A 57,512-nucleotide genomic window follows, 5' to 3' on the forward strand; every position below is an offset into this window, starting at 1 on the left:
AGCGACTCGCCAGGCACGACGACGATGCTACGCGCGCGACCGACCGATGTCGAAAGCGCGCGGCGCGGTCAGCGCGCCGTCCCGCCGTCGCTGGCTCCCGTGTGCGCGAGAGCTTCCTGGGAGACGAAGATGGTATTCACCAATGTTCCACCTCGCGTGACGTAGCGCTTGCGATGAAGGAACGCGGCGATCTCGTCGATCGTTCGAGTCGTCCCTACCTCGAGCGTCTCCACGCAGAGCACCGGCGGACGAAACCGCTCGAAGTCGAGCGACTTCAAGATCTCGAGGTCGAGCCCTTCCGTGTCAATCGAGACGAGGTCGGGCGGCGCGTTCGGGAAGTGCGTCGCGATGACGTCGTTGATGTCGACGAGCTCCATCTCTGAGGTACGCAGCGGCTTGATCCCGAGCTTGGCGAGCCGGTCGACCTGTTCCTTGGAGAACGTGTTCTCCTGCCCGTCGTCGCCGAAGTCGTAGTACGTCGCCTTCGTTGCCTTGCCGATGCCGATTCCCTTGTCGATCACGACGTCGCGCGGCCGAGCTGCCTTGAGCTTCGCCACGTACGCTGGGTTGGGCTCGACGACGACACCTCGCGACCCGAGCGCGTAGAAGAGGTACGTGTTGCTGCCGCGGATCGGATCGTGGGCGCCGACGTCAAGATAGGTCGCGTTGGCGATCTCGAGCGCCGCGAAGATGCTCTTGATGATGAGATCCTCTCCTTGCTGCGCGAAGGAGACCTCGGGAAAGCTGTTGAGGGGCGGCAACGCCGCTGCCGCTGCCGGCGCGGCATCCGCCGACGGCAACGGAGGGGGCGCGGCGTGCGCGGACCCGGAAGGACTCGTCGGATCCGGAGTCATCGACATCCGGCCTGCGAAGAACGCGATGCCTCCCGCGAGCACGACAGCGCCGGCGTTCAAAACGAACGAACGATGGACGGGTCCCCCCGCTCCGTCGTGACCTTCGATCTTCACTCTGACGACACTATGACATGGCTACGCGCACCGGCCGAGCCCCGGCCGCCTCGGCGTCCGTCTGGCTCATAGCCGTCGTCCTGAAGGCGAGGAGACTTCAGCGATTCTTCAGGCCCGTCCAGCGCAAGAAGCGATCGAGCACCGAGGGTGGTGGCTGCTCGCGCTCGGGCGGAGGCTGATGCGGGATCCAGCCCGGCGCGCTCGGGTACGGCATCGACTCGGGGGAGTACGACGGGGGCGGTGGGTGCGACGGATGCTGCGAGACGCGCGACACGTCACGGGAGCTGGACGGGGGCGGCGGCGGGATCGGGAGGGCGCCGCCCATGTTGCGGCGGGAGCTCGGCGCGGGCGGAGGCGGCGGGACGGGCGGGAGATCGCCGACGCCCCGCTGCGTCGGCACGCGGACGCGCGCGCGGACCGCGTCCTGCTCGCTGACCGCGAGCGAGACGCCGCAGGCGAGGCACTGCCGCGCGTGCGGCGGACTCCGCGTCTGGCACATCGCGCAGATCTTCCCTTCGGTGCGGTCGATGTTGATGCGGCGGACCTCCTCCGGGACGACCCGTTTCTGCGTCGACAGCTCCTCCGGGTAATTCACGGGCGGACCGAGCACCGGAGCCGACGAGGGCGTGACGTTGATGACGGGCCGCGCCCTCGGAGGAGGCGGGAGCGGCTGCGAGCCTTCGTGCCGGCGGAGGCCGGTCGGCGGAACGGGCAATCCGAGCTCGGCGGCGGTGAGCTTCCGCTGCTGCTTGGCGCGATCGTACTGGACGGTCTCGTCGTCGATCGAGAGGTCGTCGGACGACGACGATGCCTCCGTGACCGGCTCCTGCACGGTCGGATCCTCCGGCGCTGGGACGTCGTCGCGATCGTAGGTCGTGCCGAGCTCCGTCGCGAGCTCGTCGTCGTCGCCGCCGCGGTACTCGAGGTCGAGGAGGTTCGCGGTCGTCGCGCCCATCGCGCTCGAGAGCGCACGCGCGAGCTCCGCCATCGACTCGAACCGGCGATCCGGGTTCTTCATCAGACAGCGCAAGACGACGTGATCGAGCTCGTTCGGGACGTCCGCGTTCATCTCGATGAGCGGCTTCGGCATCGTGTTGAGGTGCGCGTGGATGAGCGCGGGGACGCCGCCGTCGCGGAACGGGGCCTTTCCGCAGAGCATCTTGTAGAGCATCACGCCGAGCGAATAGACGTCCGAGCGTCCGTCGACGGGCTTGCCCATGATCTGCTCGGGCGCCATGTAGTCGACCGTTCCGACGAGCATGCCCGTATGCGTGAGCTGCGTCTGATCGTCGGCGCCGTACGACTTGGCTACGCCGAAATCGAGGACTTTCACGAAATTCGCGTCTCCCGCGCGCGTGAGCAGCATCACGTTCGCGGGCTTGAGGTCGCGATGGATGATGCTCGCGCGATGCGCGACCTCGAGCGCCTCGCAGATCTGGCGGCCGATGTGGACGACGACCGACGGAAGGAGCTTCCCGTCGCGCCGTAGCCGCGCGGAGAGCGACTCGCCGTTGAGGAGCTCCATCACGAAGTACATGCCGCTCTCGTCGCGGCCGAGATCGAACACGTCGATGATGTGCTCGTGCTGGAGGCGCGCGGTGTTCTTGGCTTCGCGGAGGAAGCGGCCGCCGATCTCGTCGTCGAGCTCGACGCCGTCGAGGGCGCGGATGAGCTTCACCGCGATCGGCCGCTGCATCGTCAGATCGGTCCCGCGGTACACGACGCCCATGCCGCCGTGCCCGATGGTCGCTTCGAGGCGATACCGCCCGCTCAGCAGCCGTGGGAGATCTTCGTCTGCCGCCATCCGCTCGCCCTCGCGGATCGTATCATCTATGTTCGAACGCCGTGGACCCGGAAACCCACAAGCGCTTCCTCGCGTATCGCGACAAGCACGGCTATTTCGGCGGCACGATCCCGCTGCTCGGCCGTGATGCCTTCCTCGCCGCCGACAAGGAACAGCTCGAGCTCGAAGCGAAGGGCGAACGCCGGGATGACGACGAAGAGGCTCGCTTCGAAGAGCTGAGCAAGCTCCTCTTCCGCGACTGAAGGAGCGAATGGGTCCCCGCTCGGCGAGGGCATTCTCGCTCATCCGGAACGTCAGCTCGCTCTGGGAACGCCCGGCGGACACCCACGGCGCGATCGATGGGCTCCGCGCGATCGCCGTCTCATGGGTCATCGCATTTCACGTATTCGTCTTCATCGGTCGCCCGCTGCGGCACGGTCCGGCGGAACCGATCTTTCGCCTCGCCAACAGGGGCCTTCTTGGCGTCGACATCTTCTTCGTCCTCAGCGGCTTCCTCATCGGCCGGCTGCTCTTCCGCGAGCTCACCAGCACCGGGACGATCGCGTTCCGCCGGTTCTATGCGCGGCGAGCGCTCCGTATTCTCCCCGCATACTACGTCTCGCTCTTGATCTACTGCGTCCTCGTCACGACGAATCGGGACACCGTCTGGGCGAACCTCCTCTTCGTCAACAACTTCCTTCCCGAGAGCCGGCAGTGCATGCCGTGGACGTGGTCGCTCGCGATCGAAGAGCAGTTTTACATCGTCTTCCCACTCCTCCTCGTCGTCCTCTTCCGCGCGACGCGACGCCGACTCGCGAGCCTCCTCGCTCTCTTCGCGCTCGCTACAGCCGTCCGTGCGGTCATCGTCGATCGGTACGCGATTCATCTACCGAGCGCCGACCACTCGCGAGTGATGTACGACGCTCTCTACGACAAGCCGCACGCCCGCTTCGGCGAGCTCTTGGCCGGTGCGATCGCGGCATACGCTCTCGATTTTACGCCTGCCGCCGAGGCGCTGCGACGCGCTCCGCGGCTATCCATCACCGGGATGTGCGCGGCGCTGACGATCATTGCTGCGTCCGCCACCACCGCGCAACCGATCTTCCACTACGGCTGGCCGAGGGAGTGGAACTTCGCCTACTACACGTTCTCCACGTCTCTCTTCTCGGGCAGCGTCGCCTACGCGCTCTTCGTTTGCCTCGCGGGAGCGCGAGGTGGCCGCCACCTCGATCGTCTGCTTTCGTTGCGGATCTTCCGTCCGATCGCGCAACTCTCGTACTCCGCGTACCTGCTCCACGTGATGGTGATCACGATCGGCCTCGACGTGGCTGCATTCGAGCCGGCGGTGACGGTGGCTACGATGGCGAGCTACCTGGTCGCGCTCCCGATCGTCAGCCTACTCTCGGCCGCACCGCTCTACCTGCTCGTGGAGAAACCGCTCATGAACCTTCGGACACGGCGGTGAGGCTGATCACACCGCGCGGAGCTTCGCGGTCTGGTTCACGAGCTCGAGGTCCTTCGCTGCGAAGGCGACGCCGGACTGGTGACGCTCGGTGCGCTTCGGCATCGGGCGCGTGTGGAGCGTCGCGCCCTCGAGGATCGCCTCGCAGAGGACGTCATACGTGATGCCTGCTGCCTCGGCGATCTTCGGGAGGAGCGAGGTCGGCGTCATGCCCGGGAGCGTGTTCACCTCGAGGACGTACTCGTTCTCGCCCTCGGTCACGAGGAGGTCGACGCGGCACGCGCCGCTGCAGCCGAGCGCCTTCGCCGCGCGCTCGGCGAGGTTCATGACGCCGCGGACGCGCGTGGGCGCGATGCGCGGTGGGAGGATGTAGTCCGTCGCGCCGGGCGTGTACTTCGCCTCGTAGTCGTAGAGGCCGTTCTTCGGCGCCACCTCGATCGCGCCGAGGACGCGGCCGTCGAGGATGCCGACGTGCACCTCGGTCGCCTTCACGAAGCGCTCGATGAGCGCGAAGCGATCGTGCTCGAGGGCGGTGCCGACCGCGGCGCGGAGCTCGTTCATGTCCTTCGCGATCGCGAGCCCGACGGAAGAGCCTTCGCTCCGCGGCTTCACGACGACGGGGAAGCCGAAGCTGCCGTGGAGGTCCTCGAGATCGAGGAGGTCGGCCTCTTGCGCGACGTAGTAGGGCGGCGTCGGGATGTTGTGGAGGCGGAACATCTCCTTCGCCTTCAGCTTGTCCATCGCGAGCGCGGAGCCGAGGACGCTCGAGCCCGTGTACGGGATGCCCATCATCTCGAGCATGCCCTGGATGCAGCCGTCTTCGCCGAGGCGGCCGTGGAGCGCGAGGAACGCGACGTCGATCTTCGCGGCGCGGATCGCCTGGTCGGGAGGGGTGACCTCGTCGAGGACGACGCGGACGACGTCGTGGCCGCGCTCCGCGAGCGCCTTGGCCACGCCTTCACCCGTGCGCAGCGAGACCTCCCGCTCTGCACTGGTTCCGCCCATCAAGACCCCCACACGTCGCTTGCTCATCCGGCTTACCTCGGGGTTCTGCACATCCAACTTCCGCACCGCGCGGATCACCGCGAATTTCCAAGCGAAGGGTCGCCGAACCGTGTCCCGAGAGACACGCTCCGACACGCCGCGCTGGGTACTGCCGGGTGATGCGTGCGCGGCTTACGAGCACGTCCGGCTGTAGGCCGCACGTACCGCGAAAGCTCGTTCCCACGTACCCAGAGCGCGGTCAAGTGGCCAAGTAATTGGCCAGCTTCACTCGCTCGCGCTCAAGAGCTGTCCAAGAATGGGCTTTGAGCCGCGAGCGGCTCGCGTGGCGGCGTCCGAGTCCGGGTCGGTTTCCGCAGCCGTGGTCCGGGGGATCCGACGACCGGATGCGGAGTCCGCAGGCCGGAGGACCGGATGACGGCTCCGGAAGCGGGTCCGGATTCCGGAGCCGGTTCTGGATCCGGATTCGGAGCACGGGCTGACGGTCGACGGATCGCGGAGTCGGATGCGGACGACAGAAGTGTCGAGGCGAGAGCGGGGGCTGTCGCGCCTCCTGGGCGCGCCGAGCGCCTCGGCCCGGCTTCACCTCTGCCGCGCACCTTCCGCGCCGCCGGCCAAGCAGGAGGAGCGAGTCCGGAAAGACGAAGACATCGCGGCGACCGTCGGCGACGTGAAGCCGGCGTCACGGAAGCTGACGCGAAGGGTCGGCGAAGCCGGGCCGAGACGCTCGGCGCTACTTCCCAGGAGTCGCTCATGTCCCTTCGTATTCTCGATGACATCGTTCACACCGTCGGCGTTGTCCACCGCCTCTGCCTCGTCATCGCGCGGCAGGATCCGGACCTCAGCCGCCAGATGAAGCGCGCCATCAACTCCGTCGGTCTCAACGCCGGCGAAGGGCTCTCCGCGCGCGCCGGCAATCGCACCGTTCGCCTCGAGAGCGCCATGGCCAGCGGGCGCGAGGTCATCCTCGGGCTTCGCATCGCGGGCGCCGCCGGATACCTCGATGGCGAGCGCGTCGCACGCGAGGTCGACGCCGTCGACCGCATCGTCGCCATCCTCTACAAGCTCGCGTACAAACCGCGTTGAGCTCGGTGGGCCGCCGGCCTCGTGCCGGCGGCCATCTTCTGGCCACGGAGCGTCGTGAGAAAAAGTTGAGACGGGGGATCGACAACGAGCGAATGGACCTTATCGTGCGGACGCGATGGGGCGCGTCCGCACCAAGGAGCCGATGCGCAGACAGGGCGTCATCCGTTTCGAAATGCCGGAAGACACGCTGCCCGAAGACCACCGGGCTCGGCTGCTCTGGCGGGTGCTCCAGACGCTCGACGTGTCGGCCTTCACGGCGAAGGCGAAGGCGGTGGAGGGACGAGCGGGGCGGGATGTGCTGAGCCCGTCGATGTTGCTGACGCTCTGGCTCTACGCGATCTCGGTCGGCGTCGGTAGCGCGCGAGAGATCGCGCGGCGGACGAAGTCCGATGAAGCGTTCCGCTGGATCGTCGGCGACAAGGAGGTGGGGCATGCGACGCTCTCGGCGTTCCGGGTGGGTCACGGAGCTGCGCTCGAGAAGCTGATGACCGACGTGCTGAGTGTCTTGCTGCACAAGGGCCTGCTGTCCCTCGACCGGGTGGCGCAGGACGGAACGCGCGTCCGCGCCAGCGCGTCTGCTCCCTCGTTCCGTCGCGAGGCGACGCTCTTGGAGTGCCGCGAGCAGGCGGCGCTGCACGTCAAAGCCGTGATCGCCGACCCGGATCCGGAAGCGAGCGAAGCGGAACGGCTGGCGCGCTATGCGGCGGCTCTCGACTATCAACAGCGCGTCGAGGCTGCCATCGCGACGGTGCAGACGCTTCGTGAGGAGGGGAAGGAAAATCCTCGCGCGTCGACGACCGACGCGGATGCGCGCGTGATGAAGATGCCGGACGGAGGCTTTCGCCCTGGCTACAACATCCAGCTCGCGACGGCAGGCTCGGAGCTCGGAGGTCCTCGGACGATCGTGGGGATTCTCGTCACGAACGCCGGCAGCGACATGGGAAGCGTCACGCCGATGCTCAAGGACATCGAGGCGCGCACCGGCAAGCTCCCTGCCCAATTCCTCGCGGACGCCAATCACGCGAAGCACTCCTGCATCGAGGCCGCCACGCAAGCCGGGATCGAGGTCATCATCGCGATCCCGAAGCGAGAACGGTGCTCGACGAAGGGCGTGAGTCCCGAGGTCGCCGCCTGGCGCGGCCGCATGCAGACCGACGACGCCAAGCGCGCGTATCGTGCGCGCGCGGGCCTCTGCGAGCTATCGAACGCGCACCTCAAAGAGCATCACGGGACGGCGAGCGTCCTCGTCCGCGGTCTCGCGAAGGTCACCTGCGTCGCGCTCCTCGGCGCCGTCGCGGCGAACATCCTCGCGCACGCAAGCGGCTGGCTCGCATAGCTCCCGCGAAGCTCCGACCTCCTTCGTCCCGATCGCCACGCGCGGTCGGGATTTCGTTTCTTGTCGCTCTTGTCCGGCGCGTCGCCGGACAAAAGTGACAATCTCGGACACCCCTTCAGTCGATCTCGACGAGGATGGCCGTGATGTTGTCTTTGCCGCCGCGTTCGTTGGCGAGCGCGATGAAGCGCTTCACAGCGGCCTCACCTTGCTGCGCGACGATGGGAGCGATGTCGGAATCGCGCAGGTAGCCGTGGAGGCCGTCGCTGCAGAGGAGGAAACGGATGCCGGGCGAGAGCTTCACGAGGCCGGTGTCGACCTGGACGTAGTCGCGGTTGCCGACGGCGCGCGTGATGACGTTGCGGTGAGGCGACTTTTTCGCCTCCTGCGGGGTGATGAGGCCCTGCTTCAACTGCCAGGCGATAAGGGTGTGATCTTCCGTCAGTTGTTCGACGCCGTCACCCTGCACCTTGTAGATGCGAGAGTCGCCGACCTGCGCCGTCACGGCGTACTCGCCGAGGACGAGCAGCGCGCTCAGCGTCGTGCCCATGCCGGTCTTGCCCCGGTCCATCTCCGCCATCGAGAAGACCATGTACGTCGCGGCCTGAATGGAGCTCTCCATCAGGCGGCACGCGGCGCGGACGTCCTCTTCCACCACCGGATCGGCGAGCTCGTGGAGGTTGCCGATGCCGCGCTTGACCATGCCGTAGACGGTCTCGACCGCCTCCTGGCTCGCGATCTCGCCGGCGGCGTGGCCGCCCATGCCGTCGCCGACAATGTAGAGGCCGAGGCGATCGTCGAAGAAGAACGCGTCCTCGTTCGATTGGCGCTTGCGCCCAACGTCAGTGAGGCCGGTGCCGGTCCGTCGAAGTGGTGCTTGGGCGGGCTGATCAGTCATCGCCATCACGTAGGAGTCGGTGCGATTGGCGATGATAGCCGCAGAAGTGCCGCGCCCACATCAAGAATCTTTCAGATTCGAGGGCGCCCGAACGGCCGAAGCGCCTTGCGTTCGTTTTCGGGTACGGTCGGGCCGTGAAGACAAAGCGCGGGTTGGGTGGGGCGGAGCTCGGGCTGGCGCTCCTCGTGATCTCGGTCGTCGCGATGATGATCGTCCCGCTGCCGACCTGGCTCCTGGACATTCTTCTTGCCACCAACCTCTCGCTCGCGGTGGCGATCCTCCTCGTCGTCCTCTACGTCCCCGACGCCCTCGCGATCGCGACGTTTCCGACGATCCTGCTGCTGACGACGCTGTTTCGGCTCGCGCTGAACGTGTCGTCGGTCCGGCTCATCCTCCTCCAGGCCAACGCCGGCGAGGTCATTCGGGCGTTCGGCAACTTCGTCGTGCGCGGGAACTACGTCGTCGGCGGCGTCATCTTCCTCGTCCTCACCATCATCCAGTTCATCGTCATCGCGAAGGGCTCCGAGCGCGTCGCCGAGGTCGGAGCCCGGTTCGTCCTCGACGCGATGCCCGGCAAGCAGATGGCGATCGACGCCGAGCTCCGGTCCGGCGCGATCGACGGCAACGAGGCGCGGCGGCGACGGCGCATGCTGTCGCGCGAGAGCCAGTTCTACGGCTCGATGGACGGCGCGATGAAGTTCGTGAAGGGCGACGTCATCGCGTCGCTCGTGATCACGGTCGTGAACATCCTCGGCGGGCTCGCGATCGGCGTGGGCCAGAAGGGCATGCCCGCGGTCGAGGCGCTGAAGCGCTACGGCCTCCTCACGATCGGCGACGGCCTCGTCTCCCAGATCCCCGCGCTCGTGCTGTCGACCGCGGCCGGCGTGCTCGTCACCCGCGTCGCGAGCGAGGACCCCGACACGCCGCTCGGCGAAGAGCTCGCGGGACAGCTCTTCGGCATGCCGAAGGCGCTCAAGGTCGCGTCCGGCTTCGTGCTGCTGCTCGCGATCGTCCCCGGCCTGCCCGCGGCTCCGTTCCTCATCCTCGCCGCCGCGCTCTTCTTCATCGCCCGCACGCGCACGCGGCAGCTCGAGATCGCCGAGCGCCGCGCCGCGACCGAGCCGGCGCGGCCGGTCGTCCAGGGCGCCCGCCGCGAAGCCGTGTTCGTCCCGATCGTCGTGCCGTGGAGCATCGAGGTGAGCGAGGATCTCGCCGACGAGCTCGACGACGCGCCGGACCGGCCGGGCCTGCGGTCGGAGGCGCTCGCGCTCCGCGACGTCCTGTTCGCCGAGCTCGGCGTCCCCTTCCCTGCCCCGCGCGTGCGCGTCGCGGCGGGTTTGCCGGCGCGCCACGCCGTCGTCTCGCTGTTCGAGGTGCCGACGAAGATCCTGCCGCTCCCGGCCGAGGGCGTCATCGCCGCGGTCCGCGACGCGACCGCCGATCTCCTCCGCACCCGCGCCGGCGACTTCCTCGGCCTCGCCGAGACGCAGCGCCTCCTCGACGAGCTCGAGCAGTTCGCGCCCGCGACGGTGCGCAACGTCGTGCCGAAGCCCGTCAGCCTCACGCTCCTCACCGACATCCTCCGCCGCCTCGTGGAGGAGCGCGTGTCGATCCGCGATCTCCGCGCGATCTTGGAGGCGCTCGCGTCGCTCGCGGCGACGGAGAAGGATCCGCTCACGCTCACCGAGCTCGTCCGCGCGCAGCTTCGTCGCGCGCTCACGTTCAAGCTCACGCGCGGCGCGCCGCAGCTCGGCGTCGTCCTCGTCGATCCCACGATCGAGGACACCGTCCGCCGCGCGATCCAGCGCACGCCGGCCGGCGCGTTCCTCACGCTGCCGCCCGCCGCCGCGCGCGACGTCATCGCCTCGCTCCGCCGCGCCGCGGGGGAGGCCTCTGCGCAGGCGAACGCGCCGCCGGTCGTCCTCACGCAGCCGGACATCCGCCGCTTCGTGCGGAAGCTCATCGAGAGCGACCTCCCCGACGCGACGGTCGTGAGCTTCGCGGAGCTCCTCCCCGAGGTCACGCTCCGCCCGCTCGCGCGCGCCAACCTCGCCGGCATCGGCTGACGCGCGCCGAAAGTCGCGCGCTCGCGAACGACGACGCGCTACTTCTGCCGGACCATCTTGCGCTGGACGATGCCGAGGCGCTGGACGTGCTGCTTCGCCTCGCGCTCGAGGAGCGGGTGCACCTTCTTCTGCGGCGGCAAGAACATGCCGAGGAGGTGCGGGTTGATGTCGGCGAGCTTCTTCACCGCGCGGGCGATCGCCTTCGTGTCGTTCACCGCGGCGTAAGCGAACGCGCGGGCGCGCCACATCTGCGCGCGCATCTCGGCGTGCTCCGGCGCGTCGGGGTTGAAGAGGTCGAGCGTGTCGACGGCCTTCCTTCCCTGCCCGGTCCGCGCCCAGGCCTCCCCTGCCACCGTGGCGAAGAGGACGCGCGTCTTCGGCTCCTGCTGCTTGCCGAGCTCGAGCTTGTCCGCGAGCGCGCGCGCCTCCGCCGTCTCGCCGAGCGTGAGGTGGAGCATCGCGCGCATCGCGCGGACCTGACCGGCGATCGGGCCGATCTCCTTGTCGACGTTGATCGACTCGAGCGTCTCGAGCGCCTTCTTCGGGTCCTCCTGCATGAGGAGCTGCGCCTTCGCGATCACGGCCTGCGTGTCGCCCTTCTTGAAGTCGGTGGAGATCTTCTCGAGCGCGGCCTTTCGGCCCTCCTCGGTGTCGGCGCCCTTCAGGATCGCGCCGAGGGCCTGCGTCTTCTTCACGTAGCGGTCGAGCCAGATGATGACGCCGATGCCGACGACGGTGGCGACGCCCGCGACGGCCTTCGGGATCGGCCCGGGGATGATGAACGCGATGATCCAGACCAGGAGCGCGACGAGACCGACGCGGACGTAGATCTTCTTGAGGTCGACCGGCGGCTTGTCCTCGGCCGGCTTGCCGATCTCCGCGAGCTCCTTCTGGACCTCCGCCGCGCTCTTCTTTTTCTTCGCCTTCTTCGCGGGCACGTCATTGAGCGACTTCGACGGCGGGCTCTTCTCGGCCTCTTTCTCGGTCTCTTCTGCCACGGCGGCGTCCTACCCCGGCGCCGACGGGATGCCAAGGTCCGCCTCGGGCGCGAGGTCCGGATCGGACGCGTAGACGTGCTTCTTCACGTGGAGGAAGACGTTCTGCACGATCGACATCACCGGGACCGCGAGCAGCGCGCCGACGACGCCGAAGAAGTGCTCGCCGACGAGGAGCGAGAACACGACGAGGAGCGGATGGATCTTCGCCGCGTCGCCCATGATCTTCGGGTTGAGGATGTTCGCCTCGAGCTGGTGGATGCCGACGATCCACGCGAGGACGAACACGGCCGTGCTGACCGACTGCGTGAGCCCGAGGATGACGGCGGGGATCGCGCTGATGATCGATCCGAAGATCGGGACGAGGCTGAAGACGGTCGCGACGAGCGCGAGGACGGGCCAGTACTTGAGGCCGACGATCGCGAAGCCGATCGCGCTGAGGACGCCGTTGACGAGGCAGATGAGGAGCTGCCCGCGCACGACGCCGGAGAGGCCGCGATCGATCCGCACGAGGAGCTCGTCCCACGACGCGCGCGCGCTCGGCCGCACGAGCGACGAGAAGAAGCGGAGGATGCGCTCGCGCGTGAGCATCGTGTACGCGGCGAGCATGAGCGTGAGGCCGAAGACGAAGAAGAAGCGGCTCACGCCCGCGATGATGTTGCGGCCGATGCGGACGAGCTCGAGCGCGTTGTGCTGCGCGTACGAGATGCTCTTCCCCGCGGCCTCGGCGACGACGCGATCGAGGTCGAACGGCTCGGCGCGCGACTCTCCCAGCGGCTCGATCGTGTAGCCGCCGCCCTTCGCGGCGGTGACCTGGATCGGGCCCTGGAGCTCGATCGCGTAGGAGCCGTCGACGCGCTCGTAGGCGACGATCGCGGGCGGGTCCTCCTTGCCGTCGCCGTCGCGATCGCGCGGGTCCTCGGGCGGCGGCGGGCCGAGGCCCATCGCGCGGAGCCGGGCCTGCGCGCCGGGCACCCACTCGTGCTTGATCGTCTTCGAGAGGGTGGGGAGCTCGCGCCGGAGGCCGGCGAGCTCGGCGAGGACGCGCGGGGTCGTCATCCGGAGGAAGCCGCCGAGGACGCCGAGGACCACGACGTAGACGAGGATGATCGCGACCGCGCGCGGCACGCGCTTCGACTCGACCCACGCGACCGCCGGCGTGAGCACGTACGCGATCACGAGCGCGAGCACGAACGGCAGCAGCACGGAGCGCGCGGCGACGAGGATCGCGACCGCGATCGCCGCGCTCACCACGAGGAAGATGGTGTGCCGTCGAATCGCCACGACCTATGCCTTCAGCCCGGGGACGTCGCCGAACGCGGCGTGGAGCTTCTGCCAGGTTTGGTCGAGCGCCTCGGGCATGACGCGGACGTCGGCGAGCACCGGCATGAAGCTCGTGTCGCCCGGCCATCGCGGGACGACGTGGCCGTGACAGTGCTCGGCGTGCCCGGCGCCGGCGTGGAGGCCGAGGTTGAACCCGACGTTCATCGCGGGGCAGCTCACCGCGCGACGGAGGCGCACGGTGGTGTCGCGGAGGAGCGCCATGACGGCGTGGTACTCGTCGTCGGAGAGGTCGGAGAGGTCCGGCACGTGCCGGCGCGGCGCGACGAGCACGTGGCACGGCGCGAAGGGGTACCGATTCAAGAGCGCGATCGCGTGCGTCTGCACGACGAGCACGAGGTTCTCGCGGAGCCGCGCGGCGTCCTCGGCGTGCTCGCAGAAGAAGCACCCGCGGTCCTCGTCGCGAGCCTGCGACGCCTCGATGTAGGGCATCCGCCACGGAGCCCAGAGCGGTGTCGTCGGCATGCGGCGCACCTTAGTCGAGCAGGGACAAAACCACCATCGGCCCGCGGCGTGCGACGATGCGGAGCCGATGAGCTCCATCGCCGACAAGCGCGCCCGGTTCCGTGCCCTCCATGCGGAGGGGTGTTTCGTGATCCCGAACCCCTGGGACGTCGGGAGCGCGCGGGTGCTCCAGCACCTGGGGTTCGCAGCGCTCGCGACGACGAGCAGCGGCTTCGCATGGTCGACGGGGCGCCCCGACTACGGCGTCGCGCGCGACGACGTGCTCGCGCATGTCGGCGCGATCGCCGCCGCGGTGGACGTGCCGGTGAACGCCGACTTCGAGTCGGGCTTCGCGGCGGAGCCCGAGGACGTCGCCGCGAACGTCACCCTCGCCGTCGCCACCGGCATCGCGGGCCTCTCGATCGAGGACACCGACGTGCGCGTCGCGGGCCGTCTCTATCCGAAGGCGCTCGCGGCGGAGCGCGTCGGCGCCGCGCGCGCGGCGATCGACGCGGCCGACGCCGCGGTGGTGCTCGTGGGCCGGACGGAGGGACTGCTCGCGGACCCGACCGCGGTCTCCGCCGCCACGAGCAAGCTCGTCGCGCTCGCGGAGGCGGGCGCGGACTGCCTGTATGCGCCCGGCGTCTGGAGCAAGGACGACATCGCGGCGATGGTCCGCGCCGTCGCGCCGAAGCCGCTCAACGTGCTCGCCCAGAACCCGGCGCTCACGCTCGCCGACTACGCCGCGCTCGGCGTCCGCCGCGTCAGCGTCGGCGGCGCGCTCGCCCGCGTCGCGTGGGGCGCCGTGCGCGCGGCGGCGGAGGAGATGAAGAAGGGCTCCTTCGCAAGCCTCTCCACCGCCATGCCGGGCAAGGATCTGAACGGCATCTTCCGACGCTGAGAGCACCAACGAAAACGGCCGCCTCCTCTCGGAAGCGGCCGTCTTCGTGCGTGACGAGGCTGGTCAGCCCTCGTCGTCGTCGTCGTCGTCGTCGTCCTTCTTGACGGCAACGGCGCCGAGCTTCTGCTTGATGAGCTCGCCGATCGAGGTGGCCTTCGCCGCCTCGTCCGCCTTCTTCGGGGCGACCGACTGGCGCTGCTGCTGCTTCGGGGCCGGCTGGTTCGCCGCCTCGCCGATGCGCATCGAGAGCGTCAAACGACGGTCCTGCGAGTCGACGTTGGCGACCTCGGCCTGGAGCGTGTCGCCGATGTCGTAGATCGACTCTTCGCCGGCCTCGTTCTTCTTGGCGATGAGCTCGTTCGTCGGGATCAGGCCCTCCACGCCGTCACGGATGCGGACGAAGATGCCGTAGTCCGTGAGGGAGACGACCTTCGCGTCGACCAGCTTGCCCGGAGGGAACTCCGAGAAGATCGTCGGCCAGGGATCGTCCCAGAGCTGCTTGATGCCGAGGGAGACCTTCTTCTCGTCATGGTTGATCGAGAGGATGATCGCCTCGACGTCGTCGCCCTTGTGGTAGAGGTCCGCCGGGTTGTTGACCTTGGCCGTCCACGAGAGGTCGCTCTTGTGGACCATGCCGTCGACGCCCTCTTCGATGCCGATGAAGACGCCGTAGTCGGTGATCGAGCGGACCTTGCCGCCGATCTTGTCGCCCGGGCTGTACTTCTCGGTGAAGAGCGTCCAGGGATCGGGCTCGAGCTGCTTCAGGCCGAGGCTGATGCGCTTCGCCTTCGCGTCCACCTCGAGCACCTGGCAGTCGATCTCCTGACCGACCTCGAGGAGCTTCGACGGGTGCTTGACCTTCTTCGTCCACGACATCTCGCTGACGTGGATGAGGCCCTCGACGCCCGGCTCGAGCTCGACGAACGCGCCGTAGTCGGTGATCGACATGACCTTGCCGTGCACCTTCTTGCCCGGCGGGAACGCCTCCTCGGCGTGGCTCCACGGATCTTCCTGGGTCTGCTTGAGACCGAGGGAGACGCGCTCGGTCTCCGGGTTGTACTTGAGGACCTTGACCGTGACCTCGTCGCCGACCTTGAAGAGCTCCTCGGGGTGGTTGACCCGGCCCCAGGACATGTCGGTGATGTGGAGGAGGCCGTCGATTCCGCCGAGATCCACGAACGCACCGTATTCGGTGATGTTCTTGATCACGCCGCGGACGACCTTGCCCTCCTCGAGGGTCTCGAGGGTCTTGGTCTTCTGCTCGTCGCGCTCCTTCTCGAGGAGGACGCGACGCGAGAGCACGATGTTGCCGCGCTTCTTGTTGAACTTGATGACCTTGAATTGGTAGGTCTGGCCGATCAGCTTGTCCAAGTTGCGGATCGGACGAAGGTCGACCTGAGAGCCGGGGAGGAACGCCTTCACGCCGCCCTTGATGGTGACGCTGAGGCCGCCCTTCACGCGCTGGCTGATGGTGCCTTCGATGAGCTCGTCGCGCTCGCACGCGCCCGAGATCTCGTCCCACACCTTCATCTTGTCAGCCTTCTCCTTGGAGAGGGTGACCAAGCCGTCGTCGTTCTCGCGGCTCTCGATGAAGACGTCAACGCGGTCGCCCGCCTTGACGAGGATTTCGCCACCGGCGCCGGTGAACTCGCTGAGGGAGATCATGCCCTCGCTCTTCCCGCCGATGTCGATGATGACGTTGTCACGCTGCACCGCCACGACGGTGCCCTGGACGATCTCGCCCTCTTTGCCGAACTCGCCGCCGGAGACGGACGCTTCGAAGAGCGCGGCGAAGGAGTCCATTCCTCCGCTGGTTTCGGTGATTTGGTTGGCCATGAATGAGTTTTGAAGAAACCTCGTGTCGGCCGCGCAGGACGCACGGCCGCCTTCTCCCCTTTTGGGGGGTAGCGTGAGTAGCTCAGGCCCGGAGCGCTGTCAAAGGCCGAGGTCTTCGCCCCGCACCTTCGGCAGCTCCTCGAGGAGGCGCGGCGGGACCGAGACGCGCACGAAGACCACGTCGCCCTCGTACGCGATCTTCGCGTCTTTCAGCCACGCGCGGTCCGGCGCCTTCGCGAGCTCGGCCGCGATCTTCTTCGCCTGCATCTCGCCGTACGCGGTCGCGGCGGCCTCCGCGTACGCGAGCGCGACCACGACGCCGCCGCTCCCCGGCTGGAGCTCGATCGTCGCGCTCGTCAGCTTCTTCGTGAGCGGCCCGAGGAGCGCGTGCCGCTCGAACAAACGGAGGAACGCGCCGCCGAGGCGGACCGACACGAGCGCGGTGGCGCTCGTCTCCGGGGCGGGGCGGTTCGCCGGCGACGCGAAGCTCGCGCGCGCGCGGTCGCGCCCGCCGCCGAGCACGCCGACCCACGTGCGGTCCGGGAGGACGAAGAGCGAGCCCGCTCCCGCGACGCGCCTGTCGTCGACCTCGTATTCGATCACCTTCTTCCGCTCGTCCGAGACGCTGCGGAAGAGCGGGCGGCCGTCCTCGCCCGCGACCTTCGCGGGGTCGAGCCGCGCCGGCACGCTCCTCAGCACGAGCGCGGCCTCGCTCTGGTTCACGCCGACGATGATGTCCTGCGCTCCCTCGACCGCCTCCACCATCGTCGCGCCGCGCGCGATGCCGCGCGCCTGCGCCGCCGCCACGAGCGCGCGCCAGAACGAGCCGTAGAGGCTGTCCTTCTTGAGCGACTGCGGCCGGATCACGACGTAGATGTCGGGCGTCCGATCGAAGATGTCGGTCCACGACGGCCCCGACTCCTGCCGCGGCGGCGGCTTCGCTTCGCCCCCGCCGCACGCCGTCGCGCCGAGCAGCGCGAGCGCGGCGGCGAGGACGACGCGCCGCGCGAGCCTCATGCCTGGAGCGCGCGCTCGGCGGTGCGCACGTGCTCGAGCATGAACGCGACCGTCTCCTCGATCGTCATCGACGTCGAGTCGACGAGCACCGCGGTCTCCGCCTTCTTCAGCGGCGCGATCGCGCGTCCCTCGTCGCGGGCGTCGCGCGACTTCACGTCGGCGAGGGTCTCCTCGAACGTCACCGTCTGGCCCTTCGCGACGAGCTCGGCGTGGCGGCGGCCGGCGCGGACCTCGGGGCTCGCGGTGAGGAAGAACTTCACCTCCGCGTTCGGGAACACGACCGTGCCGATGTCGCGCCCCTCGAGCACGACGCCGCCGGCCGCGCCCGTCTGGCGCTGCAGCTCGAGGAGCGCCGCGCGCACCTCCTCGTGCGCCGACACCGTGCTCGCGCCCTGCGCGATGTCCGGCGTGCGGATCGCTTCGCTCACGTCCTCGCCGCGGAGGGAGACCCGGACGCCGAGCGTCGCGTCGCGCTCGAACGCGAGCGCGCGATCGCCGATGATGCCGCGCGCGAGGCCCGCGACCTGGGCGCCGTCGTTCCACGGCGTGCCCGCGCGCGTCGCCGCGAGCGCGACCGCGCGGTACATCGCGCCGGTGTCGACGAGGACGTACCCGAGCGCGTCGGCGAGGCGGCGCGCGACCGTGCTCTTCCCCGCCCCGGCGGGGCCGTCGATCGCGACGATGGGTCGGGTCCGCTCGGCCATGACAGGAGGTTCCTATCACGATTCGACGTCGATGCGCGCCCCGAGCGCGCGCAGCGTGCCGACGAAGCGGGGGAAGCTCGTCGCGATGCAGTCCGCGTCCGCGATGCGCGTCGGTCCGCTCGCGTGGAGCGCGAGCACCGCCGCCGTCATCGCGATGCGGTGGTCGCCCTTGCTCTCGAGGCTCGCCGGCGTGAGCGCTCCTTCCCTGCCGCGAATGACCATCCCGTCGGAGAGCTCCTCGCAGTCGACGCCGAACGCGCGCAGCACGTGGACCATCGTCGCGACGCGATCGCTCTCCTTCACGCGCAGCTCCTCCGCGTCGCGGATCGTCGTCTCCCCCGTCGCGCGGACCGCGAGCGCGCACGCGATCGGGATCTCGTCGATCGCGCGCGGCACGATCTCGCCGCCGACGAGCGTGCCGCGGAGGCCCTCTGGCCACGACGTGATCTCGGCGACGGGCTCGCCCGCCTGCTCGCCCTGCGGCACGACCTCGATCCCGCCGCCCATCAGGCGCACGATCTCGAGGAGCCCCGTCCGGGTCGGGTTCGCCCCGACCCCGCGCACGGTGACGCGCGACCCGGGCGTGATCTGCGCGGCGACGACGAGGAACGCCGCGGCGGACGCGTCGCCGGGGATGTCGATCGAGAAGCCCTCCATCTTCCCGCTCCACCCCGCCGGATCGAGCTCCACCGCGGTCGCGACCGTCTTCAGCGGCACGCCGAGCGCGTGCATCATCCGCTCGGTGTGGTCGCGCGAGAGCGTGGGCTCCTTGAACCACGTCGTGCCGTGCGCGTAGAGGCCGGAGAGCAGGATCGCGCTCTTCACCTGCGCGCTCGCGACCGGGCTCTCGTACTCGATCTCCTTCAGGTACGTGCCGTCCGGCAGCGGGCCCACCACGAGCGGCGGCGTGAGGTCGCCCTCCTTCTTCGGGTGCGGGACGCCGTCGATGACGGCGCCGCGCGCGCGGAGCGGGCCCACCACGCGCATCATCGGCCGGCGCGTGAGCGAGGCGTCGCCGACGAGCCGCGACGCGAACGGCTGCGCCGCGAGGATGCCGGTGAGGAGGCGCATCGTCGTGCCGGAGTTCCCGCAGTCGAGGTCCTCCGCCGGCGCGCGGAGGCCGAAGAGGCCGGTGCCCCGAACGCGCAGCGTCGTCGCGTCGACGTCGGTCACCGTCGCGCCCATCGCGCGCATGCAGCTCGCGGTCGAGACGTTGTCCTCACCGTGCGAAAACTGCCGGATCTCGGACTCGCCCTCGCAGAGCGACGCGAAGAGGAGCGCGCGATGACCGATGCTCTTGTCGCTGGGGACCGGCACGCTCCCGACGAGCGGCGTGCCGGCGAGCGGATGGACGACGAGGGTGCTCACGGCGTCGTGATCTAGCGCACCCAGCCGTTGCGGAGGAAGTTCGCACGACCAGTCGGCCACAAGAGGCAGTTCGGCTTCGAGCCGGGCACCGTGAACACGTGAACGGGATCCTTCGTCGACGCGTATTCGTCCTTGAGCGACACGACGATGTCGAGCGCGCCGTCGCCGTCGGCGTCGCCGATGGTCGGGACCGCCATCGAGCCTCGCTCCGGAAGCGGCACTTTGTGGAGCTGTGCGCCCTGCGCGGAGAGGACGTAGAGCGCGCCCGCGCCCTCGTCCGGCGTGTACGTCGCGAAGACGATCTCGGGCACGCCGTCGGCGGAGAGGTCCGCGACGACGACGCCCGGCGTGAGCGCGCGGCCGTCCTCGGCGTACGCGAACGACCACAGCTCCGTCTTCGCCGCGCTCACCGCGTGGATCTTGCCGTCGAAGCCCGCGAAGATCAGCTCGAGGCCGGGGACCGCCGCGTCGACGTCCGCGACCGTGACCTGGTTCGTGAGGCCGACGAGGTTCCCCGCCCCGGCGACCGCGTCGTCGCCGAGCTTCGGGCTGAAGCCGTCGTTCAGGCCCATCACGTAGGCCGGGACGTGGAACGGCGTCTCCCAGCCCGCGGGCCGCGAGGCGTCCGGCTTCACCACCCAGAGCGCGACGCCGCGGAGGCGATCGTCCTGCGATGCATTCTGCACGCTTCCGACCATGATGATCTCGGGCGTGCCATCCTTGTCGATGTCGGCGATCGCGGGCGGCGTGTTCGTGAAGTGCGCCTGGTCGCTCGTCGCCTCGTCGTCGGCGAAGCCCTGCTGCGCGAGCGGGAGGTCGTGGAGGTAGCGCACGCCCGGCGTCTTCGGGCGCTTCCGGAACATCGGGTTCGCGTCCATCGCCGCGCCGGAGCCGTGGAAGAAGCTCGCGTACGCGTTGTCGTGCGGCACGACGAGGTCCTGCTTCGCGTCGCCGTCGAGCGCGCCGATCGCGAGGTTCTGATCGTAGAGGCCCGCGAAGTAACACGGCCCCGGATCGCAGCCCGCGGCGCCGCTCGCGACCGGTGGGAAGCCCGGCACCGGCGTGCCGTTCGCGTGGTACGCGTGGACGATGTCCTTGTCGTTGCGCACGCCGACGACGAGGTCGAGCGCGCCGTCGCCGTCGAGGTCCCCCGCCGCGACGGTGCGCGTCTCCGCGGTCCCGAACTTCTGCGGGAACCCCGGCACCGCGGCGCCGCTCGCGTCGACGAGGTAGGCCTGATCGCGCGCCGCGAAGGCGATCTCGAGCTTCGCGTCGCCGGTGAAGTTCGCGACGATCGGGCTCGCCCAGATGCGGTCCTTGTCGGAGCCGACCGTGAAGGCGCGCGTGCCGTCGGCGCGCCACACGACGACGCGGCCGCCGCGCGCGACGATCGTCTCGGGCTTGCCGTCGCCGTCGAGGTCCGCGATCGCGGGGGAGCCGAGCCAGCCCTCCGCGCCGCGCTCGTCGACGAGCTTGCGGAGCAGCGTCGGAGCCGCGACCTCGGCGCTCCCGCCCGCCGCCGCGCAGCTCGGCGCGACCGGCGCAGCGCTCCCGCCGTCGCCGGTCGGCGCGCCCGTTCCACTCGGACCACCCCCACCGGCGTCGTCGCTCCCGCACGCGAGCGCTCCGCCGAGGACGAGCCAAAACGCTCTCCGCATGCCGATAGCTTACTTCGACGGCGGCGCGGGCGCAGGTGCAGGTGCCGGCGCCGGCGGTGGGGCCGACGAGCGCGGAGGCGGGCCGATCCACTGCGGGACGGCCGCGAGCACGCCGCGGAGCGTCAGGTCGTCGATCTCGAGCTTCACCTGCACGTCGCTCTGCTCCGCCTTCACGTCGAGGCCCTTCACCTGGACGCCGACGAGGGAGAGGAGCTTCAGGTAGCTCGTCGCCGACTTCACGTGCTCCGCGTTCGCGGTCGCGGAGGCGGCGTCGGGGTACGTGAGGCTGCCGGCGATCTGCATGCCGGGGCTCTTGAACGACACGAGGCCACGGAGGCCCTTCATGTCCTTCACGAACTGCACGGGGTACTTCTGCACGACGTCGGGCGGGATCGGCTGCGTCGCGAAGTCCGCCGCCACCGCCGCCGCCGCGCCCGGCGACTCGACGGTCTCGAGCATCCACTGCGGGATGTCACGCTTTACCCGGTTATCCTTGATCCGCTCGAGCACGCGGCGGATGCCGCTCTCGGTGCCGGCGACCACGCGCGTCGGCGAGAGGATCGTGAAGCCGATGTTGTTCAGCGTGTACACGTCGCGGCCGGCGTACTGCGACGCGACGAGGTAGCCGCCGCCCTTCGTCTGCGTCTGCGCCGTCACCGCCTGCTTGATCTTCGCCTCGTCGAAGCGGCCGACGACGACCGCGGCCGCGTCGACGCCCTGGTACGCGTAGCTCGCGAAGGTGATGCGATCGACGTCCTTCGACGCGGTGAAGCCGGCCTCGGCCCCGAGCGGCATGTACGTCTCGATCAGCTTCGAGAGATCGGCGCCGAACGTCTCGCTCCCGAAGAACGCGCGCGCGTCGACCGTCCCGACCATGATCGCGTTCGCGGGGAGGAGCGCGAGCGCGTCGTCCAGCGCGGGGCTCGCGGTGGTGACCGGCGTCTTGGCGTCCGGCTTGTCACCGCACGCCGCGAGGACAGAGAGACCGACGAGGAGGAGGGGAAGTCCGCGCTTGAGCATGAACGCGCGGACTCTATCACGCTCGCCTTCGCGGCGGGGGCGTCACCCGAGCTGGTACGAGCCGAGGACCTTGAAGAACTTCGCCTGCCGGCGCACGTCCTCGAGCGCCCCCACCACCGGGCGGTCGGTCGGGTGCCCCTGGATCTCCATGAAGAGGTGGTACTGCCAGCTCTCGTCCTGGATCGGTCGCGACTGGACCTTGGTCAGGTTCACGCCGCGCTCGGCGAACTGCTTCACGATCTCGTGGAGCGCGCCCGGCGCATCCTGCAGCGCGACGATGATCGCGGTGAGGTCCTTGCCGGTGCGGCTCGGCGGGCGGTTGCCGATGATCGCGTAGCGGACGCGCTCGTCGCCGTCGTCGCGCACGTTGCGCTTGATGACCTCGAGCGAGAAGTCCGCGGTGAAGCCCTCGTGCACGAGGGCGGCCGCGCGCGGGTCGGCGGCCGCGAGCTGGCACGCGGCGTAGGCGGTCTTCACGTCCTGCACGTCGGCGCCGGACATCTCGTTCGCGAGGAACTTCACGCAGTGCGCGCGATCCTTCGGGATGCAGTAGACCTTCTGCACCTCGGCGAGGCTCGACGCCTTGCTCGCGAGCTGGAGGTTCACGATCGACTCGAACGCGGCGACGATCTTCACGTCGCTGTCGGTGAGCGCCGCGATCGTGGCCTGGACGACGCCGTCGGCGCGCGTCTCGAACGGGATGACGGCGTACGTCGCGCGCTTGCGGCTGACCTCGTCGATCGCGCGCGCGATCGTCTCGCCGCCGAGGTACTCCGCCGCGACGCCGAAGCGGCTCCGCGCGGCGGCGTGGGAGAAGCCTCCGTCGAGCCCGGCGTACGAGACGACGACCGGCTGCTCGAGCGCGAAGCATGACGCGAAGATCTCGCGGAAGATCTGGCGGAGGGCGGGGTGCGGGACGTCGCCCGTCGCCGTCGTCACGAGCGCCTCGATCTGTCCGCGGTCGGGCAGGCCGGGCGGCACCGTCATCGATTTCTGGAGCTCGCCGATGCGCTTCGACAGCTTCGCGCGCCGCTCGATCGACGCGAGGAGCGAAACGTCGATCTTCGCGATCTCCCCCCGCAGGTCCTCTACCTCACGCCGTTTGTCGGTCATGTGCTCTAAGGATAGCACCGCCTGTGATCTCCGCCCTTCGCGACAAGTACGAGCGGATGCGCGCGCTCCGCGAAGCGCACGCGCGCGCGGACGAGCCTGATCCACGGCCCGCGCTGCAGCGCCTCGCGGCCGAGTTCCCGGGCGCGCTGCGCGAGCTCGATCGACTCCCGATCGACGAGATCGCGCACCGCATCCTCGCGCTCCGGGCGGCGGAGGCCGATCCGGCGCGCATCGAGGGCTGGATGATCGCCGAGCACACGTTCCACCGCTACGCGCGCGGCGTCCTCGCGACGAAGCGCTGGCTCTCCGACCACGTCCCCGACGAGGCGGCGTTCCGGCGCGCGCTCCCGACCCTCGACCCCGAAGCCGCGCTCTTCGCCACCGACCTCGAGGCGGTCGCGTCCCCTCCCCGCGGCCGCGTCATGGACCTCGTCTACGCCCGCGCCGCCGACGACCTCTGCATCCCCGAGCCCGCCCTCCGCCATCTCCTGCACGACCAACGCATTCAAGCGCCCCAACCCCCGCATTGAAGTCATTTATAAGGCGCGCACGACTCTCCAGCCCGCCGCAACGCCTTCGGTATGCGGCGTCGCGAGGATCAGCCTTTCCGCTCCACATCACGCCCACACCCCAGCCCCCGCACCATCCCCCTCGACGGAGCGCTGCACTTCGACAACGCGAAGCGAGCTGCGCCGACGTCAGCGGAGGCGCTGCGCTTCAGCGACGTGGACCGAAGCAGCAGCGCCGGCGTCACGGCGGTCGGCAATGCGGAGCGAGCCGTGCGGCGCGGCATCGTTGGCGTGGCGTCGATCGTGGCGGAGGCGGAAGGGCGCTGTGGTTCGGGCGCTGCGGCGTGCGCTACTTCGTGTCGGGCTTCGCGGGAGCGGTTGGCTTGGGGTCTGGCTTTGACTCGGTCTTCGACTCCGAGGTCGGTGTCGAGGTGCCTTCGCTCTTCGCGGCGTCGCTGCTGCCGCTGCTCTTCTTCGTCGAGGAGTACAGGTCGGCGTACCAGCCGCCGCCCTTCAGGATGAAGTTGCCGCCGCTGATCTGGCGCTTCGCAGTGGACTGACTGCACTTCGGGCAGACCTGGATCGGGTCCTCGGAGATCTTCTGCATCTCCTCCCAGGCGTTGCCGCAGCTCGTGCAGACGTACTCGTAGGTCGGCATCTCGGCGGAATCTCTTGTCTCTTCGCGGGCGCGGCGTCAAGGGCGCTGAACGCTCTTGCGGGTGCAGGCGTTCAGGGGTATCCACTACTGAACATTGACACTATGTGAAGTGACATGACGTCCTTCATAGGGTCAGCGAACGGTGCTAACCGATGAAGATCAAACGCCTCGAGCTCCAGGGTTTCAAGTCTTTCGTCGACCGCACGGTCGTGAGCTTCGAGCACGAGATCATGGGCATCGTCGGCCCGAACGGGTGTGGGAAGTCGAACATCGTCGACGCCATCCGCTGGTGCATGGGCGAACAGAGCGCCAAGCACCTCCGCGGCCGGAGCATGGAAGACGTCATCTTCAACGGCTCCGAGTCGCGGACCCCGGCCGACTTCGCCGAGGTCACCCTCACCTTCGAGAACGACGATCCGGGCGACATGCCGCTCGAGTACAAAGACTACGCCGAGATCGCGGTGACGCGGCGGCTGCATCGCAGCGGCGACAGCGAGTACCTGATCAACAAGACGCCCGTTCGCCTGAAGGACATCACCGATCTGTTCCTCGGCACCGGCGTCGGCACGAAGGCGTACTCGATCGTCGAGCAGGGCAAGATCGGCCTCATCGTCAGCGCGAAGCCGGAGGACCGGCGCCTCCTCATCGAAGAGGCCGCCGGCATCACGAAGTTCAAGAGCCGGAAGAAGCAGGCCGAGCGCAAGATGGAGCTCACGCAGCAGAACCTGCTTCGCGTCGGCGACATCATCGGCGAGCTCGAACGGAGCCTCGGCTCGCTGAAGCGGCAGGCCGCGAAGGCGGAGCGCTACATCGCGTACCGCGGCGAGCTCGAGGACCTCCAGCTCCACGACTCCGCGCAGAAGTGGCTCGAGCTCCGCGGCTGGATCATGCTCGAGTCGAACGAGGTCGAGCGCCTCGGCCTCGAGGCCGACGAGGCGAGGAACACGCTCGCCGCGCGCGAGGGCGAGCTCGACGCCGCGCGCCAGGACGCGCACAACGCCGAGGAGGCGCTCGAGCAAGCCAACACCGCCGCGTTCGCCGCCGACAACGAGGCGCGCGCGGAGGAGGCCGCGATCGAGCGCGCGAAGGACCGCATCGACGCGCTCCGCCGCCGCGAGACGCAGGCCGAGGGCGAGCTCGCCGAGATCGCGGAGCAGGCCGGCACGCTCGCGACGGAGCGAGCGGCGGTGGACGCCGACATCGCGATCCTCGAAGAGGGCGAGACCGGCGTCGCGAACGCGGTCGCGGCGGAGGAGGAGAAGCTCGCGACGCTCTCGACCGAGAGCGAGGACGCCGAGCGCGTCGTCGTCGAGCTGCGTCAGGTCATCAGCCAGGCGCGCGAGGCCATCGCCGCGAGCGAGGCCAAGCTCGAAGGCTTTGATCGCCGCAAGGAGGACCTCGTCCACCGCGAGGAGCGCATCTCCGGCGAGCGCGAGCAGCGGGAGGGATCGCTCCTCGAGCTCGAGGCGCGCATGGAGCAGCTCTGGCTCGCGGTCGAAGACCTCACCTCGGGGAAGGTCACGACCGAGGAGGACCGCGCGCAGATGGAGGTCCGCCTCGGCGAGCTCCGCCACGAGATCGCCGAGAGCGAGCGGCTCCTCGACGAGGCGAAGGCGGAGGCGAGCAAGAAGCGCTCGCGCCTGCACGCGCTCTCCGAGATGCACGCGCGCAACGAGGGCGTCGGCGCCGGCGCGAAGGCGCTCATCGAGACGAAGAGCGAGACCCTCGCCGGCCTCCTCGCCGACCGCGTCGAGGCCCCGGTCGAGCTCACCCCCGCCCTCGCCGGCCTCCTCGGGAGCCACCTCGAGGACGTCGTCGTCGAGGACCTCGAGCGCGGCGTCGCGCTCCTCGCCGACCTCGCGACGAAGAACAAGGGACGCGCCACGATCGTCGCGCGTCATCCCGCGTTCGTCGCCGGGCGCAGCGCGAGACTCCCCGGCGACGGCGACGGCGACGGCGAGGGAGGCGAAGGCGCGCTCCGCCTCGTCGATCACCTCCGCTACGCGCCCGAGGACGAGGCGCTCGTGCGCGCGGTCATCGGCGACACCGTCGTCGTCGCCGACGTCGACGCCGCCCTCGCCTTCCGCGCCGAAACCCGCGCCGACGTCGAGGTCGTCACGCGCGACGGCACCGTGTTCCACGCCGACGGTCGCGTGTCGGGCGGCAACGGCGAGGCCGGCGCGCACATGCTCGACGTGCGCCGCGAGATGCGCGAGCTCACCGACGAGGTCCTTCGCCTCGAGGCCCTCGTCGCCGATCGCCTCGCGCACCACCAGACCCTGCGCACGCAGATCGGCGAGACGCAGGGCGCGCTCGAGCGCGCGCGGCAGCAGGCGCATCAGGACGAGCTCGCGCTCGTCCACGCCGAGAAGGACCTGAAGAACGCGGAGGCGGAGGCGGCGCAGCACACCGGGCGCGTCGCCGAGCTCGCGGCCGAGCTCGCCGAGCTCCACGCGAAGATCGCGACCGCCGACGCCGAGCGCGGCGAGGCGCAGAGCGCGCTCGATCAGGCGCGCGAGGGGCTCGCCGGCCTCGAGACGCGCATCGGCGAGGCGGAGACGAGCGCGACGGAGTGGCGCGAGCAAGCGAAGGCGCAGCAAGCGAACCTGATGGAGCGCAAGGTCGCCCTCGCCGGCGCGCGCGAGAAGCTCGCCGCTTCACGAACGACGCTGCAGCGCCTCGCGCAGAGCGAGCTCGCGCTGACGGAGCGCTCCCAGCGCCTCGAGGCGGAGCTCTTCGAAGGCGCGCGCGAGCTCGGCGCGACGGCGGCCACGCTCCTCAAGCACAAGGAGCAGCGCGAGACCGCGCTCGCCGCGGCGAAGGCGGCGCAAGACATGCTCACCGAGGCGCGCGGCACCTTCGAGCGCTTCCGCGCCGACCTCGGCGAGCGCGAGGCGGGCCTCAAGGACCTCCGCACCCGCGCCGACGAGACGCGCGCCGCGCTCGGCCAGCACGAGATGGCGCTCCGCGAACGCGAGCTCGCGATGGAGCACCTCCTCGCCGGCGTGCGCGAGAAGTTCCGCGGCCTCGACCTCGCGCGCGTGGTCGGCGACTACCACCTGCGTCCGCCGCCCGATCCCGAGAGCCGCGCGCGCATCGCGGAGCTCTCGGGCCTCATCGACCGCATGGGCTCCGTCAACCTCGACGCCACGCGCGAGTACGAAGAGGCGGAGAAGCGGTACGCGTTCTACACGACGCAGAAGCAGGACCTCGACAAGGCGCTCGCCGATCTCGAGCGCGCGATCCAGCAGATGAACCGCGAGTCGAAGAAGATGTTCACCGACACCTTCACCGCGGTGAACGAGCGCTTCCAGAAGCTCTTCCCGACCATGTTCCGCGGCGGCCGCGCGGAGCTGCGACTCACCAACCCGGAGGACATGCTCGAGACCGGCATCGACATCATCGCGCAGCCGCCGGGCAAGAAGCTCGCGAGCATCGAGCTGATGAGCGGCGGCGAGAAGGCGCTCACCGCGGTCTCCCTCATCTTCGCGATCTTCAGCATCCGCCCCTCGCCGTTCTGCATCCTCGACGAGGTCGACGCCCCGCTCGACGAGGCGAACGTCGGCCGCTACTGCGAGGCGATCCGCGAGATGACCGATCGCTCGCAGTTCATCCTCATCACGCACATCAAGAAGACGATGCAGATGGTCGACATCCTGCACGGCGTCACGATGGGCGAGCCCGGCGTGAGCCGCCTCGTCAGCGTGAAGGTCAGCGAGGCCGCGCTCGCGGGCAAGACCACGACGGGGAAGGTCCCGACCACCGCCGTCGCCTGACGGCGTCGGCCGATGCTACGCTCGCGCTCGTTGCGCGCGCAGAGATCGCTCCTTCTCCTCGCCCTCGGGGGCTGCACGGCGTTCGGCGCCGAGCCCGCGCCCGCGCCCGCGCCGCCGGCACCGACGTCCTCCACGACTCCGCCCGCCCCCGACGGCGGCGCCGCCGCCCCCGACGGCGGCGAGCCCTCGAGCGCGCTCTGCGCCGCGAAGCACACGCTCTGCGACGACTTCGAGAGCGGAGGAACGTCCCGCTGGTCGGACATGGAAGGGAGCGAGTCCGGATCCATCACCGTCGTAGAGAGCCCGGACGATCCGAGCCAGCACGTGCTCGAGGCGAAGCTCGAGGGCAACTCCGAGCACAACCCGTCGGTGCAGTTGAAGCACTTCGCGCCGATCCGCGCCGAGCACGTGGAGCTGAGCTTCGACGTGAAGCTCCTCCAGACACCGACCAACGACGACGCGCAGTTCTTTGCCGTCCTCCATTTCCGCACCCAGCCGCCGTCGCAGATCAACGTCGGCTACCAAGACGGTCGCCTCCATCTCGCGGTAAATCCGTCGCACGCCCGGCGCCATTCGGATGACCCCGTCGCGCTCACGAGCTGGACGAGGCTCAAGGTGAGCATCGACTGGTCGAACGAGCATCCGCGGATCGAGGTCTTCCAGAACGGGGCCTCTCGATTCGTAGAGACCCCAAAGCTCCCCACGACCCGCGACGACGAGCTCCACCTCGACTTCGGCGTCTACGTCAGCCCGACGACGGCGGCGCACACGCTCTTCGACAACGTCGTCTACGACGTGCGCTGATCGCGTCAGCTCGGCATGTGCGTGAACACGTGGCCGCCGCAGGCGATCGCTTCGCGCGCGAGCTCGCGCAGGACGAGGAGCGAGGCGCGATCGGCCTTGCGGTGCGTCAGCTTGAGGAGCGCGTTCCAGCGCTCGGTCACGTCGTCGAGCTTGGCCGCGTCGAGGAGCGCGAGCGGCATCAGCGCCTCGCTCGGCAGCCCGTCGACGAAGCCGTCGTCCGACTCCGTTTCGACGATGCGCGCGGGCGGCTTCTTGTCGCCGAGGAGCACGACGCTCAGCGTCTCGAGCTCGAGCGCGGTGATGCCGAGCACCGCCGCGTGCGGCAGCGCGCGGAGGCGGAGCGGCGCGGTCTCCTCGAGCACGCGATCGACCTTCGACTCCGGGATCATGATCGGCTCGATCGGCTCCGCGCCGCCGGCCGCGTAGATGGAGGGGATCGCGGCCGCGCCGCTGCGCGTCGAGATCGCCGCCTCCTCGTCGTCCGCGCCAGGGTCCCACGACTCCGTGCCGTGGACCTGACGCAGGATCGGGTTCTTCTTCACCGTCGTGATCGGCTGATCGAGCGAGTGACGGACGGCTGCGAAGAGGCGGACGAGCTGCTCGTCCGTCGCGACGAAGAGGGTCGTGGTGCGCGCCATGCCCAAATAGTGCCAGTCGAGATACGCTGGCGCAAATCGAGGGGGGGAACCCTACGCGCGCGAGCGGCGGCGGCGAACGGCGAGCACGGCGAGGGCGAGGCCTGCGAGCGGGGCGAACGAGCCGAAGCTGGGGCCGCCGACGGCGCCGACCGCGCAGTCGTCGCTCGCGCCCTGCGCCGCGGACGGCGCGCCGGCGTCGCGCGGGGCGCCCGCGTCGAACGGGGACTCGGGACCGAGGTCCGGATCTTCGATCGGCGGAGCGGGCGCCTTCGCGTCTGCGTCGGGGCCGGCGTCGCGCGGCGCGACCGGGCACGTGAACGAGGCGTCGGAGTTTTGCGGCGTCGGCGGCGAGATCACCTCGAAGTCCGCCGCGTTGTTGTTCGACTCCGTGCAGCCCTTGTTCTTCCGCGCGGCCGACTTCTTCGACGCGAGCGTGCCGCCCGGATCGTCGACGATACCCTTCACCGAGCTCGAGCCCTCTTGCTGCGAGGTCGCGCCCCAGCCGACGAGATCGAGGAACTTGGACGTGGCGCAGAGGTCGCCGCTACCTCCGCAGTTGAGCGGGGTGACGTTCGGCACGAGCGCGACCTTCCCGTCCTTCGCGCCGAGGTCGTAGTCGTCGACGACCTGATCGGGCGTGGGCAGGTCCTCGCCCGCGTTGCCGGAGCCCTTGAGCGAGACGAGGAAGTAGCCGTTCGCCGGGATCGTGCCGGTGAGGGCGACGACCTTCGTGAAGTTCGTCGTCGCGTTGGACGGCGCGTTGTCGATCTGGAGCGACAGGCCGTCGAGCGCGATCGGGCTCGCCGTGCGGTTGAAGAGCTCGACGAAGTCGTCCTTGAACGACGCGCCGGTGAGGCCGCCGCTCCCGTACGCCTCGCTGATCACGATCGCGCCCACCGGCGGGGGCCCCGCGTCGGCGTCCGCCATGGAACCGAAGAGCGTGGCGCTCCCCACGTCATCGGAGCCCGTCTGGGACATGCAGCCCGCGGTGAACAACATCGCGGAGCCGGTGAGGGATCCGAGGAGGACGGTGGCGGCGATAAGCTTGGACATGACGACGTTCCGATCGCGAAATCCGAGCGCGAGATGGCCTCGGATCGCCGGCACTATGGCCGAAATTCGAAGTAGTGCAAGGTGGGAGAGCGGAAAGCTACTCGGTCGAGACGAGCTTCACGCAGCTCGCGACCACCCCTTCCGCCGGCGTGCGGTCGGAGCAGAGCTGGACGAGCGGCCGGTCGGCGGTGCCCGACGCGAAGACGGTCGACGCGATGCCGCGGCGGAGGCGGTTCGGGATCGTGAAGCTCCGCACCGTCGTTCCGGCGCGCAGGGTCATCGTCGCCTCCTCCGGAACACCGGCCTGGATGCTCGCGAATCCCGGCGGCGGCGGAGCGGTGGGCGTCACCGCCGCGTAGGGCGGACCCGTGAACGCCGTGCCGTAGCGGATCCCCTGCAGCACGGTCTCCCCGTTGATCACGACGTCGAACGACGGGAGGGCGATGACTCCGTGAACGACGCGGAGGAGGGTCGCGCTGCCGGGCGGCGTGATCGTGTCGCTGATCGCGGCGACCTTCGGGTTCGCGTCGCCCGCGTCGACGCCCTCCTCGACGCGACCGTAGACGTAGACCGTGACCCCGCCGCCCTGGCGGATGACCGTGCCGGCCGAGGTGCCGAAGATCACGGCGCCCGCGCCGTCGCACGGTGAGCCGACCTCGACGAAGCGGAACGCGAAGGACACGCCCGCGTTCCCTTCCACGCCGACGTTGACGAACGCGTGCTGCGAGACCTCGCCGTAGGCGAGACCGTCGGGCTTGCCGACGCCCGAGAACAGCGGCGCCGACCCCGTGATCCACCCCGGCGCGAAGGCGCCGGTGCCTTCGCGAACGCAGAGGTCCATGTTCGGGGAGCCCTCGAGCATGTTCGCGACGCGAATGCGTCCGGAGGGCGGCGGCGCCGTCCCCGGACCGCCCGTCGTCGAGGACGACGACGTTCCGGTGTCCTCCGCTTCGGGCGGCGGCTGGCTGGCGTCGAGGTCCGAAGCGTCGCCGTCCGGGACCGGGCTCGTCTGACTCAACGACTCGCACGCCGTGAGCGACGTGAGCGCCACGCCGGTCGCGCCCGAGACGAAGAGCCCGCCGAGGATGAGGGTACGAAAGAATGAAGCCTGCATCGTAAGCCTCTAACTCTAGAAGTCGTACCGTACACCGAGGGTCAGCGTGCGGAAATCCTGGCGATTGGTGGCGAGGCCGAACTGCGACGCCGTCGGCGAGCCTTCGGTCCCGTTCACGCCGACCGCGTTCTGGAGCGCGAACACGTTGTTGATCTGCACGTTCATGCTGAGGTGCTGCTTGAGGAGCTTCTCGAAGTCGTACGTCAGCATCACGTTGAGCGTGAAGATGTCCGGCGAGCGGAACGTCGTCCACGAGCGGACGTCGCTGTACGTCCCGAGCTGGCCCGGGTTCGCGGTCCCGGTGTTGGGGTACGCGCCCGGCTCGTAGCCGGTCGGAGCGCGGCGGATCGTGTAGCCCGGCTCGTTCGCGGTGTACGCCTTCGTCAGCGCGACGCCGGAGCGCCAGTTGAGGATGAAGCCGAGCGTGAAGCCCTGCCAGATGTTGTAGCTCGCGATCGACTTGAGCTGGTGCCGCGTGTCGATGCCGCTCTGGTAGCTGTTGTAGAATGGCCCGAAGCGCGGGTTGTCGAAGGCGCCGCCGTCGATGTTGCCGGCCGTTCCCCACGACTGCGAGAGCGTGTACGAGCCCTGCAGCTCGAGGTCGGTGAACTTCGTCTCGAGGATGAGGTCGAGACCCGAGTAGCGCGACGTCGCGGCCGGGTTGAAGCCGGTGAGGGTCGTGCGGATCGGGATGCCGTTGTTGAAGCCGACCACGCGCGTGCCGGTCGGGTCCCAGATCGCGTTGACCTCCATCGTCTCGTACTGGTTGTGGAGGTAGCGATACGTGTAGTCCGCACGAACGAGGACGCCCTTCGCGAGCTCGCGGCGGAGCGAGAGCAGGATCTCGTCGGCGACCGCGGGCGACTTCTCGAAGCTGAGGCGAGAGCCGTCCGCGCCGCCGGTCCGCTGGAGGAACTCGAAGCGCCGCGTGGTCGCGCTGTACTGCTCGATGACGCCGCCGGCGCGGCGCGCGCCGTCGTAGCCGGAGACGCCGCGGAGCGACGGCATCTCCGTCGTGCGGCCGTACGAGACCTGCACGATCGTCTTCGAGTCGTTCGTGACGTCGGCGATGACGGAGAGGCGCGGACCGAAGCCGGCCGCGCTCTGCGCGACGTTGCTGTCCGTCGCGGTCATCGTGCCGACGTCGAAGCGCGTACCGGGGAGGATCGTGAGCCACTTCTTCGGCTTGTAGCGATCCTGGATGTACGTGCCGAACGTGGTGCCGCGGTTGTGGAGCGCGTAGCTCCGGCTCATCGAGCGGCGGAAGCAGCCGTTGCCGGTGTAGTTGCCGGTCAAGGCTCCCGGGTTGATCTGGGGGTCGAGGTCGCAGAGGCCGCGGTCGAGGAGGCCGCCGTTGCGATCGGTGTAGCTGATGCCATAGCCGGTGGAGTCGTCCTGGCCGCTGGTGCCGCCGGTCTGCGAGACGCGCAAGCTCTGCTCGACGAACGCGGTCTGCACGCCGAACTCCGCCTCGTGGCGGCCGGCGGCCTCGCCCGTCGCCGTGACCGACGCGTCGAGCTGGATGCGGCGGCGGTTCGTCACGCTGTGACCGCCGGTGTTGAACCAGACCGTGCTGTCGTCCTGGTTCACGTGCGGCGTGCGACCAAAGCTGTAAGGCACGCCGTTGATCAGGTCGCCGTCGGCGATGCCACGGATGCCCTGCGGTCCGACGTCGAGCTTGTTCTGGTTGTAGCCGAGCAGCACCTTCGTCGTGACGCGCTTGCTCGCCTGCCACGCCCACTCGATCGTGGCGCGGTTACCGCCCTGGAAGCGGCCGGCCTGCGAGTACGGGGTCGACGCGTTCGCGCCCGATGCGTTGTTGTTCTCGTAGTCGATCGTGGTGGGGTCGCCGAACGCCTCGACGTGGATGCGGTGCGTGTCGGCCGGGACGAACGTGAGGCCGCCGAGGAGGTAGAACGACTCGAAGAGGCGCGAAGGCACCTGCACGAAGCGCGGCGGACCCGACGGCGTGACCGCGAGCGAGCGGTTGTACTGGATGCCGGCGTTGAAGAAGAGGCGGTCCTTGATGATCGGACCCTGCGCCGAGAGGTTGAGCTCGTAGCGCCCCTGCTCCGGCTTCTCCTTGCTGTAGTCGAACGGCTTCGACCCGTCGAAGGTCTGCGGGCCGAACGTGTCGTAGTCGACGAGGAACGACGGCGCCCAGTAAGCCGACACCGCGCCGTGGAAGTTGTTGGTGCCGCGGCGCGTCTGCACCGCGATGATCGCGCCGAGGGCGTTGTACTTCGCTTCGAAGCCGCCGGTCGTGACCTGCACCGTCTCGAGCGAGTCCTGCTGGAAGTTCGCCGAGAACGTGTTGGTGACGGGGTCGGTGAGGTCGAGGCCGTTGACGAGGTAGCGGTTGTTGTTCGTCTTGCCGCCCTTGACGTTCGGGTTGCCGCCGCCGACGGTGACGCCGGGGACCTGCGCGGAGACGGACTGGTACGAACGCGCGATCGGCGTCTTGTTCAGGTTGTTGACCGACATGATCGTGCCGGTCGCCGAAGAGTCGGGGTTCGTGAGGTGGCGCTCCTCCTCGATGACCGTCGTCTCTTCCTTCTCCTGCTCCGCGGTCCACATGATGTTGACCGGCGTGGCGGCGTCGGGGTTGACGACGACGCGGCGCTTGAGCGGCTTCAGGCCTTCGTAGCTGAAGACCATGTCGTAGGTGCCGGGCGGGACGGCCGGGATCTCGTAGGTGCCGTCTTCCTGCGTCTGGACCCGCTTGTTGACGCCGGAGCCGCCCTTCAGCGTGACGAGCGCGCCGGGGACGGGCGCCTGGCTCGTCGCCTCGATGACGGTGCCGGTGACGCGGCCGTCGGCGGAGCCGACCGCGCGTGCTTCTTCGGGCGCGGCGACGAGGACGCACGTGCCCGCGGCGAGCGCGGCGAGGAGCGGAGCGATGCGGATCTTCATGAAGGACTTCATCACGGCGCCTCCTCGGCGCGCGGAGCCGCCTGGAGGCAGAAGATGTAACGCGGCACGATCGTGGCCGGCGTGTTGAACGCGGTGGCGGGGACCGGGACGCGCGCGGGCTCGAGGGTCGAGTTCGCGAGCGCGAGGATCGTCGCCTCGTCCTTCGGGAGATCGCCGATCGCGGTCGAGCCGGGCAGCGTGTACGACCAGAGCTCGCACACCGGCGAATACGCGCTCGAATCGTCGCCGAAGCGGTTGCCCTGGAGCACGTCGTAGCCCTGACCGAAGTTGCCGGGCGCGGCGCTGGCAGGCGCGGCGCCGTCGCGATAGACGGGGGAGCGCGGGTAATAGAGCTTCTGCACGCGCATGCGCTCCGTCGGCGCGCCGGCGACGTTGGGCCCCGGCTCGGTCGGGATGTACCCGCCGTCGATGTACGCGACGATGAACTGCCCGTACCAGCCGTACTTCTGGATGCCGCTGCCGGTGATGGAGCCACCCTGGAGGACGTCGACGCGCGTCCCGACGCGCGCGACGGCGGCGCCGGGATCGATGAGCGCCCACGCGAGGTAGCGGCCGTTCGGCTTGCCGAGGACGCCGAAGCGCTTGTCCTTCTCGGGCTCGCCGCGCGCCACGCCGAGCTTTCCTTCGTCGGCGAACTGGAGGAGCCGGCGCTCGCTCTTCACCTGCTGGCAGTCGAGGTTCTGCGTCGCGACCGGGACCTCGGCGACGACGGGGCGATAGCTCCACGTGGGGAGGCTGCCGATCGGCCAGCTCGTGAAGCGGTCAGGCAGGAACGTGAAGACGTTCCATTGCTCGTCGAGCGGGACGCCCTCGAGGAAGCGGTTGTGGACGTAGTTCGGCGGCGCCTTGCAGCGATGCCCCGGCGGGAACGGGTCGTCGTTCCCCGGCGGGTCGAAGTTGTAGACGCTCGGCACCGGCACCGGGTTGTTGAGGCTCTGGCGGAAGTCCGTGCCGGGACCCGAGACGCGGAGCGGATCGATGACGCCCTCCGGCCACGCGTTCGCGGAGACGTTCGGGTAGTTCTGCGTCAGGATCTGGCTCGGCGAGAACGGGAACTGGAAGTAGCCGATCGGCTCGCCGTCCACGAAGCCGCCGACCTCGGTGAACGTCCCCGACGCCGCCGTCTGGCGGACGTGACCGGTGCCGCGGTACGCCGGCGGGAAGCTGTACGGGTCCGCGCCGCCGGCGCTGAACTCGTTCTCGTCGCTGAAGCGACCCTCGAACTGGTCGCACGCCGGAGAGAGCGCGACGACGCCGACGAGCGAAGCAACCGAAGCAAAGGTGGTCGATGCGCGCTTCATGGATTCGCGTCTCCGTCGGCGTCAGCGCCTGCGTCCTCGGGCTGCGGGCCCGTGTCCGTCCCGGTGTCCGCCGGTCCACCGGAGGAACCGGAGGAAGAGTCGCGACGGTCGGGAGCCGCGTCCTCCGGCGGCGCGGCCTCGGGGCCGGCCTCGGGCGGGGGGTTCAAGGGACTGCGGTCGAAATCGAGGACCGCCTCGCACGCGGTCGCGAGCGGACCGAGCGAGAGGCAAGCCAAGAAGACCAAGCGACGAGAGAAGCGTTTGCGCGTCATCGGCCGGTGCCCTCAGAACGAGAGGACCTCTCCTTTCAACGCAGAGGTGATCCACGAGCGGGTGCTCTTCGCGGCCTTCGGCGGCGCCGCCGCGGGGGGCGCCTCCGGCGTCGGCTCGTCCGGCAGCAGGTACAGCGCGAGCGCCGCGAACCCGAAGAGGACGGAGACGCCGAAGGAGACGTCGGAGATGAACGCCTTCTGCTCGCCCGCGAGCGCGACGTCGTTGTTGGGCGTCTGCTTGTACGAGGAGTTGTCGCCCGCGGCCATGATGCCGAAGACGACGCCGGACACGAGCGCGGCGCCGGAGAGCGCGCCGCTCACGATGATCGGCGTCGTGATCTTGCGCTCGACGGGGGGAGGCGGCGGCGCCGGACGGATGACGGTGGAGGCCTGCGCCTGCGCCGGTTGCGCCTCCGCCGGCGGGGCCGGCTGCTCCGGCGGCGGCGTCGCCGGGGCCGGCGGGGCCGGCGTCTCTTGCGCGGAGGCCGCGGGCGGGCCGAAGAACATCGCTCCCGCAAGGGTCAGGGCGGCCGCGAGGGCCTGCATGTTCGGATGCTTCATCGCCGGACTCTCTCTTTTGAGGGGGTGCGGTTACAGTGACTTCGTCATGAGGCCAAGGGTTTTCGCCCCAGCGCCGCGACAGATGTCCATGGCGTGCATGGCGTCGCCGTACAGCGCGTCGTCGTCGATCTCGAAGAAGACGCGTTTCTCCGTGCGAACGGCCATCGCCTCGCGGATGCGGTCCCCCAGCCGCGAGTCGTCGATCGGCTCGTGATTCAGCTGGAAACGGCCGTTCGCGGCCACCGACACGACGATCTCCTCGGTGCTGGACGGCGTCGCGTTGGTCTCGACCTCCGCCTTGTCGGGCACCTTCACGTCGACCTCCTTCAGGAGGGTCGGCGTCATGACCATGAAGATGATGAGGAGCACGAGCACGACGTCGACGAGCGGCGTGATGTTGATGCCGCTCTTTACGCCTTTGCCTCCGCCGCCGAACGCCATCGCTAGTCCGCCTTGTTTTCTTTGGTTTCGAGGTTCACCTGCGGCGCGCCGGAGGCGTGGACCTGCTCGAGGACCTTGCGGACCTCACCGAACTTGAGCCCCTTGTCCGCCTTCACGTTGACGGGGTGGGGGCCCTTCTTCAGCTCGCCCTCGATGAAGCCGGAGAGCTTCTCGAGGTCGATCTTGTCGGCTTCGACGAAAACGCCGTCCTGGCGGACGCTGACGACGATCTGCTCGCCGGTGTCCTGACGGGTGGAGTGGTGATCGGTCTTGGGGAGCTCGAGGTCGACGCCGCGGTGGAGCATCGGCGTGACGACCATGAAGATGATCAGGAGGACGAGGACGACGTCGACGAGGGGCGTGATGTTGATGTCGGCCTGCACCCCCGCGCCGGCAGCAGGAGGATGCTTGTGCGCGCGCTTGTGGCGCCGCTTCTCCTTGTGCTTCTTCGCGACGTCCTTCGCGCTGGGGGCGATGGACGGCGCGCGGTACGGGGGGTTCGCGATCATGGCTCAGCGCTCAGCGCGGGGGGTAACCGGGCGGCGGGTAGCCGGAGCCGCCGGCCTGCGGGTGCACGGACGTCGGCGCGTGCGGGTTGATCGGCGCGGGGTGCTGCGAGCCGTAGGGCGGCGGGTGCTGCGAGCCGTAGGGCTGCTGCGGCGGCACCGATCCGTGCGGCGGGTGCGACGGGTGCTGCGGCGGGTGATGGCTGCGGCCCGGCACGTGCGCGGGCACGTTCATCGCCTCGCGCATGATGAACGAGACGAGCTCGGAGCCGACGCCGTTCATGTCGACGGTGTAACGCTCGATCTGCGTCGAGTAGTAGTTGAACGTCATGACGGCCGGGATCGCGACGACGAGACCGACGGCGGTGGTGAAGAGCGCCTCGGAGATACCGGCCGACACGGCGCCGAGACCGCCCTGCCCCGTCGCGGCCATCGACTGGAAGGCGTTGATGATGCCGACGACGGTTCCGAAGAGGCCGATGAACGGCGCGGCGGAGGAGATCGACGCGAGGCCGCCGAGGCCGCGCTTCAGGTCCGCGATCTCGCGCTCCTTGTTGCGCTCGATGACGCGCTCGATCGCCTCGATCGGGTCGTACTCCGAGTCGTGACCGCCCTTCGCGCGGAGCATGTCGCCGCCCTCCTTGAACTCCGTGAGCGCGTCACGAACGAGGCGCCCGACGGGCGAGTCGTTCATGTGCGTCGACAGGTTCATCGCGCCGTCGAGGTTCTTCGAGCGGAGCTGATCGCGGAGACCGAGGACGAACTTGACCGACTTGCCGCGGACGCTGCGGAGCGCGAAGAAGCGGTCGATGATGACCCAGAGCGAGTAGACCGAACAGACGCCGAGCAGGATGTTCACCAGCTTGGCGAGTGGCGCCATGCTGTGCCACATCTCGATCATGTTGAACGATTGCATTCTGCAGCCTTTCCCTCTTCGTACGCTCTCGGTCAGCGGATGTTGAAATCGAAGTTCTGCACGGAGCAGATCGGCAGCGGCTGCGGCTTCCACACCCAGCCCGCCTTGATCTGCCGCATGACGTGGTCGTCCTCGGTGCCGCCCAGCGGCGTGAGGACGACGACCTCCGTGACGCGCCCGTTGGTGCCGACGCAGATGCGGTAGCGACTGCTCACCGTCTGCTTCGGGTGCTTGTCCTTGAAGGGGTCCGTCAGCGCCGGCGGCGGCGACGCGATGCGCTCCTTCGCGAACAGGAAGGTCGGGACCATCTTCGGCGGCGCGGGGGCCGGCGCCGGCGCGGGCGCGGGGCTCGGCGGCGCGCCGACGACACCACCGACGACGCCGCCCGCGACCCCACCCTGAACGCCGCCCTGGACCCCTCCCGGCTCACCTTGAGGCTCTTCTTTCGGCTCCTCCTTCGGGGTGGGCTTCGGCTCCTTGAGGGCGTTCGGGTTGACCTTCGGGATGATGGTCTTCTTCGGCGTGCTCTTCTTCTGCGACGCTCCCGCCGGGGGAGGAGGCGGCGGCGGAGGCGGCGGCGCGTTGAAGAACGTGAGCGTGACCTCCGGCGGCGCGAGCTCCTCGACGTGGAACACCGACCAGATCAAGAGCGCGATCGCGGCGCCCGCGTGGACGACGATCGACGTGATGAAGACGACGCGGCGTACCCAGTTCGTCTTCTGCGGGCCGAAGCTGTCGAGCACTTATCCCGCCTTGCTCTGGCGCTCGGCCGCCAACTTGTAGAAGCGGTTCGCCTCTTCGAGGCTCTTCTTCTTGTTCTCTTCGGACGGGTCCGTGGCCGCGATCTCGCGGTAGACGAGGTTCGAGTACGAGTAGCCGTTCGGCGCGTTCGGCTGGAGGTCGATCGCCTTCTTGAGCAGCTCGAGCGCGAGCTCCGCCTTCGGCAGGCGCGTCTCGTGGGGCCACTCGGGGTGATCGTGCAGCTCTTGCCAGAGGAAGATGCCGTACGCGAGGAACCCCTCCGGCTTGTTCGGCGTCGCGTCGACGCGCTTTTGGAACCACTTCGCCGCTTCTTCCGGCTTCGAGGTCTTCGAGGCGATCGTCGCGAGCGTGATGAGCGCCTCGATGTCGGGCGGGTTCTGGTCCGTGAGCGGCTTGAAGAACGCGACCGCGTCGTCGTAGCGCGCGGTCTCGACGAAGGTCTGGATGAGCGCGCCCTTGACGCGATCGTCCTTCGGCACCATCTCGAGGTACTTCTGGTACGCGACGATCGCCTGCGTCGCCGCCTTCTGCCCCTCCGGCGTCTTGCCGCCGACCTGGCGGAAGTACGCGAGGCTCGAGGTCCCCTGGTTGAGGAGGAGGACGGGGAGGTTCGGATCCTTCTGGACGGCCTCCTCGAATTTGTCCGCGGCCTGGGCGTACTTGCCCTCGTGGTAGAGGTCGACGCCCTCGCGCGCGCGGAAGCGAGCGCTCAGCTTGCCGCAACCCGTCAGGGTGGCGAGGGCGAGCACTCCGGCGACGAGCGCGGCGGACCTGGAGGACGGACGGTGATGCGGCATCCCGGGGCTCCGGGTTTTTGCGCACAATGGGTTACAGCGCAAGCGGGTTCGCCTTGCCTGACGCGCAACGAGCCGTTTCTCGGCAGGAATGCGACGCGATGGGGACTAATTACCGCAGAACGACGCGCACGTTCCGAAGTCGCCGGTCCCCTTGCAATTCCCTCTGCACTCGTAGAGCGGGTTGTTTCCGATCCGGCAATCGGCGCCGTCCGTCTTGCGCTCGGCGCACTGCTGGGCGCCGGTGTCACAATAGAGTCCCTGCGCGCAATGCTCGAACGCGAGGCACCGCTCCCCCACCCCGGCGGGCTGTCCCCGGACGCAGCGGAACGCGTCCACGTCGCCCGGGTTGCCCGGATCGGCCGGGACGAACTTGCAGACGAGGCCGTCCGCGCACTCGTTCCCCGCGCACTGGTCCCCCTCCTCGAACGGGAGGACGCACTTGAAGACGTTGCACGGCGGCGTCGGGCAGCCAGCCGGGTTCTCGCCCACGAAGAAGCAGCTGAGGCCGTCGGCGCAGCCGGGGTGATCGATCGAGGCGACCTGCTGGCCGTTGCACTCCTGGCCCGCGGGCGCGGGCTTCGCGCAGACCGCGCTGCCGGTGTCCGCGATCGGGGGACAGACGAGGCCGATCGCGCAGTCGTCCGAGCTCTGGCACTGCTGTCCCTCGGCGGCGCGGCCGACGAGGACGCGGCCGCAGCCGGCCTCCTGCTCGGCCCGCACGACCGCCTGCGTCACCGGGATCCCGCACTGGCGCGAGCTCAGGTGCGCGATGCACGAGTCGGCGGCGGCGCCGTCGAACGCCTGCCGCCCCTCGGCGGACGCCTCCTGCGCGGTGAGCACGTTGATGCAGTCGTTCGCCGTCGCGTAGCGGTAGCGCGCGCCGAACGAGGGCTCGGCGCGGTCCTCGGCGGAGCAGCAAGCGAACGCGCTCGCGTCCGCGTAGCGCGTGCAGAACGAGCGGATCGCGGCGCTCGTGGGGCTACCTTCGTCACCGTTGCACGCCGCGACGAGCAGCGTCAGCGCAGCGGCAGACAGCGGGAGGCGAACGGTAAGAGTAGAGCGAGGCATCGTGTCTGTGCATCGTTGTACACGAGTCGGGCGCGGACAGGGGCTGATCATGGACAGGCGGGCGAGCCACCGCACCGGCGGACGCGGGCCCCTCATCCCTGCGATCGAATCGATCGCAGGCCGGATTCTCTGCAGAATCGCGGCGGCACGAGAGGTGCTGGAGCGTCGAGCGATGATCGCCCCCCTTCGAGCCGCGCTCGTCGCCGTCGCCCTCGCGTGCGGAGGGCTCGGGTGCGCCGACGACACGATCGCCGACCTCCCGTCGCCGCCGGAGCCGGAGCCGGTCCCGGTCGGACCGCCGAGCGCGCCGGCGGCGGAGGAGCCGGCCGGCGAGTCGATCGTCGCGCGGTCCCCCTTCGTCGGCCCCCGCCCCGCCGCGACGCACCTCGAACGGGTAACGACCCTCGCCGCCCTCGCCTCCAAGCCCTCGGTCCTCAACGCCCACCGCCGGGCGCACCACCACCGTCGCTGAGTCGCTACGGCAGGACGCAGCCGGTGGGGTCGGCGGTGCACATCTGGCGGTAGCGCAGCAGCGCGCTCACGGCGTGTTGGGTGTAGTCGATGCGGACCTCGCCGCGGTGGTCGCCGGGGCGGTCGTCCTCGCTCTCGTCTTTCGCCTTCCTTCCGTCGGCGTCGTCGCCCGGGATGATGACCGCCTGCGGGAAGCCGCCCTTCACCGGGCCGGTGACGTGCTGCGAGCTGCGAAGGAACTGGATCCCCTTCACGATCGAGTCGCGCACCTCCTTCCGGACGTCCGCGTTCGCGGCGGGCTCGGACGCGAGGGCGTGCTCGAGCGCGAGGAGGCCCTCGAGGCGCGTCGCGCTCGGGGTCGTGCGGCCGTCGTTCGTGTAGCAGCCGGCGAGCTCGGGGCGCTCCTCGGCCGTCTTCGTCTGGCTCTCGATCATCGATCTTCCCAGATCGATCGCGTGCTGGAGGATCTCGCTCTTCGTGATGGGAGGATCCTGGACGTCGCCGTAGAACGGGAGGAAGCGATCGATCGCGATCATCAGCCAGTGATCCGGCGGCAGCTTCGACGTGCCCTTCCGCGAATGGACGAGGTGCGCGATCCCCTTCGCCGCGCTCGCGATCCACTGCGGGTCGCGATCGGCCTCGTAGAGCATCGTCATCCCGAGCATCGCCTCGCCCGGGTAGTAGAGCGACTCGAAGTCCGTCGACTTCCCGCCCTCGTCGGTGAACTTCGAAATGAAGTCCCCCCCCGGCCTCTGCATGAAGACGATGAACCTGGCGAGCCCCCTCATCACCTCAACGTCAGCGGCTACGCCCCCGTCGCCCCCATCACCACCGTCCCGGGGCCCCAGAAGCGGCCGCGCAAGCGGTTGCGAAGCAACCCTCGCGCCCCGCGCGAGGGCCGTGTCTGGGGTGGGGGTGTCGGGGGCGAAGCCCCCGACGTTGACAAGCCCGATGAGGGCGAGGCCGGCGCCGCCGAGCTTTGCGGTGAATCGGTTGCCGCCCTCCTCCTTCGGGTCGGACCAGACCGCGAGCATGTCGGGGTGCTCCTTCGGCGGGCGGATGTACGTCTTGACCAGGTAGTCCGCCGCGCGCGCGCTGGCGGCGGCGGCGGCCGCGCGCTTCGTCTCGGACGGCGCGAGCTGCTGCACGTCCGTGAGGGCGTAGATCGCGCCGGCGTGGCGGAGGACGTTGTAGCGGGTCGGCTTCACGTGCACGCCGTCGGCCGCCATCGTGTAGACGACGCGACCGCTCGGCTGGGTCATGCGCGCGAGGTAGTCGCCGCCTTCGTCGATCGCCTGCGCGAGCGTCCACGCCGGCGCAGGCAGCTGGTACGGCGGCGGCGCGGCGGTCCGCCGGTCGCTGTAGATCTTCCCGGCGGCGGCGCCGATCGCGCACGCGACGAGAAGGGCGATCAGGTTCTTCCGCTCCACGCGCACCATCTTCGCACACGGCCGCGTTTGCGTGGTCCGCCGCGCGGGCCCATACTCGTGAGGTCATGACCATCGCCTCCGTCCGCCTGCGCTGAGACCGGCAGCGCCGATCGCGCGCTGCCACGCCGTCGCGTCGCGTTCGTCCACCGCGTTCCCGGAGGTCTGTCATGTCTCGTCCGAAGTCTTCGGGCGAAGCTCACGCTTCGTCCATTCGTCGCGCCGTCATCGTCGCCGCGCACACCCACCAGCGCTCGCTCACCGAGCTCGCGTCGCTCCTCGCCGGCCTCGGCGTCGAGGTGCTCACCACGTTCGTGCAGGCGCGCGATCGCTCGTCGTCGTACCTCGGCGCGGGCAAGCTCCGCGAGGTCGCCGCCGTCACCGGCGGACCCGGCGTCCTCCTTCGCGGGCCCGACGCGCCCCCGCCGCCCGCGGACGGCGACCTCGCCGTCGTCGCCGACGACGAGCTCACGCCGGCGGAGCATCGCAACCTGTCGGCCGCGCTCGGCGCGCCGGTCCTCGATCGGACCGAGGTGATCCTCCAGGTCTTCGAGACGCGGGCGCGCACGATCGAGGCGAAGCTCGCGATCGAGCTCGCGTGGCTCGAGCACCGGCTGCCGCGCGTGCGCGACGATCGCTCGCTCGGCGATCGCGAAGGCGGCGGCGGGAGGGCCGCGCGCGGCAACAGCAACGTCGAGCTCGCGAAGCAGCGGCTCCGCGACCGCATCGCCGCGGTGCGCGCGGAGCTCGGTGCGATCGCCGCGCGGGAGCGGCCGCGGCGCGACGGCGCCTTCCGCGTCACGCTCGTGGGCTACACGAACGCGGGGAAGTCCTCGCTCATGCGCGCGCTCACCGGCGCGGACGTGCTCGTCGAGGACAAGCTCTTCGCCACCCTCGGCACGACCGTGCGCGCGCTCGCGCCGCCGGCGGCGCCGCCCGTCGTCGTCGCCGACACGGTCGGCTTCCTCCATCGCCTGCCGCACGCGCTCCTCGCGTCCTTCCGCTCCACGCTCGCGGAGGCGCGCGAGGCGGACCTCCTGCTCCTCGTCGCCGACGCGTCCGATCCGGAGGTCCGCGCGCAGCTCGCGACGACGTCGCGCACGCTGGAAGACGTGGGCGCGGGCGCGATCCCGTCGCTCGTCCTGCTGAACAAGATCGACCGCGTCGACGCAGAGGCGCGCGAGGCGTTGACGACTGCGCTCCCCGCCGCGCTGCCGCTCAGCGCCTTTCGCCCCGAGGACGTCGCCGCGCTCCGCTCCCGCGTCGCGGCGCTCGCGAAGGCGGGCCACCGCACCGCGACGTTCGAGGTCCCCTACGACCGGCTCGGCGCGGTGGCGCCGCTCCGCGAGCACCTCGACGTCGTCGAGGAGCGCTTCGGCGAGCACGTCACCATGACCGTGCGCGCGCGGGAGCCGGTCCTCGCCACGCTCGCGGCGCGCATCCGCGCTCCAGATTGAGCGGGTCAGACGTCGATCGCGGCGGCGTCCTGTGCGTGCTCCATGATGAAGTTGAAGCGCGCGCTCGGGTCCTTGCCCATCAGGTCGTTGATGACGCGATCGGTCTGGAGCGCGTCGGCGATGTCGACGCGGAGGAGGCGGCGGCTCTTCGGCGAGAGCGTGGTGTCCCAGAGCACCTTCGGCATCATCTCGCCGAGGCCCTTGAAGCGGGTGATGTCGGCCTTGCTCTCGTCCTTGCCGCTCGCCTTCAAGATGCGCGCCTTGTCCGCGTCGTCCGCCGCCCAGTGCGTCTCCTTGCCGATGTCGATGCGGTAGAGCGGCGGCAGCGCGACGAACACCTTCCCACCCTTCAGGAGCTCCGGCATGTGGCGGTAGAAGAACGTGAGGAGCAACGTCGAGATGTGGTGCCCGTCCGAGTCCGCGTCGGCGAGGACGATGACGCGCGCGTAGCGGAGCTTCTCGAGCGCGAAGTCCTTCCCCACTCCGCAGCCGAGCGCGACGACGAGGTCGGCGAGCTCCTTGTTCTCGAGCACCTTCGCGAGCGCCACCGACTCCGTGTTCAGCACCTTGCCGCGGAGCGGGAGCACGGCTTGGTGCTCGCGGTCGCGCCCCTGCTTCGCGGAGCCGCCGGCGGAGTCGCCCTCGACGATGAAGAGCTCCGTCTCCTCGCGCTTGTTCGAGGTGCAGTCGGAGAGCTTGCCCGGGAGCGTGAGGCGGCCGCTCGTCGCCGTCTTGCGCGAGATCGCGGCCGACGCGGCGCGGGAGGCCTCGCGCGCGCGCGCCGCGAGCACGATCCGCGCGACGATGCCCTCCGCGACGGAGCGGTTCGAGTTGAGCCACTGCTCGAGCGCGGGGCGGACCGCGGCGTCGACGTAGGACTGCACCTCCGGGTTGTTGAGGCGGTCCTTGGTCTGGCCCTGGAACTGCGGCTCCGCGATGTAGACCGAGAGGATCCCGGTGAAGCCCTCGCGGATGTCGTCGCTCGTGATCGAGACGCCGCGCGGGGCGAGGTTGTGCGTCTCGACGTAGTTGCGGACCGCCTTGCCGACCGCGCTCCGGAGGCCGATCTCGTGCGTGCCGCCGTCGCGGGTGGGGATGCCGTTCACGTACGAGCGGACGTGCTCGTCGGTCGCCTCCGTCCACTGGAAGGCCATCTCGACCTTCGCGCCGTTCTCCTTCACGAGCGTGAACGGCGCCTCGTGGATCGCCTTCTGGCCGCGCTCGCCGATGACCTTCTTGAGGTAGTCGACGATGCCTTGATCGTGCTTGAACGTCTCGTCGGTGCCGTGCGCCTCGTCGATGAAGCGGACCTTCACCCCGCGGTGGAGGAAGCTCGCGATCTCGAGGCGGTCGCGGATCGTCTGCGGATCGAACTCGGTCTTCGGGAAGATGGTCGGGTCCGGCTGGAAGTACACCGTCGTCCCGGTCCCGCGCGCGGGACCGACCTTCTTCAACGGCCCCTGCGCGACGCCGCGCTTGAACTCGATCTGGTGCTCGGCTCCCCCGCGTTTGACCTTAACAATGACTTTGGTGGAAAGCGCGTTGACGACGGAAGCCCCGACTCCGTGGAGGCCGCCCGACGTCTTGTAGTTGCCGCCCTCGAACTTCCCGCCCGCGTGGAGGGTCGTGTAGACGATCTCGAGCGCGGTCTTCTTGTGCTTCGGGTGCTTGTCGATCGGGATGCCGCGCCCGTTGTCGGAGACGGTGATGCTCGCGCCGTCCTTGTGGAGCGTGACCGTGATCTCGCTCGCGTGGCCGTTCATCGCCTCGTCGACGGAGTTGTCGACGATCTCCCAGACCAGGTGGTGGAGGCCGGCGCTCCCGACCCCGCCGATGTACATGCCCGGCCGCTTGCGGACCGGATCGAGGCCTTCGAGGACCTGGATGTCTTTTGCGGTGTACTCGGTCGCCATGCTGCTTACTTCCCGTCTCCGAGGGGCTCCGGCGCCGCGGGCGGCTCCAGCACGACCTCGGTGAATGCTCCGCGCGAGATGACCTCACGGCCCTTCCCGCCACGGCTCGTCTTCTCGTAGCGCGCGGTGTTGATGCGCTGCTCGCCGCCGAGGCTCGACTTCACGATCAAGGTGTCGCGATCGTCCTTCGCCGCCTTGATCGCGAGGAGCGCGTCGTCCTTCTCGAGCTTCATGAGGAGCACGCCCTTGCCCGCGCCGGTGAGGTACTTCACCTCCTCGACCTTGCAGAGGAGCGCGCGGCGCTTCTTCGAGACGGCGATCACGGTCTCGTCGCCCCGCACCGTGCCGACGCCGACGATCGTGGCGCCGTCGGAGGTGCGCGCGTAGCGGCGGCCGCTCCGCGTGCTCGGCTCCGCGAACGCCTCGAGCCCGAACGTGAGCGCGTTGCCGTCGGACGACGCCGCGAGCGCGAACGTCTCCGGGTAGTGGTCCTCGTCGCCGGCGAGCGAGCCGGTGACGCGCTTGTCGAGCGAGGCGAGCGCGATGATCGCCTCGCCGTCCTTCATCTTGAAGAGCTTCTGGATCGGCTCGCCGTAGCCCGTGGTCGCGGGGACGTCCGCGATGCGCGCGGTGTACGCGGTGCCGAAGTTCGAGAAGAACACGACCGTCGCCTTCGTCGAGCCGGCGACGACGCCGAGCACGGCGTCGCCCTCGCGGAGGCGCGTCGCGGCCGGGTCCTTGATCTCGCGCTGCCGCTTCACCCAGCCGTCGCGCGTGAGGAGGACGTGGTTGTCCTCCGCGACGATGAGCTCGTCCTCCGAGAACGTCCGCTCCTCGCCGATCTCCGCGATGACCGTGCGGCGCTTGCCGGCCTTGCCGAAGCCCTGCTGGAGGCCCTCGAGCTCGCCGCGGACGAGGCCCCAGATCCCCTTCGACCCCGCCTCCGCGAGGAGCTTCTTGATCTCGCCGCTCCGCTTCTTCTTCGCCTTCAGCTCGTCCTGGATGACGAGGATCTCGAGCTTCGCGAGGCGATAGATCTTCAGCTCGAGGATCGCGTCGGTCTGATCCTCGTCGAGCTTGTACTTCGCCATGATCTTCTTCGCGGCGTCGGCCTTGCCCTCCGACGCGCGGACGATCTTGAGGATCGCGTCGAGCGCGTCGAAGACGGTCGCGAAGCCCTCGAGGATGTGCATCCGCTTCGCGAGCACGCGGAGCTCGTCCTCGAGGCGCTTGGTGACGACCTCGAGGCGGAAGTGGAGGAAGTGCCAGAGCATCGACCCGAGATCGAGGCGCTCGGGGCGGCCGACGTCCGGGTTCTCGGTCGGGACGAGGCAGGTGAGGTTGACCGCGAACGTCGTCTGGAGCGGCGTGTTCTTGTAGAGGTACGCGAGCACCTTCTGCTCGTCGGCCTCCTTCTTCAATTCGAGCTCGATCCGGACGTCGTCGGTCGACACGTCCTTCACGTCGAGGAGGAGCGGCATCTTGCGCTGGAGCACGACCTCCGCGATGCGCTCGACGAGCACGGTCTTGTTCACGGCGTAGGGGATGCTCGTGACTACGATCGTCTTCGACGCGCGCCCCTCGTCGCCCTTCTCCCACGTCGCGCGGACCTTGAGCGAGCCCTGGCCCGTCTCGTAGACCTGCTTGATCTCCTCGCTCGTGGAGACGATCTGCCCGCCGGTCGGGAAGTCGGGCCCCTTGATCGTGCGCGACAGCTCGCGCGCGGAGAGCTTCTTGCCGTCGAGGAGCGCGTCGAGGAGGCGGATCGACGCGGCGCAGACCTCCTCCGGGTTGTGGGGCGGGATGTTCGTCGCCATGCCGACCGCGATGCCGGTCGCGCCGTTGACGAGGAGGTTCGGGAGCTTCGCCGGCAGGACGACGGGCTCGCTCTTCGTGCCGTCGTAGTTCGGGTGCCAGTGGACGGTGCCCTTGTCGAGGTCGGTGAGGAGCTCCGCGCTGATCGGCTGGAGGCGGCACTCCGTGTAGCGCATCGCGGCGGCGGGATCGCCGTCCATCGAGCCGAAGTTGCCGGACCCGTCGACGAGCGGCATCCGCATCGCGAAGGGCTGCGCCATGCGCACGAGCGCTTCGTAGATCGAGCTGTCGCCGTGCGGGTGGTAGCCGCCCATGACGTCGCCGACGACGGTCGCGCACTTGCGGTGCTTCGCGTCCGCGGTCAGGTTCTTGTCCCACATCACGTAGAGGATGCGGCGCTGCACGGGCTTCAAGCCGTCGCGGACGTCGGGCAGCGCGCGGCTCGTGATGACGGAGAGCGCGTAGTTCAGGTACCGCGTCTGCGCGAGGTCGTGCAGCGCGGCGGGCAGCTCCGCGCCTTCACGCGACGACGCGAAGAGATCGACGTCTCCACCTTTTCCACGCTTGCCTCGGCTCTTCTTCGGCGCCGGCTCCGCGCCCTTGCTGCTTTTCTTTTTGGCTGCCACCGTCGCCGGACCCTCACACAACCACTAAACAAGCGTCAAGTTTTGAGACGTACCGCAAGACTGGAACTTTGCGTCAGAGTTGTGCACGGAAGTCCGCGTCTCGATTGAGTTTCTCGGATTGAGCAACATGGCGCGGCGCGCCGTTGCGCGTCATACCGCGATCAAGGCCATGGCGTTCCGAGCAGCACGAGCGACTCTTCTTTTCTCGCGAGAGGGCTCTGCCCTCTCGCGCTCTCCCGCCGGGGGGTTCTCGCGCGAAGACGCGCTCGACGCCCCCGGACCCCCGGAGAGGGGTTGCCCCAAGGAGCAGCCTTCCGTTCGCAGCCTCGATTCGGTCGGCGCCGTGAGCGTCCTTGGAGCGATGGTCGAGCAGCGCCGCCGCTCGCAGCCACCGCCTCCTCCGCTCGATCTCGATCTCGACGACGACGACGACGACGAGGCCTCGCCGGACGAGAGTCAGAAACGCCCCATCGTCGAGAAGAAGTCGATCGGCTTCATCAAGATCCGCTGAGGGGTGTGAGCGAGTGACGGGGCCCCAGAAGCGACCGCGCCAGCGGTTGCGAAGCAACCCGCGTCTTCGCGGGTCGTGTCTGGGGTGGGGGTGTCGGGGGCGAAGCCCCTGACGATGAAATCAGGCGGAGACCGGCGTCGTAGTCAGCGAGCGTGCGCAGCGCGCCGTGGCGCGTTTCCCAGGTGCCGTCGTCGAGGTCGCGCTGCACGGCGGTGACGACGCGGGTGACGACGGCGGGATCCGCGCGCGCGAAGCCTGAGGTCGCTGCGCGCGCCTCGGGGTCGAGCACGCGCTCGGGGTGCGCCCAGAAGGAGCCGAGGTGCCAGTCGATCGTGTCGCGGGGGATGGGTACGACCGAGACGTCGGCCCCGCCGAGGAGCGACACGACGCGGTCGATCGGCGGCATCGTGCGGGCGTCGAGCGCGCCGACCTCGGGGAAGTAGTCCTTCACGAGCCACATCTCGTTCGCGACGGCGGCGTCGTAGGTGAGGATCACGACCGGCCCGCGCGCGACGCGACGGAGCTCGCGGATGCCGGCCTCCTGCTCCGCGTCCCAGTGGTGCACGGTGAGGATCGCCATCGCCGCGTCGACGGAGCGATCGCGGAGCGGGAGCGCTCCCGCCGAGGCGCGGATCGCCGGGACGCGATCGGGTCCGCGCTGCGCCGCCATCGCGTCGCTCGGCTCGATCGCGAGGACGTACCGATCGGCCGGCTCGTACGACCCTGCCCCCGCGCCGACGTTCACGACCGTGCGCGCGTCGCCGAGCGCGGCGTGGATGAGCGCGGCGAGGCGTGGGTCCTCGCGCCGGGTGCGGGCGTAGCCGTGGCCGATCTTGTCGTAGCGGGTCGACGTCATCGTCCCCTGGTCATAGGCTCGTTCGTGATGCCGTCCATCCCGCTCGTGAAGTCCGCGTTCGACTGGGCCTCGATCTGGCACAAGGACCAGAAGCGGAAGTACCCCGACGTCGAGGTGCCGTACGTCAGCCACGTCGCCGGCGTCGCGGCGATCCTCTCGCGCCACGGGTTCGCGGAGGAGGTCGTCGCCGCGGGCGCGCTCCACGACGTGATGGAGGACTGCGGCGTCACCTTCGACGTCCTGAAAGACAAATTCGGCGAAACCGTGGCGACCCTCGTGCGACACGCGAGCGAGGAGGACAAGTCGCTCTCGTGGGAGGAGCGGAAGAAGGCCTACCTCGAGCACTTCGCGAAGAAGCCGTGGGAGGCGCAGGCGATCACGCTCGCGGACAAGATCGACAACTTCCAGTCGATCATCGTCTGCGCGCGCGTGTTCGGCGATCCGTGGAAGATGTTCAAGCGGGGGAAAGACGCGCAGATCGAGCGCTTCGCCGACCTCCGCGCGCGCGCCGAGGCCGCCAAGCCGGGGCACCCGCTCGTCACGGAGTACATCGAGACGTTGAGCGAAGTCGCCGCGGTGTGAGCGTGCGGCATGGTGTACCGTGCCGGCGTGATCCAGCGGCCGAGCGCCATCCTCGCCTTGTTGACGGGGCTGAACCTCCTCAACTACCTCGACCGCCTCGTCCTGTCGGCGGTGTTGCCCAAGCTCATCGAGGAGCTCGGCCTCTCGCAGCTCCAGGGCGGGCTCCTCGCCACCGTCTTCATGGTCGGCTACCTCGCGACGTCGCCGATCTTCGGGATGCTCGGCGACCGCCTCCCGCGAAAGGGCCTCATCGCGATCGGCGTCCTCGTCTGGAGCGCGGCCACCGTCGCCTCGGGCCTCGCCGGCGGGCTGATGGCGCTCCTCGCCGCCCGCGCGCTCGTCGGCATCGGCGAGGCCAGCTACGCGACGCTCGCGCCCACGATCATCGACGACATCACGCCGGCGGAGCGGAAGGGCCGCGCGCTCGCCACGTTCTACCTCGCGACGCCGGTCGGCGGCGCGCTCGGGTACATCATCGGCGGCCAGGTGGCCCACCACTTCGGGTGGCGCGCGGCGTTCTGGGTCGCGGGCGGACCGGGCGTCCTCCTCGCGATCGTGTGCCTCTTCATCCTGGAGCCCGCGCGCAAGCCGCGCGAGGACAAGCCGAACGTCGCGCGCGACTTCGTCACGCTCGCGAAGACGAAGCTCTATCGGCAGTGCGTCCTCGGCTACTGCGCCTACACCGCCGCGATCGGCGCGTTCTCGCACTGGGCCCCGCACTTCCTGGTCCGCCGCTACGGCCTCGGGCTCGACACGGCGAGCACGGTCTTCGGCGCGCTCATCGTCGTCTGCGGCGGCGGCAGCACGATCGTCGGCGGCCGATGGGCGGACCGCGTCGCGAAGGGCATCGCCGATCGGCTCGCGCACGACACGAAGGACCCGGAGAAGCTCTATCGCGAGCAGGGCTACCGCGACGCGACGCCGGAGGAGATCGCGGAGCGCGTCGACCTCGCGCGCCGCGAGCGCGTCCGCGGGCTCCTCAAGATCTGCGGCGTCGGGAGCCTCGTCGGCGCGCCGCTCGCGGCGGGGGCCTTCCTCTCGCCGGCGCCCGCCGTGTTCTTCGCCGTCGTCGCGGTCGCGGTCATGTTCCTCTTCCTCTGCACCTCCCCCGTCAACGCCGTCATCCTCCAGGCCGTCCCGAGCCACCTCCGCGCGAGCGCGATGGCGCTGAGCATCCTCTCGATCCACGTCCTCGGCGACCTCTGGTCCCCTCCCCTCGTCGGCCTCCTCGCCGACAACATGCCGATCCAGCTCGCGATGATGACGCTGCCGCTCGCGATCGCAGCGAGCGCCGCGGTGTGGTGGCCGAAGCGAGACGCTGCACCGGCCCACAAATCATGAGGATCGCGACGAAAAATAGATGGCACCGCCCGTCGGAGCGCCGTTGACCGCACACACCCGGGTCGAGTACTGAGTCTTCCCGGCTTTTCTTACGCGGCGATGGCATTTTTTCTCGAGAAGGCCCGGTGGTTTCTGCGCGGGCTCCTGCTCGCTGCGGCGCTCGGGTCCGCCGTCGCCTTCGTCTGGCTCGCGTCGATCCCGAGCGCGCTCGCGCAGGCGGCCGACGCTGGCGCCGGCGCAGCTCCGCGCGGCGACGCCGGAGCCCCCGCCCCGCGGGCGGCCCCCGACGCCGGCGCCGACGATCTCCTGCCGACCATGGACGACGCCGACGCCGGACCGCCCCCGGCGGCGCCGCCGACGCACGCCGCGGGCCCCGTCATCAACATCCCGCCGAGCGAGGGCGAGAAGGCGGAGGGCACGCCGATCCTCCGGCTCGACATCAGCGGCAACCGCCGCGTCGCGAAGGAGGACATCATCACGTACCTCCGCGAGAAGCCGGGGCACCTCTTCAAGGTCGAGAACCTCGCGAACGACGTGCGCGCGCTCTGGGACTCCGGCTTCTTCGACGACGTCGAGGTCGACATGACGCGCGACGATCGCGGGCTCATCCTGCGCTTTCTCGTCCGCGAGCGCCCCAACATCAAGGCGATCGAGTTCGAGGGCAACAGCGAGCTCGAGGACGACAAGCTGCAGGAGGCGATCGAGCTCAAGGCGAACCAGATCCTGAGCGTCCCGTCCGTGCGCCGCAGCGTGCAGAAGATCAAGGACGCGTACGCGGAGAAGGGCTACTTCCTCGCCGACGTCGACAGCATCGTCCAGCCGCAGCGCGACAACGAGGTCATCGTCAAGTTCAAGATCGCCGAGCACTCGCCGGTCACGGTGCGGCGCATCACCTTCGTCGGCAACCACAACGTCCCCGAGGACGAGCTGCGGTCGATCATGCAGACCGGCCAGCAGAGCATCCTGTCGTTCGGCTCCGGCGGCTCGTACCGCCAGGACGTCTTCGAGCGCGACGTGCTCATGCTGAACGCCCTCTATTACGACAAGGGCTACATGAACGTGCAGATCGGGACACCGCGCGTCATGCTGACGCCCGATCGCGAGGGGATCGAGATCACGCTCCTCGTCCACGAGGGCCCGCGCTTCAAGATCCGCCAGCTCCGCGTCTACGAGCGCGACGCCGACGGCCGCGAGATCGAGCCGCTCGGAGGTAGGAAGGCGCTCCGCCAGCTCGTGAAGGCGAAGAGCGGCGACTACTTCAACCGCGCCGAGCTCGTGAAGGACCTCGGCGCGGTGCGCACGCTCTACCGCGACGCCGGGTACGCGACGGTGGAGGCGGAGCCCGAGTCCGAGCTCGACCCGGTGAAGCGCGAGGTCGACATCATCATCCCGATCCGGCGCGGCCCGCTCGTGCACGTCGAGCGCATCGAGGTGAAGGGGAACACGAAGACGAGGGACAAGGTCCTCCGTCGCGAGATGGAGATCGAGGAGGGCCAGCTCTTCTCGGAGACGAAGCTCGAGGAGTCGAAGCGCCGCTGCGTCGCGCTCGGCTACTTCGAGCGCGTCGACGTCTCGACCGAGCAAGGCTCTACCCCCGAGACGATCAACATCAACTTCGAGGTCACCGAGCGCCCGACCGGCACGTTCCAGGTCGGCGCCGGCTTCTCGAGCATCGAGAACTTCATCGCGACGGCGCAGATCCAGCAGGCGAACCTGTTCGGCAACGGCCAGTCGCTCGCGCTCCAGGCGCAGATCTCCGGCCTCCGCCAGCTCATCAGCATCCGCTTCTTCGAGCCTTACTTCCTCGACTCGGACTGGTCCTCCAGCGTCGAGCTCTACGACAACCTCCTCGTCTTCCCCGACTTCTCGCGCCGCACGCTCGGCGGCGCGCTCACGTTCGGCTACGCGCTCATCCAGCCGTGGCTCCGCCTCGGCGTCACCGCGACGGTGCAGCACGACTCGGTCGACACCGCGAACGTGAACACGTTCTTCGGCTCGACCTCGGGCTTCATCAGCGTCTTCCAGCGCCTGCCGCTCGCGAACCTCTTCAACTCGGGCCGCACGATCTCGCTCCGCCCCGCCCTCACCTACGACACGCGCAACAACCGCCTCTTCCCGTCGAGCGGCGTCTTCGTGCAGGCGTCGACCGAGCTCGCGAGCGCGTACCTCGGCTCGGAGATCCAGTTCCTCCGCAACGAGCTCATCGGCCGCTTCTACTACCCGCTCTTCGGGCAGGGCGAGCAGCCGGGCTCCGGGTTCATCCTGAAGATGAACAACAAGGTCGGCCTCATCACGAGCCCGCTCTCGAACGGCGTCCCGATCTTCGCGCGCTACTTCCTCGGCGGCATCCTCGACGTCCGCGGCTACCGCCTCCGCACGCTCGGCCCGCGCCTCCCGCTCAACGGCTCCCTCGACCCCAACGCGCCGCCGATCCCGAACGGCGCGAACATCGGCGGCAACCTCCAGTACTACTCGAACCTCGAGCTCGAGTTCCCGATCATCGACAAGGTCGGCATCCGCGGCGTCACGTTCATGGACGCCGGCAACACGTGGAACCTCGAGGACCAGTTCTGCCGGACCACGCCCGCCCCGCAGTTCTCCAACCTCGTGTCGCCGTGCTTCTCCGGCGCCTCGCTCACGAACCTCCGCCTCTCGAGCGGCGTCGGCATCCGCTGGTTCTCCCCCCTCGGCCCGCTCCGCTTCGAGTGGGGCTTCCCGCTCAACAAGCTCTCCTACGAAGAGTCGAGCGTCTTCGAGTTCACGATCGGAAACTTCTTCTGATCAGCTCTGTTCTTCGCAGGGCGGGAGCAGGTCGGTGGCGCCGAAGAACTCCTCGACGAGGAGGGTCCACGTCGTGAGGTTCTCGGGCGTCGCGCAGCGGAACGGCGCCTCCGGAGGCTCGCCGCGGAGCGCGGCCTCGTGCTCGCGGAACCAGCGGAGCGCGACGTCGGCGGCGTACTCGCGGACGTCGTCGACGCGCTCGTCGAAGGCGTAGAACGTCCCGCCCTCGACGCGCGTCTCGTCGGGCGCGTACGGCGCGAGGCACGCATCGTCGTTGCCGCACTGCGTGCGGATCGCCGCGTACGTATCGACGAGCGCGCGCACCGACCAGAAGCCGTGCCCTTGATCGTTGAGGTGGAAGAGCTCGTGGAAGAGCGTGGCGGCGACGCCGTCGCGCCCTTGGAAGAGCGGACCCTCGACGTTGTAGGCGACGACGCCGTCGATCGCCCACGCCGACGGGAACGAGCGCGACTCCGTCTTGTAGAAGCGGAGCGCGTACGGCCGCGTGCGGAACATCATCGGCCGCGGCGCCTTGGCCGCGAGCGCCGCGAAGGTGTCCTCGACCGAGCGGAAGCTCTCCACCACCCACTCGAGGTGGCGCCGGTAAGGACCGACCGGCGGCGCCGGCGAGATCGGCAGCTCCCCGAGGTGCCCCGCCTCGACGGTGGGGCTGGTCTCGACCCCGACGACGACGCCGGACCCGTCGAAGAGCGAGCGCGCGAGCTCGAGGCTCGCGGCGTCGTCGCCGTAGCGAAGCTCCAGCGCGCACGACGCGAACTCGATCGTGTCACGCGCGCTGCACTCGGCCCGGCACCGCTCGACGTCGTCGGCGCAGAGCGCATCGAACGCGACCGCGCGCGGCGGCGTATCGAACACCGGCGAGAACGGCGTCCACGGCGTCGGCCGGAAGTCGAACCGCGGATCGTCGACCGGCCGCTCGCTCGCAGGCGCGCTCGGCCGAGAGCGCGTACAGGCAGAGAGCACGACGAAGATGGCAAGCGTCAGGAATCCGAGTCGCAAGACCTGCCCAAGAGAATACGCGATCGATGTCGCAGCGCACCGGACATTGGTATCGTGGGCAGGAGTGACCTCCTGCTGCTCGCCGTGACGATGGAGATGCGTCGTTTCTTCTTCGCGCTGGCGTTCGTCGCGTGCAGCTCTGCGGAGCAGCCGTCCTCGCCTGCCCCGAGCGCGGCGACCTCGACGGACGGTGGCGCGACCGGCGCGTGTCCGCGCGCGGGTGCGCCGGCGCCGATCGCGCCGATCGCGGCCGGCGAGGTCGACGAGGCGTCCGGGATCGCCGCGAGCGCGCTCAACGAAGGCGCGTATTGGGTCCACAACGACTCCGGCGACGCGGCGCGGGCGTTCGCGGTGTCGAGCACGGGTGCGCTCCTCGCGACGTTGACGTTCGACGCCGCCGAGCCCGCGGACATCGAGGACATGGCGATCGAGGACGGGCCGGGCGGGTCGTTCCTCTACTTCGGAGACATCGGCGACAACGCCGTCGCTCGTCCGGCGCTGACGATCCATCGCGTCGCGGAGCCTCGACTGAGCGGCACCGCTCCCGTCACGCTCGACGCGACGTCCGAGAAGATGACCGTGACGTACGGCGACGCCCCGCACGACGCGGAGACGCTGCTCTTCGATCCGATCACGAAGGACCTCCTCATCGTCACGAAGGTCCTGTTCGGGCGGGCGCACGTCCATCGCGTGGGGCCGTTCGTCGCCGGCACGACCGCGACGACGACGCGGATCGCGAGCATCCCTGCCGCGCTCGCGACCGGCGGCGCGATCTCGCGGGACGGGCGGCTCGTCGCGGTGCGTGGCTACGGGACGACGGCGTCGCTCTGGGTGCGCGCGCCCGGCGAGGACCTCGCGACGGCGCTCGCGCGCCCGCCGTGCAGCGTCCCGGTCGCGACCGAGGCGCAAGGCGAGGCGTTCGCGTTCCTGCCGGACGGCGGGGGCTACGTCACCGTCAGCGAGGGCGCCGGCGCGGCGCTGAATCTCGCCCGCTTCGAGTGACGCGACGCTTCCCGCCGCGCCGCGTCCGGTCTAGACGTTCCGTCCCAGATGTCGAACGTGAATCCGCCGATTCCGCCCGGGAATACGCCGCCCGCACCGCCGAGCTCGAACGGTCAGAAGGTCCCCATCTCGATCCAGGACGAGATGCGGACGAGCTACCTCGACTACGCGATGAGCGTCATCGTCGGGCGCGCGATCCCGGACGCCCGCGACGGCCTGAAGCCGGTCCATCGCCGCATCCTCTACGCCGCCTACGAGGCCGGCCTCGTCCCGACATCGCCGTACCGGAAGAGCGCCACCATCGTCGGTGACGTGCTCGGCAAGTACCACCCCCACGGCGACTCCTCGGTCTACGACGCGATGGTGCGCCTCGCGCAGCCGTTCTCGATGCGGTACCTCCTCATCGACGGCCAAGGCAACTACGGCTCCGTCGACGGCGATCCCGCCGCCGCCTACCGCTACACCGAGGCGCGCCTCTCGCGCATCGCGCTCGAGCTCCTCACCGACATCGACAAGGAGTGCGTCGACTGGAACCCGAACTTCGACGACTCGAAGGTCGAGCCCACCGTCCTCCCGTCCCGGATCCCGAACCTCCTCGTCAACGG

50 protein-coding genes (2 of these 50 running past the window's edge) are annotated in these 57,512 nt (G+C 69.5%); 17 read left to right on the forward strand and 33 right to left on the reverse strand.

The window, feature by feature from the left end; translation table 11 throughout:
* From KF837_30330 to KF837_30340, 3 genes are all read right to left on the reverse strand, one after another.
* On the reverse strand, positions 1-17 hold the beginning of the coding sequence (locus KF837_30330) for a hypothetical protein (protein ID MBX3231660.1). Its footprint begins 841 nt before the window's first position; only the first 17 of its 858 coding nucleotides appear in the window; the start codon lies at positions 15-17; its stop codon lies off the left edge, out of view.
* A gap of 51 nt (positions 18-68) precedes the next feature.
* Complete coding sequence (locus KF837_30335) at positions 69-761, reverse strand: FkbM family methyltransferase (protein ID MBX3231661.1); 693 nt, start codon at positions 759-761, stop codon at positions 69-71.
* A gap of 304 nt (positions 762-1,065) precedes the next feature.
* The gene (locus KF837_30340; GenBank protein ID MBX3231662.1) at positions 1,066-2,772 is read right to left on the reverse strand and encodes a serine/threonine protein kinase; all 1,707 of its coding nucleotides are present in this window, start codon (positions 2,770-2,772) and stop codon (positions 1,066-1,068) included.
* Between the two features lie 41 nt (positions 2,773-2,813).
* Between KF837_30340 and KF837_30345 the strand changes: the two genes are divergently transcribed.
* Both KF837_30345 and KF837_30350 read left to right on the forward strand, forming a co-directional pair.
* Positions 2,814-3,014, forward strand: coding sequence for a hypothetical protein (locus KF837_30345; GenBank protein ID MBX3231663.1), 201 nt, complete (start codon positions 2,814-2,816; stop codon positions 3,012-3,014).
* Between the two features lie 8 nt (positions 3,015-3,022).
* On the forward strand, positions 3,023-4,216 hold the full coding sequence (locus tag KF837_30350; protein MBX3231664.1) for an acyltransferase: 1,194 nt from the start codon (positions 3,023-3,025) through the stop codon (positions 4,214-4,216).
* 6 nt (positions 4,217-4,222) lie between these two features.
* Here KF837_30350 and KF837_30355 read toward each other — a convergent pair whose 3' ends face one another.
* Positions 4,223-5,245, reverse strand: a complete 1,023-nt coding sequence (locus KF837_30355; GenBank protein MBX3231665.1) for a D-alanine--D-alanine ligase — start codon at positions 5,243-5,245, stop codon at positions 4,223-4,225.
* Positions 5,246-5,968: 723 nt separating this feature from the next.
* Here KF837_30355 and KF837_30360 point away from each other — a divergent pair.
* Together KF837_30360 and KF837_30365 are read left to right on the forward strand one after the other, a co-directional pair.
* Positions 5,969-6,301 (forward strand): four helix bundle protein, encoded by a 333-nt coding sequence (locus KF837_30360; GenBank protein ID MBX3231666.1) that lies wholly within the window; start codon positions 5,969-5,971, stop codon positions 6,299-6,301.
* 115 nt (positions 6,302-6,416) lie between these two features.
* Complete coding sequence (locus tag KF837_30365) at positions 6,417-7,637, forward strand: transposase (GenBank protein ID MBX3231667.1); 1,221 nt, start codon at positions 6,417-6,419, stop codon at positions 7,635-7,637.
* A gap of 115 nt (positions 7,638-7,752) precedes the next feature.
* Here KF837_30365 and KF837_30370 read toward each other — a convergent pair whose 3' ends face one another.
* Positions 7,753-8,532, reverse strand: a complete 780-nt coding sequence (locus KF837_30370; protein MBX3231668.1) for a serine/threonine-protein phosphatase — start codon at positions 8,530-8,532, stop codon at positions 7,753-7,755.
* A gap of 203 nt (positions 8,533-8,735) precedes the next feature.
* On the opposite strand from KF837_30370, the gene KF837_30375 reads away from it, so the two are divergent.
* Positions 8,736-10,598, forward strand: a complete 1,863-nt coding sequence (locus tag KF837_30375) for an FHIPEP family type III secretion protein (GenBank protein ID MBX3231669.1) — start codon at positions 8,736-8,738, stop codon at positions 10,596-10,598.
* Positions 10,599-10,636: 38 nt separating this feature from the next.
* Here the strand turns inward: KF837_30375 and KF837_30380 are convergent, their stop codons facing one another.
* Genes KF837_30380 through KF837_30390 form a run of 3 tightly spaced genes read right to left on the reverse strand, consistent with a single transcriptional unit; the run spans position 10,637 to position 13,399 of the window.
* Complete coding sequence (locus tag KF837_30380; GenBank protein ID MBX3231670.1) at positions 10,637-11,596, reverse strand: hypothetical protein; 960 nt, start codon at positions 11,594-11,596, stop codon at positions 10,637-10,639.
* 9 nt (positions 11,597-11,605) lie between these two features.
* Positions 11,606-12,877: an AI-2E family transporter gene (locus tag KF837_30385; protein ID MBX3231671.1), complete on the reverse strand. Its 1,272-nt coding sequence runs from the start codon at positions 12,875-12,877 to the stop codon at positions 11,606-11,608.
* 3 nt (positions 12,878-12,880) lie between these two features.
* A complete protein-coding gene (locus tag KF837_30390) occupies positions 12,881-13,399 on the reverse strand; it encodes an HIT domain-containing protein (protein ID MBX3231672.1) in 519 nt (172 codons plus the stop codon).
* 67 nt (positions 13,400-13,466) lie between these two features.
* Between KF837_30390 and KF837_30395 the strand changes: the two genes are divergently transcribed.
* Entirely contained in the window at positions 13,467-14,279 is an 813-nt protein-coding gene (locus tag KF837_30395; GenBank protein ID MBX3231673.1) for an isocitrate lyase/phosphoenolpyruvate mutase family protein, read from the forward strand.
* 63 nt (positions 14,280-14,342) lie between these two features.
* Here the strand turns inward: KF837_30395 and KF837_30400 are convergent, their stop codons facing one another.
* The 7 genes from KF837_30400 to KF837_30430 all read right to left on the reverse strand — a co-directional run bounded on the left by KF837_30400 (position 14,343) and on the right by KF837_30430 (position 22,995).
* Positions 14,343-16,115 carry a 30S ribosomal protein S1 gene (locus KF837_30400; GenBank protein ID MBX3231674.1) on the reverse strand — a complete coding sequence of 591 codons (1,773 nt, stop codon included), beginning with the start codon at positions 16,113-16,115 and terminating at the stop codon, positions 14,343-14,345.
* Positions 16,116-16,214: 99 nt separating this feature from the next.
* Positions 16,215-17,132, reverse strand: a complete 918-nt coding sequence (locus KF837_30405) for a hypothetical protein (GenBank protein ID MBX3231675.1) — start codon at positions 17,130-17,132, stop codon at positions 16,215-16,217.
* Positions 17,129-17,836, reverse strand: a complete 708-nt coding sequence (gene cmk / locus KF837_30410) for a (d)CMP kinase (GenBank protein ID MBX3231676.1) — start codon at positions 17,834-17,836, stop codon at positions 17,129-17,131. The genes KF837_30405 and cmk overlap by 4 nt, the downstream gene beginning before the upstream one ends.
* A 15-nt stretch (positions 17,837-17,851) precedes the next feature.
* Positions 17,852-19,204: a 3-phosphoshikimate 1-carboxyvinyltransferase gene (gene aroA / locus KF837_30415; GenBank protein ID MBX3231677.1), complete on the reverse strand. Its 1,353-nt coding sequence runs from the start codon at positions 19,202-19,204 to the stop codon at positions 17,852-17,854.
* 11 nt (positions 19,205-19,215) lie between these two features.
* A complete protein-coding gene (locus tag KF837_30420) occupies positions 19,216-20,862 on the reverse strand; it encodes a VCBS repeat-containing protein (protein MBX3231678.1) in 1,647 nt (548 codons plus the stop codon).
* A 9-nt stretch (positions 20,863-20,871) separates the two neighbouring features.
* Positions 20,872-21,882, reverse strand: coding sequence for a hypothetical protein (locus tag KF837_30425; GenBank protein ID MBX3231679.1), 1,011 nt, complete (start codon positions 21,880-21,882; stop codon positions 20,872-20,874).
* Positions 21,883-21,924: 42 nt separating this feature from the next.
* Complete coding sequence (locus KF837_30430) at positions 21,925-22,995, reverse strand: chorismate mutase (protein MBX3231680.1); 1,071 nt, start codon at positions 22,993-22,995, stop codon at positions 21,925-21,927.
* A 23-nt stretch (positions 22,996-23,018) separates the two neighbouring features.
* Here KF837_30430 and KF837_30435 point away from each other — a divergent pair, with 23 nt between their 5' ends.
* On the forward strand, positions 23,019-23,525 hold the full coding sequence (locus KF837_30435) for a hypothetical protein (protein MBX3231681.1): 507 nt from the start codon (positions 23,019-23,021) through the stop codon (positions 23,523-23,525).
* Positions 23,526-23,853: 328 nt separating this feature from the next.
* Here the strand turns inward: KF837_30435 and KF837_30440 are convergent, their stop codons facing one another.
* The gene (locus tag KF837_30440) at positions 23,854-24,162 is read right to left on the reverse strand and encodes a zinc ribbon domain-containing protein (protein MBX3231682.1); all 309 of its coding nucleotides are present in this window, start codon (positions 24,160-24,162) and stop codon (positions 23,854-23,856) included.
* A gap of 152 nt (positions 24,163-24,314) precedes the next feature.
* Here KF837_30440 and smc point away from each other — a divergent pair, with 152 nt between their 5' ends.
* Both smc and KF837_30450 read left to right on the forward strand, forming a co-directional pair.
* Positions 24,315-27,938, forward strand: coding sequence for a chromosome segregation protein SMC (gene smc / locus KF837_30445; GenBank protein MBX3231683.1), 3,624 nt, complete (start codon positions 24,315-24,317; stop codon positions 27,936-27,938).
* A gap of 30 nt (positions 27,939-27,968) precedes the next feature.
* Positions 27,969-28,742: a hypothetical protein gene (locus KF837_30450; protein ID MBX3231684.1), complete on the forward strand. Its 774-nt coding sequence runs from the start codon at positions 27,969-27,971 to the stop codon at positions 28,740-28,742.
* Positions 28,743-28,747: 5 nt separating this feature from the next.
* Here the strand turns inward: KF837_30450 and KF837_30455 are convergent, their stop codons facing one another.
* The 12 genes from KF837_30455 to KF837_30510 form a co-directional block, all read right to left on the reverse strand.
* Positions 28,748-29,380, reverse strand: a complete 633-nt coding sequence (locus tag KF837_30455; GenBank protein ID MBX3231685.1) for a hypothetical protein — start codon at positions 29,378-29,380, stop codon at positions 28,748-28,750.
* 51 nt (positions 29,381-29,431) lie between these two features.
* Entirely contained in the window at positions 29,432-30,433 is a 1,002-nt protein-coding gene (locus KF837_30460; GenBank protein ID MBX3231686.1) for a lamin tail domain-containing protein, read from the reverse strand.
* A gap of 97 nt (positions 30,434-30,530) precedes the next feature.
* Positions 30,531-31,547, reverse strand: a complete 1,017-nt coding sequence (locus KF837_30465) for a DUF4397 domain-containing protein (protein MBX3231687.1) — start codon at positions 31,545-31,547, stop codon at positions 30,531-30,533.
* A gap of 15 nt (positions 31,548-31,562) precedes the next feature.
* Positions 31,563-34,472 carry a TonB-dependent receptor gene (locus KF837_30470; GenBank protein MBX3231688.1) on the reverse strand — a complete coding sequence of 970 codons (2,910 nt, stop codon included), beginning with the start codon at positions 34,470-34,472 and terminating at the stop codon, positions 31,563-31,565.
* Positions 34,472-35,782, reverse strand: a complete 1,311-nt coding sequence (locus KF837_30475) for a hypothetical protein (protein ID MBX3231689.1) — start codon at positions 35,780-35,782, stop codon at positions 34,472-34,474. Before KF837_30475 ends, KF837_30470 begins: the two co-directional genes overlap by 1 nt.
* Before the next feature lie 284 nt (positions 35,783-36,066).
* A complete protein-coding gene (locus KF837_30480; GenBank protein ID MBX3231690.1) occupies positions 36,067-36,615 on the reverse strand; it encodes a hypothetical protein in 549 nt (182 codons plus the stop codon).
* 30 nt (positions 36,616-36,645) lie between these two features.
* A complete protein-coding gene (locus tag KF837_30485) occupies positions 36,646-36,990 on the reverse strand; it encodes a biopolymer transporter ExbD (protein ID MBX3231691.1) in 345 nt (114 codons plus the stop codon).
* 68 nt (positions 36,991-37,058) lie between these two features.
* Entirely contained in the window at positions 37,059-37,565 is a 507-nt protein-coding gene (locus KF837_30490; GenBank protein ID MBX3231692.1) for a biopolymer transporter ExbD, read from the reverse strand.
* 10 nt (positions 37,566-37,575) lie between these two features.
* Positions 37,576-38,442, reverse strand: a complete 867-nt coding sequence (locus tag KF837_30495; protein ID MBX3231693.1) for a MotA/TolQ/ExbB proton channel family protein — start codon at positions 38,440-38,442, stop codon at positions 37,576-37,578.
* Positions 38,443-38,510: 68 nt separating this feature from the next.
* Positions 38,511-39,221, reverse strand: a complete 711-nt coding sequence (locus tag KF837_30500; GenBank protein MBX3231694.1) for a PaxA — start codon at positions 39,219-39,221, stop codon at positions 38,511-38,513.
* Positions 39,222-40,037 (reverse strand): tetratricopeptide repeat protein, encoded by an 816-nt coding sequence (locus KF837_30505; GenBank protein ID MBX3231695.1) that lies wholly within the window; start codon positions 40,035-40,037, stop codon positions 39,222-39,224. It lies immediately after the preceding gene.
* Positions 40,038-40,142: 105 nt separating this feature from the next.
* Positions 40,143-41,105, reverse strand: coding sequence for a hypothetical protein (locus tag KF837_30510; GenBank protein MBX3231696.1), 963 nt, complete (start codon positions 41,103-41,105; stop codon positions 40,143-40,145).
* Positions 41,106-41,277: 172 nt separating this feature from the next.
* On the opposite strand from KF837_30510, the gene KF837_30515 reads away from it, so the two are divergent.
* Complete coding sequence (locus tag KF837_30515) at positions 41,278-41,577, forward strand: hypothetical protein (protein ID MBX3231697.1); 300 nt, start codon at positions 41,278-41,280, stop codon at positions 41,575-41,577.
* A 4-nt stretch (positions 41,578-41,581) separates the two neighbouring features.
* Here KF837_30515 and KF837_30520 read toward each other — a convergent pair whose 3' ends face one another.
* Positions 41,582-43,006, reverse strand: a complete 1,425-nt coding sequence (locus tag KF837_30520) for a hypothetical protein (GenBank protein ID MBX3231698.1) — start codon at positions 43,004-43,006, stop codon at positions 41,582-41,584.
* 167 nt (positions 43,007-43,173) lie between these two features.
* On the opposite strand from KF837_30520, the gene hflX reads away from it, so the two are divergent.
* Positions 43,174-44,460 carry a GTPase HflX gene (gene hflX, locus KF837_30525; GenBank protein MBX3231699.1) on the forward strand — a complete coding sequence of 429 codons (1,287 nt, stop codon included), beginning with the start codon at positions 43,174-43,176 and terminating at the stop codon, positions 44,458-44,460.
* A 5-nt stretch (positions 44,461-44,465) separates the two neighbouring features.
* Here hflX and KF837_30530 read toward each other — a convergent pair whose 3' ends face one another.
* Together KF837_30530 and KF837_30535 are read right to left on the reverse strand one after the other, a co-directional pair.
* The gene (locus KF837_30530) at positions 44,466-46,373 is read right to left on the reverse strand and encodes a type IIA DNA topoisomerase subunit B (GenBank protein ID MBX3231700.1); all 1,908 of its coding nucleotides are present in this window, start codon (positions 46,371-46,373) and stop codon (positions 44,466-44,468) included.
* 5 nt (positions 46,374-46,378) lie between these two features.
* The gene (locus KF837_30535) at positions 46,379-48,814 is read right to left on the reverse strand and encodes a DNA topoisomerase 4 subunit A (GenBank protein MBX3231701.1); all 2,436 of its coding nucleotides are present in this window, start codon (positions 48,812-48,814) and stop codon (positions 46,379-46,381) included.
* A gap of 343 nt (positions 48,815-49,157) precedes the next feature.
* On the opposite strand from KF837_30535, the gene KF837_30540 reads away from it, so the two are divergent.
* Positions 49,158-49,325 (forward strand): hypothetical protein, encoded by a 168-nt coding sequence (locus tag KF837_30540; protein MBX3231702.1) that lies wholly within the window; start codon positions 49,158-49,160, stop codon positions 49,323-49,325.
* On the opposite strand, the gene KF837_30545 is transcribed toward KF837_30540, so the two are convergent.
* Positions 49,312-50,181, reverse strand: a complete 870-nt coding sequence (locus KF837_30545; protein ID MBX3231703.1) for a class I SAM-dependent methyltransferase — start codon at positions 50,179-50,181, stop codon at positions 49,312-49,314. The genes KF837_30540 and KF837_30545 overlap by 14 nt on opposite strands.
* 27 nt (positions 50,182-50,208) lie before the next feature.
* On the opposite strand from KF837_30545, the gene KF837_30550 reads away from it, so the two are divergent.
* The 3 genes from KF837_30550 (at position 50,209) to bamA (ending at position 54,885) form a co-directional block, all read left to right on the forward strand.
* A complete protein-coding gene (locus tag KF837_30550) occupies positions 50,209-50,763 on the forward strand; it encodes an HD domain-containing protein (protein ID MBX3231704.1) in 555 nt (184 codons plus the stop codon).
* 27 nt (positions 50,764-50,790) lie between these two features.
* Positions 50,791-52,104, forward strand: a complete 1,314-nt coding sequence (locus tag KF837_30555; GenBank protein MBX3231705.1) for an MFS transporter — start codon at positions 50,791-50,793, stop codon at positions 52,102-52,104.
* 384 nt (positions 52,105-52,488) lie between these two features.
* Positions 52,489-54,885, forward strand: coding sequence for an outer membrane protein assembly factor BamA (gene bamA, locus KF837_30560; protein MBX3231706.1), 2,397 nt, complete (start codon positions 52,489-52,491; stop codon positions 54,883-54,885).
* On the opposite strand, the gene KF837_30565 is transcribed toward bamA, so the two are convergent.
* On the reverse strand, positions 54,886-55,869 hold the full coding sequence (locus KF837_30565; protein ID MBX3231707.1) for a hypothetical protein: 984 nt from the start codon (positions 55,867-55,869) through the stop codon (positions 54,886-54,888).
* 126 nt (positions 55,870-55,995) lie between these two features.
* Between KF837_30565 and KF837_30570 the strand changes: the two genes are divergently transcribed.
* Both KF837_30570 and gyrA read left to right on the forward strand, forming a co-directional pair.
* A complete protein-coding gene (locus tag KF837_30570) occupies positions 55,996-56,907 on the forward strand; it encodes a hypothetical protein (GenBank protein MBX3231708.1) in 912 nt (303 codons plus the stop codon).
* Positions 56,908-56,955: 48 nt separating this feature from the next.
* Positions 56,956-57,512: the 5' end (the start) of a DNA gyrase subunit A gene (gyrA, locus tag KF837_30575; protein ID MBX3231709.1), read on the forward strand. The gene runs 2,131 nt beyond the window's last position; the window shows 557 of its 2,688 coding nt (coding positions 1-557); its start codon is at positions 56,956-56,958; the stop codon falls past the right edge of the window.

It is taken from the genome of Labilithrix sp., from assembly GCA_019637155.1.
In the GTDB taxonomy this organism is placed as follows: Bacteria; Myxococcota_A; Polyangia; order Polyangiales; family Polyangiaceae; genus Labilithrix.

What these genes read in the sequence shown, in the direction of transcription:
- KF837_30340 (MBX3231662.1), bottom strand. Translation starts at nt 2,772, where the DNA reads ATGGCGGCAGACGAAGATCTCCCACGGCTGCTGAGCGGGCGGTATCGC.
- KF837_30350 (MBX3231664.1), top strand. Translation starts at nt 3,023, where the DNA reads ATGGGTCCCCGCTCGGCGAGGGCATTCTCGCTCATCCGGAACGTCAGC.
- KF837_30355 (MBX3231665.1), bottom strand. Translation starts at nt 5,245, where the DNA reads ATGAGCAAGCGACGTGTGGGGGTCTTGATGGGCGGAACCAGTGCAGAG.
- KF837_30360 (MBX3231666.1), top strand. Translation starts at nt 5,969, where the DNA reads ATGTCCCTTCGTATTCTCGATGACATCGTTCACACCGTCGGCGTTGTC.
- KF837_30365 (MBX3231667.1), top strand. Translation starts at nt 6,417, where the DNA reads ATGGGGCGCGTCCGCACCAAGGAGCCGATGCGCAGACAGGGCGTCATC.
- KF837_30370 (MBX3231668.1), bottom strand. Translation starts at nt 8,532, where the DNA reads ATGACTGATCAGCCCGCCCAAGCACCACTTCGACGGACCGGCACCGGC.
- KF837_30375 (MBX3231669.1), top strand. Translation starts at nt 8,736, where the DNA reads ATGATGATCGTCCCGCTGCCGACCTGGCTCCTGGACATTCTTCTTGCC.
- KF837_30390 (MBX3231672.1), bottom strand. Translation starts at nt 13,399, where the DNA reads ATGCCGACGACACCGCTCTGGGCTCCGTGGCGGATGCCCTACATCGAG.
- KF837_30395 (MBX3231673.1), top strand. Translation starts at nt 13,467, where the DNA reads ATGAGCTCCATCGCCGACAAGCGCGCCCGGTTCCGTGCCCTCCATGCG.
- KF837_30400 (MBX3231674.1), bottom strand. Translation starts at nt 16,115, where the DNA reads ATGGCCAACCAAATCACCGAAACCAGCGGAGGAATGGACTCCTTCGCC.
- KF837_30405 (MBX3231675.1), bottom strand. Translation starts at nt 17,132, where the DNA reads ATGAGGCTCGCGCGGCGCGTCGTCCTCGCCGCCGCGCTCGCGCTGCTC.
- cmk (MBX3231676.1), bottom strand. Translation starts at nt 17,836, where the DNA reads ATGGCCGAGCGGACCCGACCCATCGTCGCGATCGACGGCCCCGCCGGG.
- KF837_30420 (MBX3231678.1), bottom strand. Translation starts at nt 20,862, where the DNA reads ATGCGGAGAGCGTTTTGGCTCGTCCTCGGCGGAGCGCTCGCGTGCGGG.
- KF837_30425 (MBX3231679.1), bottom strand. Translation starts at nt 21,882, where the DNA reads ATGCTCAAGCGCGGACTTCCCCTCCTCCTCGTCGGTCTCTCTGTCCTC.
- KF837_30430 (MBX3231680.1), bottom strand. Translation starts at nt 22,995, where the DNA reads ATGACCGACAAACGGCGTGAGGTAGAGGACCTGCGGGGGGAGATCGCG.
- KF837_30440 (MBX3231682.1), bottom strand. Translation starts at nt 24,162, where the DNA reads ATGCCGACCTACGAGTACGTCTGCACGAGCTGCGGCAACGCCTGGGAG.
- smc (MBX3231683.1), top strand. Translation starts at nt 24,315, where the DNA reads ATGAAGATCAAACGCCTCGAGCTCCAGGGTTTCAAGTCTTTCGTCGAC.
- KF837_30455 (MBX3231685.1), bottom strand. Translation starts at nt 29,380, where the DNA reads ATGGCGCGCACCACGACCCTCTTCGTCGCGACGGACGAGCAGCTCGTC.
- KF837_30460 (MBX3231686.1), bottom strand. Translation starts at nt 30,433, where the DNA reads ATGTCCAAGCTTATCGCCGCCACCGTCCTCCTCGGATCCCTCACCGGC.
- KF837_30465 (MBX3231687.1), bottom strand. Translation starts at nt 31,547, where the DNA reads ATGCAGGCTTCATTCTTTCGTACCCTCATCCTCGGCGGGCTCTTCGTC.
- KF837_30470 (MBX3231688.1), bottom strand. Translation starts at nt 34,472, where the DNA reads ATGAAGTCCTTCATGAAGATCCGCATCGCTCCGCTCCTCGCCGCGCTC.
- KF837_30475 (MBX3231689.1), bottom strand. Translation starts at nt 35,782, where the DNA reads ATGAAGCGCGCATCGACCACCTTTGCTTCGGTTGCTTCGCTCGTCGGC.
- KF837_30480 (MBX3231690.1), bottom strand. Translation starts at nt 36,615, where the DNA reads ATGAAGCATCCGAACATGCAGGCCCTCGCGGCCGCCCTGACCCTTGCG.
- KF837_30490 (MBX3231692.1), bottom strand. Translation starts at nt 37,565, where the DNA reads ATGATCGCGAACCCCCCGTACCGCGCGCCGTCCATCGCCCCCAGCGCG.
- KF837_30495 (MBX3231693.1), bottom strand. Translation starts at nt 38,442, where the DNA reads ATGGCGCCACTCGCCAAGCTGGTGAACATCCTGCTCGGCGTCTGTTCG.
- KF837_30505 (MBX3231695.1), bottom strand. Translation starts at nt 40,037, where the DNA reads ATGCCGCATCACCGTCCGTCCTCCAGGTCCGCCGCGCTCGTCGCCGGA.
- KF837_30510 (MBX3231696.1), bottom strand. Translation starts at nt 41,105, where the DNA reads ATGCCTCGCTCTACTCTTACCGTTCGCCTCCCGCTGTCTGCCGCTGCG.
- KF837_30515 (MBX3231697.1), top strand. Translation starts at nt 41,278, where the DNA reads ATGATCGCCCCCCTTCGAGCCGCGCTCGTCGCCGTCGCCCTCGCGTGC.
- hflX (MBX3231699.1), top strand. Translation starts at nt 43,174, where the DNA reads ATGTCTCGTCCGAAGTCTTCGGGCGAAGCTCACGCTTCGTCCATTCGT.
- KF837_30530 (MBX3231700.1), bottom strand. Translation starts at nt 46,373, where the DNA reads ATGGCGACCGAGTACACCGCAAAAGACATCCAGGTCCTCGAAGGCCTC.
- KF837_30545 (MBX3231703.1), bottom strand. Translation starts at nt 50,181, where the DNA reads ATGACGTCGACCCGCTACGACAAGATCGGCCACGGCTACGCCCGCACC.
- KF837_30550 (MBX3231704.1), top strand. Translation starts at nt 50,209, where the DNA reads ATGCCGTCCATCCCGCTCGTGAAGTCCGCGTTCGACTGGGCCTCGATC.
- KF837_30570 (MBX3231708.1), top strand. Translation starts at nt 55,996, where the DNA reads ATGGAGATGCGTCGTTTCTTCTTCGCGCTGGCGTTCGTCGCGTGCAGC.